We start from the raw sequence: 57,671 nt of genomic DNA on the forward strand, positions 1-57,671 counted from the left end.
ACGAGGGGAGCGAGGGTCACGGCGTCGAGCAGGGCGTGATTGACGCCCTGGCCGAGGATCGGGGTGAGGGTGTGCGCCGCGTCGCCGATCAGCACCAGGCCGGGGATCGACCAGCGCGGCACGACGGTGGTGAAGATGTCGAGCATTGACGTGCCCGACCAGCTCGTGACGTGCTCGCGAACCGCCTCGGACAGCTCGGGCGCCAGCTCGTCGATCCGTTCGTGCAGCGCGACGATCCCCCGCCGTCGCAGTTCCTTGAGTTCGCCCTTGGGGATGTTGAACCCGATGCGGATCTGGTCCGGGACCGTGGGCATGAAGACGCAGTGACGGCCGGCGAGGAGGCTGACACGGTATGTGTGCGGATCCCACGAGGACGGCAGCGGAATTTTGAACCAGATGAAGTCGCGGTCCAGCGGCAGCTTCTGGTAGGCGATGCCGGCGAGCTCGCGGACCTTGCTGAACCGGCCGTCCGCCGCCACGGTCAGCGCCGCGCGGACCTCGACCGGCCCGTCAGGCCCCTGACAGGAGGCGCCGACGACGCGGCCGGTCTCGTCGCGCAGCAGCTCGGTGGCGGTGGTGCGGCGCAGCAGCGTGAACGAGGGCAGCCGAGAGGCATCCTCGGCGAGCGCGGTCAGCAGCGGCGGCTGCGGCAGCTCGGTGGGGTAGGGGCAGGGGAAGCCGATAGTCGTGAAGTCGGTGGCGAGCACGATGCTGCCGCCGTCGCGGACCTCCATCCGCCGGGTCGGGAGGGTGTGCTCCTTGACCCGGTCGAAGATGCCGAGCCGGTCGAGGATCCACACCGAGTCCGGGGAGATCGCCTCACCGCGAAACGAGCGCTCGAAGTGGCCGCTTTGTTCGAGCACGACCACCTCGCAGCCGAGCTTCGCCAGTTCGAGGCCCAGCGTCAGTCCGGCGGGACCGGCCCCGACGACGCAGACCCCCGTGTGAATACGCGTGCTCACTCCCCGCTCCTCTCGCTACATACAGTCCTTGGGCAGAGTGGATTTAGGGGCTAAAGCGGCACTTGCTCGGTTGGTCCGGCTTGGTGCAGACCGCCGAGTGTCTCAGCCGTCGAAGGAGCCGACGACCCAGATGCCGGGACGCGCCTCGACGGCTTGCGGCGACCACGGTTCGCGCGGATCGGACCAGTCGACGGCGCGCTCCAGGATCCAGGCCCGGGTGCGGTGCGCGAACTGGATCCAGCGCCGGTCGCCGAGCTGTTCGGCCGCATCCGCGAACGCGGCGAAGATCTGCAACGACTCCTCGGCGCGCCCACACTGCAGTTCGACCACGGCAAGGCCGCGCAGTGCGTCCGCCCGCCCGCGCTCGTCTCCGGCTTGTGCGCACTGGCCGAGCGCGTCCGCGTAGGTCTTCACGGCCGACCGCGGATCGCCTTCGCTCAGCTGCACGTCTCCGAGGCCGATGACGCAGCGCGCCGCGCCGCCGTAGTCGCGCGCGGCCAGGAACAGCAAGCGCGCGTCCTCGTAGTGCATCGCGGCCTGCCGCACCCGCTGCTGCTGCCAGGCCAGATCGCCCAGTGAGCGCAGGATCGCTGCCTCGGCCAGCGCGTTGCGTTCGCGCCGCGCCGCGTCGAGGGCGAGCGCGTGCGTCTCGGACCAGTCCGGCCAATCCGCTTTCGCGTCGAAGTACCCTGACAGGCACTCGGCCAGCTGCCAGGTCAGCGGCCACAGTCCGGCGGCGTGCGCGCGGCGCACCGCGTCGACGAGCCCCGGCCCCTCCTCCTGGAACCAGTGCACCGGCGTCGCGCCGACCAGCTGCGCGACGTTCTCGAAGGAGTCGGACACGACGGTGCCGTACCGTGCCTCATATGGCACGCGGCCCGGAGTGAGCATCGCGTCGGCATGCCTGGCGACGGCGAGACAGGCGGTGCACAGCCGCTCCACGGCAGCGGTGACCGTGATCGGATCGTCCCCGTCCAGCAGTTCCAGTGCGAGCGCTCTCAGCAGCCTGTGATAGCCGTAGCGCAGCGGGTATTCGCGTGCTGACTGCCGCACCTCCAGCAGATACGACTGCAGGAGCTGATCGACGATGCGTTCCGTGCGCGGCAACGTGTCGTTGAGCAGCGCGGCCGCGCTCCACAGCGCGAAGCTGGGCAGCGGGGCGAGCGCCAGCAGCCGGAAGGCCCACTGGTGCGCCGGATCCGCCTCGCGGTAACCGACGAGCAGGCTGGCGCGGACGTCAAGATCCCCGGCCACCAGCTCGGCGAGCCCGGCGCCTTCGCCATCGAGGCGCTGCGCCAGCGCCGCCGCGGTCCAGTGCGGACGGGCCGCGAGTCCGGCCCCTGCGACGCGCAGGCCGAGCGGCAGGTAGCCGCACAGCCGCGCGATCTCCAGTGCCGACTCCGGGTCGTCGGTGATGCGCGAGCCGGCGATCTCCTCGAGCAGTTGCTGCGCTTCCTTCGGCTTGAGCACGTCGAGCACGAGGTGCCGCGCCCCGTCGAGCCCGGCGAGGGTACGGCGCGTCGTCATCAGCACGAACACACCGGGAACCGCCGAGAGCAGAGGCCTGACTTGTTCCTCTGAGGCCACGTCGTCCAGGATCAGAAGCATCCTGCGACCCCGGGTGAGCCGCTGGAGCCGGTCGGCCGGCGGCTCGCTGACCGCGCCGGCCGCGGAGGGCGGCGCGGCGGCGGCGCCTTCGGCGCTCGGGGCCTGTTCCAAGCGGTGCAGCACCTGGGCGATCACCTCGTCGGGCTCAAGCGCCATCCCCTGCGGCCCGCGCAGCTGGAGGAAGATCCGGCCGTGCGGGAAGACGTCGGCCGCGCGGCGGGCCAGCTCGACGGCGAGGGTGGTCTTGCCGACCCCGGCCCGGCCGCCGAGCACCAGGATGGGCGCGGCGGCGCGTCCGGTGCGGTCCGGGAAGGCCCGCAGCGCGGTCGCGATCGACTCCTCGCGGCCGACGAAGTCCGGCAGCGACGGCGGCAGCCACACCACCGGGGTGATTGAGGGGGCTGCGACGGTGGCCGGCTCGCGCCACAGCAGATTCGGATCGCTGCGCAGCACCCGCTCGTGCAGATGCCGCAGCCCGGGACCCGGCTCGATGCCCAGTTCGTCGACGAGCGAGCGGCGGATGCGTGCGAAGGTCTTGAGCGCGTCCGACTGCCGGTCGGAGCGGAACAGCGCCACCATCAGGTGCGCGTGCAGCGTCTCGCGCAGCGGGTGCTCGCTGGTCAGCGCCATCAGCTCGCCGGTCAGCTCCTTGTGCCTGCCCAGCCGCAGATCGGCGGTGATGCGCTGTTCGAGTGCTGTCATGCGCAGCTCTTCGAGGCGCACGGCGGCGGCCGAGAGGGTGTAGCCGTGCGGAATACCGGACAACGCCACGCCGCCCCACAGCCCGAGCGCCTCTTGCAGCAGGCTGGACGCGGTGGCGAAATCGCCGCGCTCGTAGGCGGCCTTGCCCGCGCGGTGTAAGGCCTCGAACCTGGTTAGGTCGAGATCGTCCTGCGCGACCTGGAGGCAGTAGCCCGGTGGAAGGGTGAGCAACTGGCGCCCGCGCGCCCCGGCCGCTGGATCCCCCTCCAGCAGGATGCGGCGCAGTTGTGAGATGTATACCTGGAGCGTGGTTCCCGCCGTACGCGGCGGCGAGTTGTCCCACAGCTCGTCGATCAGGCTCTCGGTGGATACGGTCTCGTTCGCCCGCACCAGCAGTACCGCCAGCACCACCCGCACTTTCGCGGCGGTCGGCGTCCTCGGTGCCACGGTGACCGGTCCCAGGACGCGGAACCTCACGTCGGTGCCCTCCCTTCCGGGCCTTTCCCCGTTAGTAGTCCTGCAGCACCGTGACCCCCACCGTCGCGATCTCGCGGGAACCTTGCGCGAAGGTCAGCGTGACCGGGAAGGCGGGATGGCCGCCGGGCCCTCGTCCGAGCGGGCCGGCGGCTACGGTGCAGTGGAGCGGAAGATCGATCTCCGCGAAACCGCGGAACCGCGCGTTCCACTCCGTCAAAACGCAGGTCGCGGCGGAGAAGCCGTGCAGCTCCCCGGCGGCAAGGAACGCCGCCTGCCGCGACGCCTCGAGCAGCACCACCGACGGAACATGGTCGGTGGCGTTCGCGGTGAAGACCGGATGCGCGGCGTCGGGGATGACCTGCACGCGCAGTGTCCCGTCGTCCAGCGCCTTCGGTAGTCCGATGACCACGTTGTGCGGGTCGGAGCGGCCGACCGCTTCGGGCCGCGGCCGCGCGTGGTCGTGGCCGTGTCCGTCGCTGAACACGCCGAACTTCTCGGTGCGGCTCGCGGCCCGTCCGCGCGCCCGGTGGTTCTGGTACACCTTCGGCATCAGGAAGACGGTGCGCGCCTTCGCGGTGCCGCAGCGCATGCCGTCGATCGCCAGTTCGGCCTCGCAGCGCAGTCCACGCGGCACGCCGTTGACCACGTCGACCGGGTGCAGCGCCATGTCGACCGCGATGTGCGCGGTGTGCCCGTTGCGCCGCCAGGCCTCCAGGCCGGTGATGGCGACCTCGCTGGAGGCGAGCACGACAGGACGCTGCGACGGCACCCGGAAGTACTGGTGTGCGACGAAGAGCACTGACTGGCGCATCGCCTCGAGCGCGAAGTTCGGGTCGTGGAACGCGCCGGGCCCGTCGTTGAACAGCGGATGCGCGTCGGGCAGCGCGGCGGAGAGGGTGAAGTCCTGCGGCACCGGCGCCACCGTGCCGAGCATCAGGCCCTCGGCGGTGCTCGGACGGTGCAGCAGGTGGTGGGCGAGGCCGTGTCCGGTGACGGGCGTCGTCGCGCTCGCGGCGCTCGTGCCCGCGCCCAGGTTTACATCCACATCCACATCCACATCCGAGTCCGCGTTCGCGCTCGCACCGGCGGACGTCTCGGGCGACAGCACGGGCGGAGGCGCGACCGTGGCGATGCCGCCGCCGGTGCCCGGCGCGGAATCGGCGTCAGTCCACTGCCTCGCGGGAATGTCGGTCGACACGTCGTCTCCTTCGCTGCGCGGACCCCCGTGATCAGTGCGGCCGGTGGGTCCGAAGGGTCTGGCGATCCGATACTCTCAGCGCCCTGTCAAGAGCCGACCAAGGCGCGGCCAAGCGGGCCGCCGGCCGGGTCCGCGGCGGGATTCGCTGGCCGGGGGCTCGGGAATGCCCGATCGCGTCAACCGCCCGCCGCCGCCCGGAAGGGAACCGGCCATGGCCCCGCTCAAGGCGTTCAACCTGCTCGTTCTGCTCGTGATCGAACTCGCCGTGCTCGGCGCGGCGGTCGCGTTCGGCTGGCACCTGCACGCGCCGGTCGCCGCGCGGCTCGCGGTCGGCGTCCTGCTCGCCCTGCCGTTCGCGCTCGCCTGGGGCCTGGCCGCGGCGCCGCGGGCCAAGAACCGGCTCACCGGGCTGCGGCTGGCCGGCTTCGAAGTGCTCTGGTTCGCCGCGGGCGCCGCGCTGCTGCTCGCCGCGGGGCATCCGGGGTGGGCCGCGGCGCTGGGCATGGTGACGCTGGGCTCCAAGAGCCTGGCGCTGGCCTGGGGTCAGTAAGGGCTCTGCCAGAAGAGTTCCCAAGGCTTCGCGAGCCGGATCGGCTCGCGGCGCGGCGGCCTGATCCGCTGCGCCGCGCCCGGTTTAGCCGTGCGCAAGAGGGCGTTCCTAGCTTGGGGTCATCGGTAGATCGCCGCCGCCGTCTGCACCGGCCCGCGGGGTGCGGGGCAGGTGGACTCCAGTAAGGACCTGATCCCTGTGAGAATCATCGGCCTGAGCGAGGTGCTGCCGGGGGCGCCGGTCACGAACCGGGACCTCGCGGAGCGCTTCGGACTGCATGAGAAGTGGCTGGACCGGATGACCGGCAACCGGCACCGGTTCTTCTGCGATCCCGCGAGCGCAGACGGCACCCCGAAGAACACCGGCGACCTGGCCACCGAGGCGGCCCGGCGGGCGCTGGCCGCGGCCGGGGTGCCGGCCGAGTCGCTGGACTTCCTGATCCTGACCACCGGGTCGCCGGACCTGCTGATGCCCGCGACCGTCAACGTGGTCGCCGACCGGCTCGGCATCAACGACCTGCCGACCTTCCAGCTGACCTCGGGCTGCGCCGGCGCGCTGCAGGGCCTTTACACGGCGCGGGCGCTGCTGGCCGGCGGCCTGAGCCGCGGCCTGGTGATCGGCGCGGACAGCGTGATCAAGCTGTGGCCCGCCGACTACGACGTCAAGCGGGTCAACCCGGCCGAACTGGCGAACTTCGCGCTGTTCGGCGACGGCGCCGGGGCCGCCGTGGTCGACGCCGACGACGACGGCCCCGGCCTGCTCGTAGACCATGTGCTGCTGCGGACCGTCGGGCGCGGGCTCAAGCCGGCCCAGGTCGTGCACTGGTACGGGGCCGACGGCGCGCCGACCGTCACCGGGGCCGACGGCAAGGCCGCCCGCGAGCCGATGGGCCAGGAGGACTACAAGGCCATTGAGCAGCGGGTCCCGGAGCTGTCCGCACAGGTTCTCAAGGAGCTGGAGGAGGCCACCGGCTGGAACGTCGGTGATGTCGACCACGTACTTACTCCGCAGCTGAACGGCGCGATGGCGGAGAAGATCCGCGAGGGGCTCGGCGTGCGCGAGGAGCAGGCCGTCTCGTGCGTCGCGGAGACCGGGAACAACGGCAACGCGCTGCCCTTCATCCAGCTGTACCGGGCGGCGCAGGGGCTCAAGACCCGCGGCGCGCAATCGGCGCGAGTGCTCGGGATCACGATCGAGTCCTCGAAGTGGATCATCGCCGGACTCGCTCTGCGCTACCTGGCGGGGGAGGGCGTGGGATGAGCGTCGATGTGAGTCAGGCCCCGCAGACTGCGGTCAACAGCATCAGCCCACTGAGCGAGTTGCGAGCGCTCAAGCGGCAAGGGCTCACCGGCCGACACGCCAGAGTACGGCAGTTGCTCGACGCATTGATCGCGGCCGGTGACCCGCTGGACATCGAGGCGGCCGGGATGATGCTCGGCGGCGTGGCGCAACGCGAGCAGTTGGCGGCCGAGGCCGCGTTCCTGACCCAGAACATAGCGTTGCTGGGCAGTTCGACCCTTGACTCGCTGCCGCACCAACTGACCGCCGCGCTGGTGGCCGGCGGCATCCTGCCGCAGGTCCGCGCGGCCGGATTCAACCAGTGGCAGTTCGAGATCCGGGCCGGCGCGCCCAACCTCGCCGACCTCGCCCCCGGTGTCAGCGCCCTGCTGCTCGACGACACGGCCGTGTACGAGGAAGTCGCCAACCCGCTGGATCTCGACGAGGTGGAAGCGCGGTGCGCCGCCTTCCCGGACCGGCTCGGCGAGTGGGCCGACGCCGCCCGGCAGGTGCTCGGCGGCCTGATCGTGCTGAGCACGATCCCGCTCAGCCCGCTGCGCCGCGACAGCGTCATCGACTACGGCCGCAAGGCCCGGCTGGAAGCCGCCTGGGACGCGATGAACGCGGGCATCCTGCGGCTGGCGGCGCAGAAGCCCGGCGTGGTCGTGCTTTCGGCCGCCGCGATCCAGTGCCGGGTCGCCGACACGTTCGCCACCGACCGGATGCGTCACGTCGCAGGGCACATATTCAGCGCGGAGTTCCAGCGTGAGTACGCCGCCGAACTGGCCCGCGTGGTGCGCGCCGGGCTCGGCCGCGCGGCCAAGTGCCTCGTCTTCGACCTCGACAACACCCTGTGGGGCGGGATCGTCGGCGACGACGGCGCGGCCGCGCTGAAGATCGGCGGCGCATACCCCGGCTCCGCGCACCTGGAGCTGCAGAAGTACGGACGCGACCTGGCCGCGCAGGGCGTGATGCTCGCCGTCGCGTCCAAGAACGACGAGGACATCGCGCAGGACGCGATCGCCAACCACCCGGAGATGCTGCTGCGCCCGGAGTCCTTCGTGGCGGTCCGGGCGAACTGGGAGCCGAAGCCGGGCAACGTCAGGCAGCTGGCTTCGGCGTTGAACATCGGCGTCGACTCAATGGTCTTCGTTGACGACAACCCGGTCGAGCGCGGGCTCATGCGCGAGCTGCTGCCGCAGGTCACCACCGTGGAACTGCCGAACGATCCGGCCGGCTACGCCGCGACCGTCGCCCGCCGCGGCGATTTCAACCTGCTGACGCTCACCGACGAGGACCTCAAACGCACCGAGATGTACCGCGCGCAGGTGCAGCGGGAGGAACTGCAGAGCGGCTCCGGGAGCCTGGAGGAGTACCTGCTTGGGCTCGACTCCCAGCTGACCGTCGAGCGGCTCGGCGAGTTCAACGCGGCGCGGATCGTGCAGCTGTTCGGCAAGACCAACCAGTTCAACCTGACCGGCATCCGCTACACCGAGGAGGAGGTGCGGCGGCGCTCGGAGAGCGGCGAGGCGGCGTTCTTCGGCGGCCGGCTCAAGGACCGCTTCGGTGACAACGGCCTGATCGCCGCCTGGTCGCTGACCCGCGAGGGCGGCGGCGAGGGCGATGGCGGTGGCGACGGTGACCGCGGTGGAGCATGGCGGATCGAGAACTTCGTAATGAGCTGCCGGGTCTTCTCCCGCAACGTCGAGGACGCGGTCGTCGGGCTGATCCTGCGCGCGGCCGCGGCCGCCGGGGCCGGCGAGGTGCGCGCCTCCTTCATCCCCACGGCGAAGAACGCGAAGTTCGCCGGGTTCTACCCCGCGCTCGGCTTCGAGCGGGTCGAGGCGGCGGGCGAAGCAGTGGACGAACACGCAGACGAGCAGGGGCCGGCGCAGCTGCGACACACCCTGCGAGACCTCGCCGAGCTGCCCAGCTGGATCGGCGTCACCCGGGAAGAGGAGATCAACAATGCCTTCTGAGACTGTGCCTTCTCAGAGCGTGCCCTCCGCGACGGCGAGTGCCGAGGCGCTGGTACGGGACGTCGTCGGCCAGCTGCTCGACGTCGAGCCCGCCGCGCTGACCGCCGAGCGGCGCTTCGCCGAGATCGAGGGCTGGGACTCCGTCAACGCCCTGCGCATCCTGGTCTACCTGGAGCGCGAAGCCGGCGGCTCGATCGACTTCGAGCGCTTCACCAAGGCCGAGACGGTCGGCGAGTTGGCGGCGGTCGTGCACGACGCGCAGGCGGCCGCGGCATGAGCACCGGTACGCCGACGGCCACGACCACGAGCGTGGCCGCATTCCCGGCGGCACGTAAGGGGACGTATACGTTCCTGAAAGACGCTCGCGGCACCGCGCACGTATACCTGATGGCCGACGTCGACGCGACCCGGATCAAACAGGCACGCAAGGACGCCGGCGCGAAGGTCAGCTTCGTCAGCTACGTGGTCAAGGCCGCGGCCCAGGTGATCGCGAGCAGTCCCGAGGCGCGCGGCGTGCTGCGGCCCGGCCTGCGGCTCAAGGTCGCGACGGTCGGCGACGTGCACGCGAAGGTGCTGTTCGACAAGCGCACCGCCGACGGCCAGCGCTGCGTCGTATCAGGGACCGTATTCCGCGCCGACCACGCCGACGTGGAAGAGATCCAGCAGGTCATCGACACGTATAAGAACTCTGATCTGGAGGACCCGAACGGTCCCTGGGCGCAGCTGGCGAAGGTGCAGCGGCTGCCCCTGCCGGTAGCCCGCCTCGCCTACCGCGCGGTCACCCGCAAGCCGGAGCGGCGCACCGCGCTGCAGGGCGTCTTCTCGGTGACCTCAGTCGGCCAGGAGCCGGTGCGCGCCATCTTCCCGATGATCAACGGGGCGCTCGGCTTCGGCGTCGGGCGGATCGTGGACACCCCGGTGGTGCGCGGCGGCCAGATCGCGGTCGCGCCGCTGTTCACGCTGTCACTCGCCTTCGACCACCGGCTGCTCGACGGCGCGCAGGCCGCCGAGCTGCTGGCCGCCACGAAGGCCGCGCTGGAGAACTGGGGAACCGAATGAGCGCCCTGAGCACCAACACCCTTCCGGACGAGACCGAGGTCCTGGTCGTCGGCGGCGGCCCGGCCGGGGCGCTGCTCGGCTGCCTGCTGGCGCGCCGCGGCGTCGACGTCGTCGTGGTGGAGAAGCAGGCCGACCTGGAGCGCGAGTTCCGCGGCGAGTCGCTGGCCGGACCGTCCGTGGTCACGCTCGGCAAGCTCGGCTTCGGCCCGGCGCTGCGCGAGCACGGGTACCTGGAGACCTCGGGTATCAACATGCGGATGGAAGGGCGCACCGTCTTCCAGATCGACTACCGCCGCTTCCCGCTCGGCGCGCTGCCGATCGACATTCCGCAGCCGGCCCTGATCGGCATCTTCCACGCCGCGGCCGCCACCTTCCCGAACCACGCGTACGTACCGGGCACCGCCTTCAGTTCCCTGATCGAGGAAGACGGCGAGGTGCGCGGCGCGGTACTCAAGCGCAAGGACGGCAGCCGCGCCCAGATCAGGGCTCGACTGGTGGTCGGCGCGGACGGCCGGTTCTCCAAGGTGCGCAAGGCGGCGAACCTCGCCGCCGACATCCAGCCGATGGAGCGCGACTTCCTCTCCTTCAAACTGCCGCGGCCCGCGCACTGGGGTGACGCCGCCGAACTGGTCGCGGTCGCCGACAAGCACGTGCTGGTGGTGCCCACCTTCCCGGACTTCCTGCGGATCGGCCACAACCTGCCCAAGCGCGGCCTCGGCGACCTGCGCGCCCAAGGCTTCGAAGCCTTCCGCGAAGGGATCGCGGCCATCGACCCCCGGCTCGGCCCGCTGATGCGCGAGAACCTGAACTCCTGGGACGACACCAGCTTCCTGGAGATCTTCACCGCGCAGGTGCCGCAGTGGTCACGCGACGGCCTCGTACTGATTGGCGACGCCTCGCACACCTGCACGCCGATTCTCGGCCAGGGCGTGAACCTCGCGATCCAGGACGTGGTGTGCGCGACCCCGGTGATCGCACAGGCCCTCGCGGAGACCAAGGGATCAGTCCCGGCCGCGCGGTTCGCCGACTTCGAGCAGACCAGGCGCGCCCACAAGACGCTCGTGGTCAAGCACCAGCGGATGCAAGAGCGGGCACTGGCCAAGACCAGCGCAGTGGCGCTGGCCGTCCGCCGGACCCGCTACCGGCTTCTCAACTCCCTGCCGAACAAGTACCGCATGCTCGACAAAGTGATCAACGCGCAGCACAGCATCGACCCGGTCGACCTGCGCGCCGCGAATCAGCAGGCCGCGACGGTGGCCTGAGACCGAGGGGAAAGCTGAGCGAAGATGACTTCCGAAGCCGAAGCCGTTGCGCACGGCCACGATCCCGACCAGCTGATCGCCGTCGTCGGGGTGGCCGGGCGCTTCCCGGGAGCCCCGGACGCCGACGCGTTCTGGCGGCTGCTGACCGAGCGCGGCGACGCGATCCGCCCGGTGCCGGCCGACCGCTGGGACGCGGCGACGCAACTGGACCCGGAGAAGTCGATCCAGGCGGTCGGCGGCTTCCTGGACGGCGTCGACCAGTTCGACCCGACCTTCTTCGGCATCTCCCCGCGTGAAGCCGAGGACATCGACCCGCAGCACCGGCTGATGCTGGAGGCCAGCTGGCGGGCCCTTGAGGACGCGGGTCAGCAGGCTGCGAAGCTGAGCGCGACCCGCACCGGCGTCTACGTCGGGGCGTCCTGGCACGACTACGAGATCGTGCGCAAGGAGCGCGGCGCGGGCGCGACGCAGCACAGCGCGGTCGGCAACGCGCTCGACGTCGCCGCGGCGCGCGTCTCTTACTTCCTCAAGCTGCGCGGCCCGAGCCTGACGGTCGAGACAGGATGCTCATCCGGTCTTGTCGCGCTGCACCTGGCCGCGCAGGCGTTGCGGCAGGGCGAGATCGACGGCGCGATCGTCGGCAGCGTCAACCTCATCCTCGACCCCTTCGTCTCGATCAACCTGACCCACTTCGGCGGTCTCTCGCCGACCGGCCGGTGCCACGCCTTCTCGGCGAAGGCCGACGGTTTCGTGCGCGGCGAAGGCGTTGTCGCGCTCTACATCAAGACCCTGTCTCAGGCTCTGGCGGACGGCGACCGGATCCACGGCGTGATCGTGCGCACCGTGGTCAACAACGACGGCGGCGGCGAAAGCCTGGTCACCCCCAGCGCCGAGGGCCAGGAGGAACTGCTCAAGCTGGCCTACGGCGACGGTGCGATCCCGCTGGATCGGCTGGCGTACATCGAGGCGCACGGCACCGGCACGCGCCGCGGCGACCCGGTCGAGGCGACCGGCGTCGGGCGCGTCATCGGGCAGGGCCGGGACCGGGCGCTCGGGCCGGTCGGCATCGGCTCGGTGAAGACGAACATCGGCCACCTGGAGGCCTCGGCCGGCCTGGCCGGCCTGGTGAAGGCGGTGCTGTCTCTGGAGCACCGCGTCGTGCCGCCGACCCTGCACGCCGACGAGCTGAACCCCGATATCCCCTTCGACGACCTGAACCTGCGCGTCGTGCGCGAGCCGCTGGAGCTGCCGCAGGACGGCCCGGTGTACGTCGGCGTGAACTCCTTCGGCTGGGGCGGCACGAACGCGCACGCAGTGCTGATGACCGCGCCGCCGAGCAGCACTCCGGAGCGGGAAGCGAATTCGGACCCTGGCGAGCAGGCGCCAATTCTGCTCCCGTTGTCCGCCCAGCGCGAGGACGTGCTCAAGCAGCGAGCCGCCGACTTGGTCGCCGCCCTTCCCGAGACTGCCGCGGACCTGCGAGCCCTCGCCGGCACCCTCGCCCACCGCCGGGACCACTTCCCGATGCGGGCCGCGTTCGCCGGCTCGGCGCAGGACGTTGCCGGGGCGTTGACGCGTTTCGCCGAGGATCCGGAGGCTGAGATCCCCGGAGCGGTCAGCGGCCGGGCGCGCAAGCGCGGAAAGATCGCGTTCGTATTTCCCGGCCAGGGCGCGCAATGGTCCGGCATGGGCCGCGAGCTGTACGCGAACAGCCCGACATTCAAGGCCGTGATTCACCGCTGCGCCGAGGCGCTCAAGCCCTACTTCGCCTGGGACCTGCCCGCGATCATTGCCGGCGAATCCGACGAGGAGTGGCTGACCCGCATCGACATGCTCCAGCCGGTGCTGTGGGCGATGTCCCTCGGCCTGGCCGAGCTGTGGCGTGAAGCAGGGGTCGAACCCGACGTCGTGATCGGCCACAGCCAGGGCGAGGTGACCGCCGCGACGCTCGCCGGGATCCTCTCCTACGAGGACGGGGCGCTGGCGATGGCCCGGCGCAGCGCCATCGCGCGCCGCACCTCCGGCAAGGGCCGGATGCTCGCGGTCGACCTCGACGTCAAGAGCGCGCGCGAGGCCCTCGCAGGGTTCGAAGAACTCGTCTCCCTGGCCGTGAACAACGGCCCGAGCTCGTGTGTGCTGTCCGGCGAGACCGAGGCCGTCCTCACGCTCAAGGAGATCCTGGACGCCGAGGGCGTCTTCTGCCGCCTGGTGAACGTCGATTACGCCTCGCACAGTCCGCAAATGGACGAGCTGCGGCCCGACCTGCTCGCCGCCCTCGAACCGATGCGGCCGCGCAAGGGCGACATAGCCCTGATGTCCACCGTGCGCGTCGAAATGCTCGACGGCTCCGCCATGGACGCCGAGTACTGGACCGACAACCTGCGCCGGCCGGTGATGTTCGCCGACGCGATGTCGAAGCTCTTCGACGACGCCACGCTCCTCGGCGACACGGTCACCCACGTCGTCGAGATCAGCCCGCACCCGATCCTCGCCCCGGCGATCGAGCAGCTGGCCGCACTGCGCTCCGAGCCGCCGGCCGTCCTTTCCACGCTGCGCCGCGACACCGGGTCCGCTGCCGACTTCGCGCTGGCGCTCGGCCGCGGCTACGTCTCAGGGCTCGAACCGTTTGCCGCCATACCCGCCGGCCGCACCGTTCAAATTCCGCCGTATCCGTGGCAGCGCTCGAGCTACTGGGTTCCGGCCGGACGGCGGCGCGCCGGCGTGTCCGGCGGCCTGGAATTCGCACTGGCTCCTGCGGTCTCGGAACAGGACACCTGGCATGGCACGCTGGACCTCGGCGTCGACGAGCACCCGTGGCTGGCCGACCACAAGGTGCATGACGCCGTCGTCGTTCCCGGCGCGGCGATGATGGCGCTCGCGATGAGCGCGGCCCGCGCGAGGGCGGGCTCGGTCCCCGGCGCCCTGGACGGCTTCACCTTCCGCAGCGACCTGACCCTCGCGGGCGAACCGGCGAAGGTCAGCGCGGTGTGGCGGGACGATGTGACCGAGGGCGGCAGCTTCATCCTCAAATCACTGACACCGGGCGCCACGGAGTGGACCGAGCACGCCTCGGCCCGCATCCGGCAGCCGCGATCCGATGCGTCCGCGGTCCGGGACTTCCCCGTGGAACTGGCCGAGAGCGGCGAGACCGTTGAAGTCACCGAGTTCTACGACGGCTGCGCCGCTCGTGGGCTCAACTACGGCCCAGCATTCCAGGGCGTGGAAAGCCTGCACATTGACGAAGCTTCCGGCGCCGCACTCGGCGAGATCCGCCTGCCCGACCGCTGCCGCGCCGGAGCCCGCGCGCACAACCTGCACCCGGCACTTTGGGACGCCGCGCTCCAGGTCTCACTGGCGCTGGTGGACGGCGACGCGACCGTGGTCCCGGTCGCCGTCGAGTGCGTGCACCTCGTGCAGGAACTGGCCGAGCCGGTGCTCGATGCATGGTCGTACGCGGTGCGCCGCGACGACACACATATCGACGTGTTCGTATACGACGCCGACCGGCAGCCGTTGTTGACGATGGAAGGGCTGACGCTCCAGGCGTTGGAGTCGGCGGCCTCGGAGGACGGCGACGCCGAGCGAGTTCACCGCCTCGCCTTCCGGGCCGAGGCGCTATCCACGGCGGAGGCAAGCGAAGCCGCCTCCGCAGAGCCGGGCAGCTGGATTATCACAGAGGTCTACCAGGGGACCGGCATCGGTTCGGGTCTTTCCGCCGCGCTCTGCGCTGCCGGACAAACCGCCGACCGCGTCACGCTGACCGGCGAGCGCGCCCATGATGCGTCCGCCTGGAGCGAAAAGCTCAGCTGCGCCAGCAGCCCGCCGAATGCAGTCGTCTTCGTCGCACCGCCGGCTGCCGCCGGACTCGCCGAGCAGCGCAAGGCCCTGCTCGCGCTGACCGCGCTGGTGCGCAGCGTGCTGGACCTGCCGCTCCCGCCGCGCCTCGCGGTACTCACCACGGACGCCCAAGCGGTCGCCGCGTCCGACCAGCCCGACCCCGGCGCGGCACTGTACTGGGGCTTCACCAGGGTCCTGCGACGCGAGCACGCCGAACTCCAGCCCTGCCTGCTGGACATCTCAGCGTCCGATGACGTCGCGACCACCGCCCACGCCCTTACGGTGGAATTGCTCGCCGACTCCGGTGAGGACCAGATCGCCCTGCGCGGCGAGCGCCGCTATGTCGGCAGGCTGGAGCGCGGCGAATCCGCGGCGTACGACGAGGACGACGCACCGTCCGCGCCGTGGCGCACCGTGTTGCAGCCGTTCCGCCTCGCCGCGTCCCGGCCCGGATTCTGGGACTGCATGGTCTACCGGCCGCTGGCCCGCCGCGTGCCCGGCCCCGGCGAGATCGAGATCGAAGTCACCGCCACCGCACTGAACTTCATCGACGTGATGAAGGCGATGGGCACCTACCCCGACCCGTCCGGCGGCGCCGACCTGCTCGGCGGCGAGGCCGCAGGGCGGGTCACGGCGGTCGGCGAGGGAGTATCCGAGTTCGAAGTCGGAGATCGCGTCATCGCTTGCGCCTTCGGCGCTGCAGCCTCACACGTCACCGTGCGCGCCGACCACGCGCGGCGCATCCCCGCGGGGATCCAGGACGCCGAGGCCGCCGCGCTGCCGTTGGTCGTCACGACCGCTTGGTACAGCCTGGTCGATCTGGCCCGGCTGGAGCCCGGCGAGTCGGTGCTGATCCATTCGGCAGCGGGCGGTCTCGGCCTGGCCGCGGTCCGCATCGCACAGCGCCTCGGCGCGCGCATCCTGGCCACCGCGGGCAGCGAGCGCAAACGCGAGTTCCTGCGCGGTCTCGGCATCGCAGACGTCTTCGACTCACGAAGCCTGGGGTGGGGCGACGCGGTACTCGCGGCCACCGGCGGCCGCGGCGTCGACGTGGTGCTCAACTCGCTGACCGGCGCCGCCATCCCGCTCGGCCTGGAGGTTCTCGCCGAGGACGGACGATTCGTCGAGGTCGGGAAGAAGGACATCTACAACGGCCGGGCGATCGCGCTGACCGCCTTCAAGAAGGGGATCAGCCTGGCCACGGTGGACCTGGCCGGCCTGATGGCCCGCCGGCCGCAGCGCTTCGCCCGCCTGCTGGCCGAGGTCTGGAAGCTCGTCGAGGACGGCGGCATCGAGCCGCTGCCGACCATCCCGTACGGCTTCGCCGACGCCGCCGAGGCACTGCGCGCCATGTCGCACGGCTCGCACATCGGCAAGTTCGTGCTCGTCGATCCCGGCACGGTCGCCTCGGTCGCCCCGGAACCCTTGCCCGCAGGGCGATTCCGGGCTGACGGCACGTACGTGCTGAGCGGCGGGCTCGGCGCACTCGGCCTCTCGCTCGCGCAGTACTTGGCCGAGCGCGGTGCGGGTGCGATCGCGCTGCTCGGCCGATCCGCGCCAAGCGAGTACGCGGCCGAACGCATCAGCGCACTGCGAGAGCGCGGCGTGCAGGTGCGGACCGTCGCCGTCGACGTCACTGACGCTGATTCCTTGGATGCGGCCCTCACCGAGCTGCGTGCTGAACTGCCTCCGCTGCGCGGAGTCTTCCACGCGGCCGGACTCTTGGATGACGCGACGATCCTCAATCTCCAGCCCGAGCAGCTGGACCGCGTGATCGCCCCGAAGGCGGACGGTGCGCGGAACCTGGATCGGGCGACGGCGACCGACCCGCTGGACCTCTTCGTGCTGTTCTCCTCCGCCGCCGCGCTGATCGGCAATGCGGGTCAGGCTGCTTACGCGGCGGGGAATGCGTACATGGACACGCTCGCCGAGGCACGGCGCCGGCGTGGCCTGCCGGGACTGAGCGTCCAGTGGGGGCCGTTCGAGGACATCGGCCTGGCCGCCGCGGACGCTAACCGGGGCGCGCGCCTCTCGGACCGGGGCATGGGCGGATTCACCGCCGAGGAAGCGTGGCCGGCCCTCGCCCGCTTCCTGGGCCGCGACCAGCAGGTGGTGGGCTACGTACCGCTCAACCTGCGGCAGTGGTTCGACGCCTACCCGGAGACCGCCGCGCAGAAGAGCTGGTCCACGCTGCGCCAGGCGGCGCAGGACGGCGGCGGCGCGGCAGCCGGCAGCAGCGAGTTCCTGGCCGGGCTGCTGGCCGCAGCGTCCGACGACCGTCCCGCGCTGGCCGAGGCCAAGGTGCGCGAGCTGGCTGGACGCGTGCTGCGCCTGGAACCGGCCGCGATCGACCGGGAGACCCCGTTCAAGGCGCTGGGTCTCGACTCGCTGATGGGCCTAGAGCTACGCAACCGCCTGGAAGCCGCGTTCGGGCTCAAGCTCTCGCCGACGCTGCTGTGGACCTACGGCAGCACGCGCGCCCTGTCCGAAGTGCTCTGCGAAAGGCTGCCCGAACCCGCGGCCGCCTGACCACACCGTTCGCCACACGCGCATAGCGCACGCCGCGCTTGATACACACCGCACCCGCACCGCCGAAGACGAGGACTGTGTCAGTCATGGAACCGAGCAGCAGCACCGAGAACGGCTCGGCGAGCGCCGTCACCCCGCTGTCCCGCGCCCTGGACACGATCAAGCGGCTGCGCGCCCAGCTCGACGCGGGTCAGGGCGGCAAGCCGCCGATCGCGATCGTCGGCGCCGGCCTGCGGCTGCCCGGCGGCGTCCACGACCTCGACGGCTACTGGGAGGCGCTGGAGTCCGGCCGGGACCTGATCCGGCAGCGGCCGCAGCAGCGTCTCGCACCCTTCGCCCAACAGTGGGCGAAGCTGCCGAACCTGGGCAGCTTCCTGGACGAGGTGCTCGGCTTCGACGCCGACTTCTTCGGCATCAGCCCGCGCGAGGCCCGCGCCGTCGACCCGCAGCACCGGCTGATGCTGGAGGTGGCGTGGGAGGCGCTGGAGGACGCGGCGCTGCCACCGGACAACCTGCGCGATGCGCGGGTCGGCGTGTACGTCGGCATCACCGGCCGGCAGGACTATCAGGATTGGAAGAGCAGCGGGCCCGACGCGTACTGGGCGACCGGCAACGGCCACAGCTTCGCGGCCGGCCGGATCGCGTACGTGCTCGGATTCACCGGTCCGGCGGTGGCGATCGACACCGCGTGCTCCTCCTCCCTGACCGCGATCCACCAGGCGGTCAGGGCACTGCGACATGGCGAGATCGATGTCGCGCTGGCCGGCGGCGTGAACCTCGTGCTCTCACCGGGCTCGACCGAGCTGATCGCGCAGACTCGCTCGCTCGCCCCGGACGGCCGGTGCAAGACCTTCGACGCGCGCGCGAACGGTTACGTGCGCGGTGAGGGTGCCGGCGTCATCGCGCTCAAGCGGCTCGATCAGGCAATCCGCGACGGCGACCGCATCCACGCGGTGATTAAGGGCTCTGCGACAAACCAGGACGGCCGCTCCTCGGGCTTCACCGCGCCTAACGTCCTGGCCCAGATCGCAGTACTCGAAGCGGCGCTCGCGGACGCCGAACTCACACCGGCCGACATCGGCCTGATCGAGGCGCACGGTACCGGCACGGCGCTCGGCGACCCGATCGAGATGGACGCGATCGTCGCCGCGCTCGGCCGCAAGAACGGCGGCGCGCCGCTGCACGTCGGCTCGGTGAAGGCGAACATCGGCCACCTGGAGGCCGCGTCCGGGATCGCTGGCGTGCTCAAGTCGATCCTCGTGCTGCGTAAGGGGATCATCCCGCCGCTGGTGCATTTCCGGACGCTGAACCCGCGCATCGATCTCGACGGCACCGGCGTCACGGTCTCGGGCAGCGCGCAGCCCTGGGACCGCAGCGCCGCGGGAAGCCACGTCGGCGTCAGCTCGTTCGGCATCGTGGGCACGAACGCGCACGTGATCCTAGGTCCGGCCGACGCGGTTGCGACGGATGCGACGGGTGCGCGACCAGACACCGGCGCGGCGACCGGTGATGTCGCAGGCTTCGAACTTTCCGCGAAGAGCGAAGGCGCGCTGCGTGAACTCGCCGGGCGCCTGGCCGAATGCCTCACGGACTTGCCAAGCGAGCAGTACTCAGCATTCGCATACACGACTACGCACGGCCGGACCCGGCACCCGGTGGTGGCACGCATCGCCGCGCCGACCCCGGCAAAGGCGCTCAACGCGCTGCGGGCGCTCGCGGCCGGCAAGAGCTCGAAGGCGGTCACGGTCCGCGAGGGTGCGACCGTGTCGCAGCTGCCTGAATTGCCGGGACTGTCGCAGCTGCCGCGCCAGGTGATAACACTGCCGAACTACCCGTGGGAGCGCGACATCCTCGGGCCGGAAGGTGTGCCGCTGCTGATCAGCGGCGGTGCGCAGGGCCCGGCCACCGAGGACTCGGCGGCAGCGGACGTCGAGGTCGAGGCCCCCGGCGAGGATGCGCCGTTCGCCGAGCAATCCGCAGTCCCGATGTACGAGCTGGAGTGGCAAGAGTTGTCCGGCTCAGCGGGACGAACGCAAGGCGCGGACCGGGAGGTCGTCCTGGCCGGCGACGACGCCGAGCTGATCGAACTATTGGCTGCCAGCGCTGAGGCAAACGGGCTAACACATGCGATTATCGGCCCGGCGGTGCCGGACTGGTCCGCGATTTGGGAAGTGCGCGGCGCGCAGTTGGATGCGGGTGCAGGTGCGGGGGCGGGACAAAGCCGACCGATCAGCTTGATTCTTGCGCAGAAGGCGACGCCGCTGCCCGAGACATCAGACGCCGTTGACGTGTCCGATCCCACCGCCGCAGGGGCCGAATTGTGCGCGGCGATCACCCACGCAGTGCGGGCATTTGCCGATTCGGGCCTGCCCGGCCAGGTCTACGCGCTCACCCGCGCCACGCGGCAAGTCACCGGCCAGGACCCGATCATTGCCGGAAACCACGGCCTGCTGCACGGATTGCTGCCTGTCCTCGGGCTCGAATACTCCTCTGTCTGGGGCGGAGTCATCGATCTACCGGCCGAGCCGAACGCCGCCGACGCGGCAATAGCGCTCTCTCTCACCGGCTCGGGGACGGCCCCGGACGCAGCGGCCGACGACCTGCTCGCAGTCCGCGAGGGTCGCGCCTACGGTGCACGGATCCGTCCCGTTGCGGCCGACTGGCGGCCTGAGCTGCCGGTTCACCCGGACGCGACGTACCTGCTGACCGGCGGGCTCGGCGGTATCGGGCGCGAGATGGCGCTGGACCTCATCCGGCGCGGCGCTCGTCACCTGCTCCTGGTCGGTCGCACACCCGAGGCCGATCTGCACGCCGCCGCTGCCGCCGCGCTCGGCAATATGCGGGCACTCGGTGCGCGGGTCGTCTACCGCAGCGCGGACGTCGAGAGCCACGCGAGCCTCGCCGCCGCTATCGCAGCAGCCTGTGACGGTGACGGTGGATTGCCGCCGGTACGTGGCATCATCCACACGGCGGGCGCCCTGCCGCACAAGCCGCTGGCCGAGGCTACGGCCGCCGACTTCGCCGAGGGGCTGCGCGGGAAGTTCGCCGGCGCCTGGTGGCTTCACCTGCTGAGCCGCGATCGCGCTTGGGACCTGGACTTCTTTGTCCAGACCTCGTCGGCGTCCGCGCTGTGGGGACACGAGGGCCGCGGCGCGTACACCGCGGCAAACGGTGGACTCGACGCGATCGCCGCCTACCGCGTCTCCGCGGGATTGCCCGCGACGGCCATCGCCTACGGCGCGTGGGCGCTCGACGGCATGGCTGACGAGGCCGGGCGGCAAAACCTCGGCCGGGTCGGCATCATCGAGATGGACCCGGCGACCGGCTGCTCGACGCTGGCTGCTCACTCCGCGAGCCCGGGTGGCTTCCTGATCGCCTGCCCCGTGGACTGGTCCCGGTTCACGACCGTGATGGGCACGCTGCGTCGCAGGGCCCTGTTCGATGAGGTTAAGGGTGCTGGCGGCGAGCTAGAGGCGGTGGCCGCTGTCGGCACGACCGGCGCAGCTGCTGGCGCGAACGGATCGACCGGCGCGGCAGGGGCCGGCGCGTCGACGCCGCTGCGCGACGAATTGCTGGCGCTCCCCGAGAACGCGCGCGGCGAAGCGGCCGCTGTGCACATCGGCCGCATGCTAGCCAAGACGCTGGGCTACCCCGAAGGCCGCGCGGTGCCGCCGGACACAGGGTTCTTCGACCTCGGCCTCGACTCGATCATGGCCGTCGACCTCGCTCGTGACTTGTCCGTGGCCTTCGCCGTGAAGCTACGTGTCGCAGAGGTCTTCAACAATCCGCGCCTCACCGCCCTATCAGAGCACGTCGCCAGGAAGGTCGCGGCGGGACCGGCGAACGTGACAGCGAAGCCGGTGCCCTCAGCTGCGGGGGCATCCGGTGCCACGCGCAGCGCGACGCAGCCGACAGCCGCTGTGACGCAGACTTTGTCCGCCACAGCGGGACAACGGGCCGCGTCGCAGTCGTCATCTGGTGCGGTCGCGTCTCCTGCCGAGCCGATCGCCATCGTCGGCATGGCCGGCCGCTTCCCCGGCGCCGATTCCGTCGACGAACTGTGGGACCTGCTGCGCGAAGGCCGCGACGCGGTCGGTCCGGTGCCGGCCAATCGGTGGGACGGTGCCGCACTGCACGACAACGACCCGCTGCGCGTCGGCACGATCAGCACCGACCAGGGCGGCTTCCTACGCGATATCGACCGCTTCGACGCCTCCTTCTTCGGCATTCCGGCCCGCGAGGCCGAGAGCCTCGACCCGCAACAGCGCCTCCTGCTCGAATCCGCCTGGCACGCCCTCGAAGACGCCGCGATCGACCCGAAGAGCCTCAAGGGCAGCAAGACCGGCGTGTACGTCGGCGTCACCAACTCCGACTACTCCCGGCTGCTTGAGCGCGGCGGGCTGAACCAGCTCGACGCCTACTTCGGCAGCGGCACCTCACTCAATGTCGCCGCCGGCCGCATCTCTTACCTGCTCGGGCTTTCCGGTCCGGCGATGGCTGTGGACACCGCGTGCTCGTCCTCCTTGGTCGCCCTGCATCTGGCCATCAGGTCTCTGCGATCTGGGGAGATCGATCGCGCACTGGCCGGCGGTGTGAACGTGATCGTGTCGCCGGAGTGCTCGGTCGCCATCAGCCGTGCGCACATGCTCTCGCCGGACGGCCGCTGCAAGACCTTCTCCGCCGACGCGAATGGATTCGTCCGCGCGGAAGGCTGTGGCGTGCTCGTCCTCAAGCGACTCAGCGACGCGCAACGCGACGGCGACCGCGTACTGGCCGTGCTGCACGGAAGCGCGGTCAACCAGGACGGCGCGTCCTCCGGGCTCACCGTACCCAACGGAGCCGCCCAGGAGCAGGTCATCGCCGCCGCGCTGGCCGACGCGCGGATCGACGCCGCCGCGGTGTCGTATTTGGAAGCGCACGGCACCGGCACCTCCCTCGGCGACCCGATCGAGCTCAACGCCGCCTGGGCCGTCTTCGGCAAGGACCGCAAGCCGGGCGAACCGCTGCACGTCGGCTCGATCAAGAGCAACATCGGGCACTGCGAATCCGCCTCGGGCATGGCAGGGGTCTTCAAGACGGTTCTCGCGCTGCGGCACCGTCAGCTCCCGGCGAGCCTGCACGCGGAGACGTTGAACCCTTTCTTCCCCTGGGACGAGGTCAACATCCGCGTCGTGGACTCGCTCACCTCCTGGCGCACCGGAGACCGGCCCCGCTACGCGGCGGTTTCCAGCTTCGGCTTCAGCGGCACGAACGCGCAGGTAATCCTCGGCGAGGCGGCTGAGGCCGCGCCGGTCGTGGCAGCCGCGGCAGCCGAACCGAAGCCCGTCGCCGAGGGGGAGCAGACGGTTCCGTACCTGGTGCCGATCTCCGCGCCCGACCCCGCCGGGCTGCGCCGTCTCACCGAGCTCTGGCAGGCCAGGCTGGCGAGCGTGCCAGAGGACGAACTCGGCCGCCTGGCGACCGCCGCCGCGTCCGGTCGGGCGCACTTCCCCTTGCGCAGGCTGCTGCTCGGCGCCGACCGCGCCGAACTGCTCGCCGGGCTTCGCGAGCACACTCTCGACTCCGATTCTGGGTCCGCGGCCGGATCCGCGAGCGAGCCGGCGCGGACCAAGCCGCCGAAGGTGGCCTTCCTCTTCTCCGGCGCGGGCAGCCAGTACTTCGGCATGGGCCGCGAGCTGTACGAGACCGAGCCGGTCTTCCGCCAGACCATCGACGCCTGCGACGTCATCGCCGCGCCGCAACTCGGCATCTCGCTGCTGGACCTGATGTTCTACGGCGCCGACGAGGAGCTGATCGACCAGATCCGGTTCACCCAGCCGACCACCGTCGCGCTCGAACTCGCCCTGGCCGCGCTCTGGAAGTCCTGGGGCGTGACAGGGTCCGTCGTCACCGGCCACAGCGTCGGCGAGATCGCCGCGGCGATCTACGCCGGAGTCATGGACCTGGAGACCGGCCTCACCCTCGTGGTCAACCGGGCCAGGCTGATGCAGGGCACCGGCAGCGGCGCGATGCTCTCCCTCGCCGCGCCGCTGGAGCGGGTCGAGGGCTGGCTGCGCGGCACCGACTGCGACGTGGCCGCGATCAACGGACCGCAGTCCATCGTCGTCGCCGGGCTGCCGGGCCAGATCGAGACGGTCGCCGAACGAGCGCGCGCCGAGGAGGTCAAGGCGCGGGTGCTGACCATTTCAGCAGCCGCACACTCCCGGCTCATCGACGCGATGCTGCCCGAGCTGCGGTCCATCACCGCGCCGATGAGCTTCAGCCGGCCGCACACCCCGGTCATCTCCAACCTGACCGGCACGGTCGGCGGCCCGAGCGACTTCGACGCCGAATACTGGCTCCGGCACGTGCGCCAGCCGGTGCGCTTCCACGAGGGCGCGCAGCAGCTCGCCGGACTCGGCGTCGACGCCGTGCTCGAACTCGGCCCCGACCAGACCCTGATCAACATGATCACCGCGGCCGAGCTCGTGCCGCACGGCGGCGCCGTGCCCTCCCTCAACCGCGGCGCGCCCGATCGCGCGATCATGCTGACGGCGGCGGGAATGCTCTATCGGCAAGGCCAGGATCTCGACTGGTCGGCCGTGCACGCGGCCACCGGCAACCGCCGCACCGACGCCCCGCTGTATCCGTTCGCTGACACCCGCTACTGGACCAGGGTCAAGCCGGTCCAGGCCGCGGCTGTCGAGCCGATCGCTCCAGCGAAGGATCAGCGCAAGCACTGGGGCGCGCAGCTGCGCTCCCCGGCGATCAAGGGCAGGGCCTTCGCCTTCGAGCGCACCGCGGCCTTCCCCAAGCACCTCGGCGACCACCGGATCGAAGAGACCGTACTCGTGCCGGCCTCCTCGCACCTGGCGACGATCCTTTCCGCCGTCGGCGGGAACGGCAAGCCGGTCGCGATCAGCGATCTGGTGTGCCGGCTCCCGCTGGTCATCAAGGACGGCGAGCAGTACGACGTGCAGTTGCTGCTGAACGAGGGCCAAGGCGCCGGCACCGCGCTCGGCATCCACAGCCTGGTGGACCCGGACCGGGGCACCTGGGAAACGCACCTGAACGCCAAGCTGCTCGGCGCCGCCTCCGCGACGGCTCGTCAGGCCCCTGACCGCGAGGCGTTCATCGCGAGCGCGGAGCGGCACATCTCGGGCGAGACCTTCTACGGCTTCTTCCGCGAACTCGGCTACACCCTCGGCCCGTCCTTCCGGTGGATCGCCGAGATCTGGCTGCGCGGCGACGAGGCGCTGCTGCGGTACGAGCAACCGCCGGTCCCCGAACCACTGGAGAACTACGAGATCTACCCCGGCCTGATCGACTCCTACTTCCAGAGCATCGCAGGGTTCATGGTCGACGATCAGGTCACGAAGGCGGCGTCGCTCGCGATCCCGTTCGCCATCGACAAGATCGCTTTCCCGGGGCGGCCCGCGCCGGGCGGGGAGCTGTGGAGCCACGTACGGATCGTGCAGTCCAAGCCGCTGCCGAACGGCCGCAAGAACGTCGAGACCGCGGACCTGCACCTGTTCAACGCGGCCGGGGAGAGCCTGATCGTCGCCGACGGCTTCCGGGTTCGCCCGGTCGGTCGCACGGTCCTGCGACAGAGTCTGCGCAAGGGCACGCCGAACGCCTACGAACTCGCTTGGGTCGCCTGCCCGGAGCAGTCCGCGCCGACGAACGCGTCTCGGCGCATCGCAGTGCTCGGCGACGGCTACGAGCCGGGCAAGGCTCTTGCGGCTCGGCTTCGCGCGGACGGGCACACGCTCGTCGGTGATCTGGCGGCGAGCAACGGATCGGCAGCCGAACTCATCCTCGACGCCCGGTTCGCGGACCTCGATGGCGCGCTGGACGCGATCGCGGCCCAGGAGGCGGCACTCGACCTGTGGGCCGCGCTCAAGGACGCGCCACAGGACGTGCCCTATGTCGTCCTCGGCGACGGTCGCACGCGGGCAGCCGCGGTCCGCGAGGCGCTCTGGGGCATGCTCGCGGCGCTCGAAGCCGAACAGCCACGTCGCCGAGTCGTCCGCGTCGAGCTGGGGGAGAACTGGTCGACGGACGAACTTACCGCGATCCTCGCTCGCACGGCCGACGGAACGATCACCGAGACCCGGCTGCGTCTGGACGCCGAAGGCTTGCGCATCCCGCGCCTCATCCCGGCGCCCGCGGCCGCCGAGCCTCCGGCCTGGAACGGCAGCATCCTGATCACCGGCGGACTCGGCGCCCTCGGCCTGAGCGTCGCGCGAACCGTCGTCGAGCAGGGCGCGCGGCAGCTCACGCTCCTCGGCCGCTCCGCGCCGGACGAGACGGCGCGCGGCGTGATCGCCGAGCTCGAGGGCGCGGGTGCGACGGTACGAACGGTGAGCGGCGACGTCACCGACGCCGCGGCGGTCGCCCGAGCGGTCGCGACGGCGACCGAGAACGCACCGCTGTCAGGGGTCTTCCACCTCGCCGGAGTGACCGCGGACCACGCCTTCGACCAGTTGACCGCCAAGGATTTTGCCGCCGTCTTCGCTGCCAAGGCGCGTGGCGCGGAAGTGCTCGCCGCGGCGGTCGACGGAATCGAGCTGACCGCGTTCGTGCTCTTCTCCTCCGCGGCCGGGCTGCTCGGCTCCGCAGGACAGGCGAACTACGGCGCAGCCAACGGCTTCCTCGACGGCCTCGCGCACACCCTGCGCGAGGCCGGCGTGCCGGCCACGAGCGTGGACTGGGGACCGTGGATCGCCACCGCGAAGGGCGGCATGGCTGCGAACGCGGCGACCGGACGCGCCGCCGAGAAGCTGGGAATCAAAGTTCTGACGGACTCCGCCGCCGCGCCGGTGCTCGCACTGGCCGCGACGACCTCGGCCGCGCGGCTGCTCGCGATCGACGCCGACTTCAAGCAGTACGCCGAACAGATCGGCGACCACCCGCGCGCCGCGCTGCTCGCGCACCTGACGAAGGACCGTTCGCGCCCTGAGACCGCGACCGAGCCCGCGCAGGCCGCTGGCAACGCGGCGGACGGCAACGCAGCAGACGGCAACACAGCAGACAGTGTGGCTGTGGAGACCGACGCGTCCGGCAAGGCGCGCGGCTGGCTGCGCGACCGGCTGCGCACCCTGGACGCCGACGAACGCTACGACCTCGCCCGCGACACCATCCGCGGCTTCGCCGGCGACCTGCTCGGCGACCCGGCCAAGGTGGACGACGACTGCGGGTTCGAGGAGATGGACATGGACTCGATCATGATGATCGACCTCGGCGACCTGCTCAGCCACGCCATGGACGACGACCTGTCCGCCGTGGTGGCGATCAACTACCCGACCATCCAGGAACTCGCCCGGCATCTGACCACCCTCGTGCGCGACGAGGCCGGCGCGACGCAGGGCCAGGAGTGGGTGCGGGGCCAAGAGCAGGTGCAGCCCACGCGATCGGCACCGGCAACCGGGCCGGATCCGGCACCCGCCGCGACGCCGAGCACCGAGCCGGCGCCAACCACCGAGCGGCCGGCCGGCGACCCGCCGGCCCAGCGCGAACTGACCGAGGAAGAACTCCTCGACGCGATCCGGCGCGACCTCGCCATGGAACTGTGAGGACCGAAATGGACAACAAGGAACTGCTTCACCTGATGGCGGAACAGCTCAAGCTGTCCAAGCAACTCAAGGCTCGTATCCGCGAGCTCGAGGCGGAACGCACCGCGCCGCTGGCGATCGTGTCCACCGCGCTGCGGCTGCCCGGCGGGCTGAACACGCCGCAGGACTACTGGGAATTCCTGCTCGGCGACCGCGACGTCGTCCGCGAGATCCCCGAGGACCGCCCCGGCCTGCGCTCCGTCTTCGACCCGAAGCCGAACACGCCGAACCGCTCCTACGTCGACCGCGCCGGATTCCTCTCCGACGTCGCCGAGTTCGACCCGGCGTTCTTCGGCATGTCCCAGCGCGAGGCCGAGTCCACCGACCCGCAGCAGCGGCTGCTGATGGAGACCGCCTGGGAGGCGATGGAGCGCGCCGGAATCGCGGTGCGGCGGCGCGACCGCATCAACGCAGGGGTCTTCATCGGCATCATGACCTCGGAATACGGCGAGCGGCTGACCAACCGCACCGGCGACCGCGAGGTGGACCCCTACTACGGCACCGGCGGCGGTCTGTCGATGGCCGCCGGCCGGGTCAGCTACGTGATGGGCTTCTCAGGGCCCGCAGTGAGCGTGGACACCGCCTGCTCCTCCTCGCTCGTGGCGCTGCACCTCGGCGCGCAGGCGCTGCGACGCGGGGAATGCCGCTACGCCCTGGTCGGCGGCGCGAACCTGATCTTCTCGCCGGATCTGATGGTCTCGCTGTGCCAGAACCAGGCCCTCGCCCCGGACGGCCGCTCCAAGACCTTCACCGCCGCCGCCGACGGCTACGGCCGCGGCGAGGGCGTCGGTGTCGCGGTGCTGATGCGGCTCGACGACGCCGAGCGCGAGGGCCGGCCGATCCTGGCGGTCCTGCGCGGCAGCGCGGTCATGCACGACGGCGCCTCCTCCGGCCTGACCGTCCCGAACGGGATCGCGCAGCAGGAGGTGATCCGGGCCGCGCTCGCCGACGCCGGCGTCGCGGCACATGAAGTCGGCGTCGTGGAGACCCACGGCACCGGCACCTCGCTCGGCGACCCGATCGAGGTCGGCGCGCTGGACGCGGTGATCGGCGCCGGGGCGCCGAACCGGACCGTGCCCGCGCTACTCAGCACCCTGAAATCGCGGCTCGGGCACCTGGAGGGCGCGGCCGGGATCGCGGCCCTGATCAAGATCGTGCTGATGCTGCAGCACGGCGTGGTCCCGGTGGCCGTCGCGCCGGACGCCGGGCCGCTCAACGAGTACATCCCCTGGGACCGGGTCCGGCTCACCGTGCCGCGTACGCAGACCCCGTGGCCGTCCGGATACGAGCGGCGCATCGCAGGCGTCAGCGCCTTCGGTATGAGCGGCACCAACGCGCACGCGATCCTGGAGGCCTACACGCCCGCGCCGCAGCCCGAAGCACCGGCCGCCGCCAGTGCGATGGCGCACCTTGTGACCCTCTCCGCGAAGAACGCGACCAGCCTCACCGAACTCGTCACCGCGACCGCGTCGTACTTAGTCGGCACTCCGCAGGAACAACTGGCCGCAGCCGCGCACACGCTGCGCGCGGGCCGCGCTCCCTTCGAGCACCGCGTCGCCGTGGTCGGCACCAGCGGTGGCGAGCTGGCCGAGAAGCTGGCCGTCGCGGTGGGCCACGCCGGCAAGGTCACCGCGAAGAATGCCCAGACCTCGGTCACGCTGCGGGTCGGCTCCGGAGTGGTGCGGCTGTCCGCCGGAATCAAAGCACTCATCGCCGCTTATCCACAGCTCGGCGCCGTCATCGGGGGAGAGGACCAGGCCCCGGCAGAGCGCATCAAGCGGCTGTTGCAGAGCCTCGGGCTTCGGGTCAAGGCCGAGCAGCGTACGCCGACCTCGGGCGCTGCGGCAGCCGAGGTGGCTTGGGGCGAGCAGGTCTTCCCGCTGATCACCGAGGAGGCCGCGGCGAGCCCGGCCAATCTGCTGAACGCGCTCGCGGCCCTGTTCGTCGACGGCGCGGACTTGAGGCTGGAGGCCCTGCGCCCAGCCGGCGCGCGCATACTCGGTGACCTGCCGACGTACGCCTTCCGCCGCAAGCGCTGCTGGATCGACGAGCCGGCACTGCGCACCGTGCCCACGCAACGTGCCGGCGCGTCCGACGAGGCGCCTGTGCCCGGCAATGCCCGCGTGCCCGACAAAGCCCCCGCGCCCGAGCAGTCCGCCGATACCGCGCAGACCGCGCAGGCGGCGCTCGACCAGGAACTGATCCACGAGTTCCTCATCAGCGAGCTGATGAGCATCATGCACGCCGAGGAGGCGCTGGACCACACCGAGACCTTCCTGGAGGTCGGCGGGGACTCGTTCACGGCGATGCAACTGACCATGAGCATCGAGGAGCGCTACCAGGTCGAGATCCCGCTGGACGACTTCAACGAGGACCTCCAGATCAGCGTGCTGATCGACCGGCTCACCCGGCGGATCGTCGAGGCACGCGTCCCGGCCGACAAGGCGAACGGCGCATGACCACTACCTCAGCCTCCGGCTACATCCGCCCGCGCCCGTTGGACGATCCGGCGCTGCGCGTCATCGGCTTCCACCACGCCGGCGGCTCGGCCGCGGTCTACTACCCGCTGGCCCGCGAACTACCTGCGGACTGGGACCTGGTCCTGCTCGACCTGCCCGGCCGCGGCAAGCGGCACGCCGAGCCGCTGCGGCAGAGTCTGCCTGAGATCGTGGAGCTGATCGTCAGTGAAGTGCAGCCGTGGACCGATGTGCCGTACGCCATCTTCGGGCACAGCCTAGGCGCGGTACTCGCCATCGAGGTCGCCAGGGCGCTGGAGCACGGCGCGAGCAGCCCGCCGGCCTGGGTCGGCGTGTCGGGCCGGGCCGCCCCGAGCTTCCAGGCCCATCTGCGCGGCCGGCTGTACGAGCTCGACGATGACGCCCTGCTCAGTGAGCTGATCGGCATGGGCGGCACGCCCGAGCGGATCCAGGACGCACCGGCCTTCGTCGAGCACTTCCTGCGCGTCGCCCGAGCGGATCTGCGCGCGGTCGACTCGTACGCACCGCACCCGGACCGCCCGCCGATCAGCAGCCCGGTGACCGTGTTCGGCGGCGAGGCAGATCCGCGCGCGCCAAAGCACATGCTGAGCGCGTGGTCCCGGGAAACCACCGGACAGGTACGGCAGCGAATGTTCCCCGGGGGCCATTTCTATTTCCTCGGCGAGGCTTTCACCGCATTCGCCCGGCAACTCGTCGAAGAGGCCGCATTCGCTGCGAGACGTGGAGCCGCGGATCTGCCACAGTGACGGGCATGAGGCGAACTTCGGGTAGTGCGCAGCGTTTCCGCGCCACGGCCGTATCTGCGGCCACGACTGTCATCGTGTTGTTACTAGCGGTGAGCGGATGTAAATCAGGGGCCCTATCGAAGCTCGGCGGAGGCGAATCGAGCGGGGCGTCGCCTACCGCTGCCGGGTCCGGCAACGGTTCGATCGAGCCGCGTACCGGCGGCCTGCTCGCCGTGCATGACCCGAAGCAGGTCACGGACTCCATCAAGATAACGACCTGTCACTTCCTGGCCGGCCCGCGCCCCGATCCGCAGTGCACCCCCGGCTCGTTCGACCCCGCGGTGACCCAGGCGAACATCCAGACCACGATCTGCCGCAGCGGCTACACCGCGACGGTGCGCCCTTCGACCGGTGAGACGGACAAGGCGAAGCACACGCTCTACCTCGCCTACGGCGTGCCTGCCGGGACGACCTCCGAACTCGACCACCTGGTCTCGCTGGAGCTCGGCGGGTCCAACGACGAGGCGAACCTCTGGCCGGAGATAGGGAAGGTCCCGAACCCGAAGGACACGGTCGAAAACGACCTGCACGACGCGGTCTGCTCGGGAAAGGTGACCCTGGCCGCGGCGCAGCAGGCGATCGCCTCGGACTGGACCACGGCCGAACAGCGACTCGGCTTGAAGTGACCCGTCGCGGGCTGTGCGCTGCCGCGTCCCGTGAACAGGCGGTCTGAACAGGCGCGGCTGAACAGGCGGTCTGAACAGGCGCGTTCTGAACAGCTGCGCCACCTGAACGGACCAGGCCGTGGGTAAGAAGTAGCGTCGGATACGGCCGCGGCGTCTGGCGCGTGCGATCGCAAGGCGGCGGAGCGCCCTCATACCGGGTCGTCTGTGGGCGTTTCGCCAACGTAGTGAGCGTGCGTGGCAGGCGTCGCGGCCCCGGCGATACTTCTTACCCACGGCCTAGGCCGACCGTAGCCGTCTGACCAGGGCGATCACCAGTTCATCGGGGCACCGATGAGTTTCCCGCGGCCGCGTCGTTTCATCCGTGAGTAGCGTCGGTGACCAGGCCGACCGAACGAGCCGAGGAGACCGCCATGGAATGGAAGCTGGAACTGATCGTGCTGCCCGTCGCGGACGTGGACCGGGCCAAGCGGTTCTACGCCGAGCAGCTTGGGTTCAAGCTGGAGGTCGACTACCAGCCCAACGAGGACTTCCGCGTCGTGCAGCTGACCCCGAACGGCTCGCGCTGTTCGATCGCGCTCATGCGCAACAAGGACGGCGCGAACCCCATCAAGGGCCTGCACCTGGTCGTCACGGACATCGACGCCGCCCGGGCCGAACTGGCCGGGAACGGCGTGGACGTGAGCGAGGTCTTCCACTTCGAGGACGGCCGGCAGCTCTCCGGTCCGGACCCGCAGCGCGGCGACTACAACTCCTTCGCCTCGTTCAGCGACCCGGACGGCAACGAGTGGCTGGTGCAGGAGCGCAAGAAGGACCCGTACGAGAACTGACCGGAGCGGGGAACGTGGTTACGCGGGCAGGGACGAAGCAGGGGGCCGACGTCGCGGCGGACATCGCCTCGGCGGTCGGCGGCGACGAGGCGGCATTCGCGCGGCTCACCCAGCGGTACCGGCGCGAATTGCACGTGCACTGCTACCGGATGCTCGCCTCCTTCGACGAGGCCGAGGACGCCGTGCAGGAGACGCTGCTGAACGCCTGGCGGGCGCTGGACGGCTTCGACGGCAGCATGCTGTTTCGGGCCTGGCTGTACCGCATCGCCACCAACGTGTGCCTCGACCAGCTGCGCCGCAATGCGCGCCGGCTGGCGAAGCTGCGGTCCTTCGCCGAGGTGCCGTGGCTTCAGCCGTACCCCGACCGGCTGCTTGACGAGGTCGCGCCGAGTGATCAGCAGCCTGACGCGGTCGCCGTCGACCGGGAGACCATCGAGCTGGCCTTCCTCGCCGCGATGCAGCTGCTGCCGCCCCGGCAACGCGCGGCGTTCATCGTGCGCGACGTGCTCGGCTGGCCCGCGGACCAGACCGCGGGCCTGCTGGGCACGAGCGTCGCGGCGGCCAACAGCGCCCTGCAGCGAGCGCGCGCCACCATGCAGCAGAACCTTGCGACAAGCCGCGGCGAGTGGTCGGCCCCGGTGCTCAGTACCCAGGACAAGCAGCTGCTCGAGCAGTTCATCGACGCGCACGAACGCGGGGACGCGGTGGCCGCGGTCGCCATCTCCGCGCAGGACATCCGCATCACCATGCCGCCGTACCCGTACCTGTTCGACGGGATCGAGGCGATGCGCACGCTGCTCGAACGGGCCTTCGGCGACCAGCGCGAGGGCGACTGGCGGCTGCTGCCGACCGCCGCGAACCGCCAGCCGGCGGCGGCCAGCTACCTGCGCCGCTTCGGGGACTCGCGGTTCCGGGCGTTCAAGCTCGACGTGCTGCGCACCCGCGGCGGGCTGATCGCGGAGGCGGACCACCTTCGGCCCGAGCCTGTTCGCCGCGTTCGGGCTCCCGGAAGAGCTGCCGCAGTAGCCCTCGCGGGATCCGCAGGGGCCGTAGGACTCGCGGGCGCCGCGGCGAGAGGCCCGACCCGCCAGGCCCGCGTCCGGCCGGTGGACTCACTCGGCCACGAAGGTCGAGTGAGTCCACTCGAACACGCGCAGTTCGCGCCCGCCGATCGTGACGGTCTCGGCCAGCGGGCGGAAGTGCTCGTGCCGGTTGCCCATGAACAGCTTGAGGTTCTCGTCGATCTCGTCCACCCGCCGCTCGCGCGCTCCGTCGATCAGCAGGCTGGTCGGGATGCCGCGCAGGAACGCGTTCGGGATGTCGGGGACGGTTTCCGTGTCGGTGGCTTCCATCGCGCTCACTCCTCCTCGGTGATGCAGCAAGTCCGACAGCGCTGGATCGCGAACGAACCGCCCGGCACGCGGGTTGGAGGGGAGGGGACACCAGTCCCGGGCGGTTCGCCGCTCGCGCCGCCTTTCAGCGCACTTATATGATGCGCCGACCTGCTAAATCCGAGCCTAAGCAGTGATCGAGTATCGGCGTCGTGCGCGGATCAGACGTCGAGGTCGTCCGAGATCGCGCGCAGCTGGTGCCGGGACATCGCGAGGTTCGAGCGCGCCTTGTCCAGCGCGAGGTACATGAACAGTCCGCCGCCGTTGCGGCCGGTGAGCGGCCGGATCAGGTGGTACTGCTTGCCGAGCGTGATCAATATGTCCTCGATGGCGTCGTTCATCTTGAGCATCTCCATCGTCCGCGCCTTGGCGCGCACCACCTCGGTGTTGCCGGCCGCGGCCACCGTCAGGTCGAGATCCTTGCTCGTGCCGAGTGTGCCCAGCGCCATCCCGCTGGTGTAGTCGACAAGGGCGGCGCCAATCGCGCCGTCGATCGACATCGCCTCTTTCAAGGCCGCGTCCACGTTCATCGCAATCCTCTGCTCTCTCGGTGGGGAGGCGGAGGCGGGGTCCGCGGGTTGCTCGGATGCCGGTTCGGCGGCCCGACCGCGCTCGCGCGTGGCGTGCCGGCCGCTCCCGGAGGCGCGCTGCCGCCCCGAGCCGTCTTCACTTCCACCGCGCCGCACAGTCATGCGTGACCACCTCAGCCGCACCGTTTCGCGCCCGTCTCCTCGCCGCCGGCAGTGCCGCACGACTCCGCCTTGTCTACTCTCGGCGATCGTTTGATCACGGAGAGACGTACGGGCGGCCACGCTAGTGCAGCGCGAGAAAAGCTCGCAGCGAAATCGCGCCGATTCCGCGAGGGGAATCGGCGCGACGTGGTGCAAGTCCGGAGGAAGTCCGTCGGGCGGCGGCCGGGTTGCCGTCCGGGTGTCAGGACGCGGTGACTCAGACGAGCCGCGAATCAGGCGAGCCGCGATTCAGATCAGCCGGCGGCCGCGGGTGCGCTCCAGCAGGATGCCCAGGGCGAGGGCGCCGGTCAGCAGGAACGCCGGGATGCCGATGCCGGTGTGCCCGTGGCGCATCATCATGATCAGGTACCAGGCGCTCACCCCGCCGATGACCAGCGCGCCGAGCACGGCGGCCTGCCGATTGACCAAGCCGAGCGTCAGCAGGCCGGCGCCCGCGGCGTTGAGCGCGGCCACGGTCAGCATCGCCGGGCGGCTGGTGATCCCGGTGAACTCGGTGAAGATGTGCGCGTTGCGGCCGGTGATCAGGTTGATCGGCGCGACCGTGAATTCGAGGATCAGCGGGATGGACAGGGCGGTGGACAGCAGGCTCATCGCGATTCCTGGAGGGGGAGGGACGGGGTCGGGCCCGGTCGGGCGGGGGCTGTCTTGCGGCGGGGCTTGGCGGCGCGCAGGGCGAGGATCGTTGAGAGCACCTTGGTGCGCTTGTCCTCGATTCCGTTGGTCCGCAACAGCTGCAGCAGCAGCCACAGCCGCAGCTCGCCCAGATGCGCGGGCGAGCCGTGTACGTCGTCGAACTCGAGGAATCCGACGTCGGCCAGGTGCTCGGCGAGGAAGGCCCGCTCGCCGCCGGGGATGATCTCGTCGCGCGCACTGACGACGTATCGGACCGGCACGCGTACCGCGCTCAGCTCCTCAGGCGTCAGCGCCCAGCCGTGCCGGAACGCCTCGACCAGCGCGGCCTCGCTCGGCTGGCCGGTGAGCGCGACGAGGGTGTCCTTGGTGATTCGCGGGACGCGGGGCCACCAGCCCTCGTCGGTGAAGAAGCGCGTGATCGGCGCACCGACCGTCAGGATCCTGCCGATTCGCTCGTCGTGCGCGGCCGCGCGCAGCGCCATGTGCCCGCTGAAGCTGAGGGTCAGCAGCGAGACGTTGCGCTCCTGCGCGCGCCCGTTGAGCTGGTCGAGCAGGAAGCCGAGCAGCCGCCACGAGTCGGGTCCGTAGGGCAGCGTGTTCTCCCCGACGCCCGGCATTTCCGCAACGACGGTCGCAAAGCCCAGCTTCGCGAAGCGCGGTAGTAGCTGCGCCCACTGCTCCTTGGCGCTCACGATGCCGCCCATGACCACCAGCAGCGGCAAGGGATTCGGTGCGTCCAAGCCGGCAGCCCACGCGGAGAAGGTGCCGTCTGGGGTCTGGAACTCGAGCTTTTCGATGCCCCGGCCGCGTGAGCCGCGCCAAGCGTCGAAGGACTCGACGACGCCGCGTTGCGCCGCGATCCGGTCCTCGTCGCCGTGATGCGGGAAGCGGGCCAGCGTGTAGTACTGACAGGCCTGCACCGGCTTGCCGCGCGCCGCCATGGCCTGCGCCTCGGCGGACCAGACCCGTGTCCACGAGTCCGTCGCGCCCGGCTCGTCAGTGCGGATGCGGGCCAGGATCCGTTCCAGCCGCCGCGCCTTCATGCCCTGGCCTTTGGCGTGCAGGCGGGCGAACTCCTTCAGTTCGTCCAGGTCGTTCGAGCGGGTCCGAGTGCTCACGGTGCGCCCACTTCCGCGGGGGCCGCCGCGGCTGCACCGGCGGCCGCGATGCGCGCGGCGCCGCGCTCCTGAAGCTGGAAGTACGCCCCGGCCAGCACCCGCTGCTTGAGCGCGGGGGAGCGGTCCACCAGCCAGTACAGGCTGCGCCGCCCGGCCACCGCGAGCGGCTTGGAGAGCGCGAACATCCGCTCCTGGCGCAGCTGCAGCCCGCGCGAGCGGGCGATCGAGGGCTCGCGCTGCTGCTGGAAGCGTTGCAGCACCGCCGCGAGCTCGCCCTTGTCGGTGCGCGGGTAGTCGAGTACCGGCGCGACCATCGGGGCCAGCGTGACCGCGTCGATGATCGCGTGGTTGACGCCCTGGCCGAGGATCGGAGAGAGGGTGTGCGCCGCGTCGCCGATCAGCAGCAGGCCCGGCATCGACCACTGCGGGACCACGGTGGTGAAGATGTCCAGCATCGAGGTGTCCGACCAGCTGCGGATCTCTGCCCGCACGGCCGCGGACAGCTCCGGCGCCAGGTCGTCGAGCCGCCGGTGCAGCGCGCCGATGCCCTCGGCTCGCAGTGCTTTGAGACCGCCCTTGGGGATGTTGAAGCCGACTCGCACGTCGTCCGGGTGGGTCGGGATGAACAGGCCGTGGTTGCCGCCGTTGATCCGCACGCGGTACGTCACGTCGTCCCACTCCGCGGGGAAGGGCAGCTTGAGCCACACCACGTCGCGGTCGAGCGGGATCTTCGTGTACTGCAACCCGGACATCTCGCGCACTTTGCTGAACCTGCCGTCGGCGGCCACGGTCAGCGCCGCCCTCACGTCGATCTGGCCTTCCGGGCCCGCGACGCGCACCCCTGCGATGCCTGAGGCGTCGCGCAGCAACTCCACCGCGGTGGCGCGCTTGAGCAGGGTGAAGCAGCTGTGCTGCGCCGCCTCCTCCGCGAGCGCGGTGAGCAGCGCCGGCTGCGGCAGCTCGACCGGGTAAGGGTACGGATACGGGAAGTCATCGAAGTCCGCGTTCATCACGACCCGGCCGCCGTCGGTGATCTCCATGCGGCGCATCTCGTGGTAGGTGCCGCGCAGCCGCCCGAGCATGCCGAGCCGGTCGAGCAGCCACACCGAGTCCGGCGAGACGGACTCGCCACGGAACGAGCGGTTGAAGTGCCCGCTCTGCTCCACCACGGCGACCCGGACCCCGAGCCGGGCTAACTCAAGACCCAGCGTCAGGCCGGCGGGGCCGCCGCCCACCACGCACACTTGCACGGACAGTTCGTCGGGCATTGCGAACCCCTTCCAGGGAGGTCGGCACGTCAAGGGAGTCGGCGGTGCCAGCGGTGCCAAAAGGCGCATATTCAGGCTGCCCGGCGGGGCTAAAGGCCCGGTTTGGACCGGAAGGAGCGGCGCTACCAGGAGCCGAAGGCGTCTTCGCCCTCTGACTCGGGCTCGTCCTCGCCGAGCACCTCGGTCAAGGCGTCGACGAAGCTTGATTCGAGCATGGTGACCGCGGCGGTGTCGTCGGTCTCGCCGAAGCCCCGGTCGCCGACCGCGACGCTGACCACGTAGTCGTCGCCGACGCCGTAGGTGCGGAACATCCACTCCGAGCCGGTGCCGGGCTGGCCGTCCGGCAGGTTGACCGTGGCCGGGGCGCCCGGGCCGAAGCCGAAGTCGGTGAACCGGAACTGCATGCCCTGGCCGATCGCCTTGCTGTACGCCTCCTTCAGCGTCCAGAGGCGCACCAGCGCGTCGTTGCGCTCCGACTCAGGGAACTGCTCCAGGAGTTCGAGCTCGTGCGGCGTGCACAGGTGCTTGCCGAGCCCCGGCCCGTAGAGCCGCCGGTCCGCGCGCTCCGCGTCCACACCGATGACGCCGCGCGTGGTCATGCCGACCAGCAGCAGGTCGTCGGTGTGGCTCAGGCTGATGTCCACCGCGTCGTACCCGCGCAGGTAGGGCCGCCCGGTCGGGCCATAAGTCAGTTCGATGAGATGAGCCGGCACCTCGAGCACCGCCGCGGCGGCGAACTTGAGCAGCACCCGCGAGGCGGCGAACCGCACCCGCACCTCCGGATGGGTCAGCTCCAGGTAGCGCGCCCAGTCCCGGCCCAGCAGCGCGCGCAGCCGCGGCCCGCCCGCCCGGTCCGGCCGCCAGTCCGCCAGCACCGCGTAGAGCAGCACCACTCCGTAGGCGCCCAGGTCGGCGCGCACCCGGCCCCACGCGGCGTCCGGGCCGGAGATCCGGATCAGCTCGCCGAAGCCTGCGGGCGCGGTCACGGCAGCACCGCCTGACGGCGGGGCTCGGCGCGGGTCGGCTGTGCGGTCACGGCGATTCCGATCTGGAGTATGTATCTGTATTGATGATTAAGTGGCCAGGGGCGGTGGAACGGTGCGCGGTGGGGCGGTGGAACGGTGTGCCTTGGCTTCGGGCCGAGACGGCGCGCGGCGTGCGCCGCGCGGGGTCAGACCATTTCCAGCGCGAAGCCGCCCTTGATCCACTTGCTGGACTCGACGGCGACGCCCAGGGCCCGCTGCCCCGGGGCGATCCGCCCGGCGAGCCGTTCCAGCTGGACGAACGGCAGCGCGTTGCCGTTGTTGCCGGTCTCGGCGACGCAGGAGACCTCCTGCGCGCCGGGCACGCCCAGCTGCTCGAAGATCCGCTTGGTCATCCGGCCGGACAGCTGCGGCGGGAGCAGGAAGTCGAGCTGTTCGGCGGACCAGTCGAGCTCGCCGAGCAGCTCCCAGAGGATCTCCACGGCCATCACCGGAACCGACTCCTCGATGGCCTTGTAATCCTCCTTGGCGGCCTGCTTGTCGCTGTCCCGGTCGGCGATCCCGAACCACTCGATCACCTGGCCGGGCGCGCGGCCGAGGCCGGTCAGCCGGTTGAGCACCCGGCGCACCGCGATCCGGCGCGCACCGGGCTCCGCGCTCAGCACGGCGGCGCCGGCCCCGTCACCGAAGAGCACGAAGTTGACCAGCTCGCTCGGCGGGACCGCGGAGAAGTCCATGTGCACGTCGAGGTGCTTGCTGCACACGTCGCCGCCCAGCACAAGACCGGTGCGGTACCGGCCGCTGGTCACGAAGCTGTGCGCCAGATCCAGCGCCTGTACCGCGCCCGCGCAGCCGGACTGCAGCTGGTAGGTCGGCAGCTGGTTGAGCCCGAGCTGGTCCGCCACGTGGTTGACCGTCGCCGGCATCAGCGTGTCCGGCGTCGCCGTGCCCATGACGATGAACTCGATCTCGGCCGGATCGATCCCGCTGTCCTCGACGGCCAGGTCGGCCGCGCGGGCGCACAGGTCGGCCAGCGACCACTGCACCTCGCCGGTGCTCAGCTCCTTGGCGAAGTGCCGGGTCTTGGTGCCGATGAAGGCCTCGACCCAGTCCTGGTTCACCCCGAGCACCTTCGACAGCGTCGCGTTGTCGACCGGGTCGCCGGGTAGGAACGTGCCGATGCCCGCGAGGTACGCCTCAGCCGTATCAGTGCCCGTCATCGTGCCGCCTCCACTTCTTCGGATGGGGCAGTGCTGTTGGAGATCGCGCTCTCGGAAGTCGTGCTCTGGTACCGGGACCGCAGGAACTCGGCCAGCTCGCCGGCCGTCGCCATGACCGCGAGCAGCTCCTGGGTGGAGAGCGAGCCGAGCCCGGACAGGCGCGACTCCAGCCGGTCCCGCAGCTCCATCGCCATCACCGAGTCGAAGCCGAGGTCCTCGTACAGCCGCGAGCGCGGCGAGATCTGGCTCGGCAGGTAGTCGCCGACCTGCGAGATGACCGAGACGACCGCCTCCCACACCGGGTCGTCGCCGGCGGCCGCGGCGCCGGCCTGGGCATCAGCGGGCTGAGACTTGACGGATGCGGCGCCGTCCACCTGCTGCGAGGTCCAGGGCGCGGCATCCCAGCCGAGCTGGTCGTCGGCGTCTGGCTGCAGCACGGTGACCGGCTTGTGGCTCCAGTACCGGTGTGCCGCCGAGAAGCTGTACGGCGCGAGCGGCGCGAAGCCACGGCGATCGGACTCGTCGTAGAGCGCTGACCATTCCGGGTCGACGCCGACACGGAAGAGCTCCGCGACCGCCCCGGCCAGATCGCGCGCGCCCGACTCCTCTTTCGGGATCGGGTGCAGCGCGCGCCGTCCGGGCTGCGCACCGATCCGGCGGATCAGGGAACTGAGGATCGGCTTCGGACCCACCTCGATCAGCGCGGCCGGATTCACCTCGAGCAGCCGCTCGGCGGCGTCGGCGAACAGCACCGGCGCGCTCACGTGCCGCGTCCAGTACTCCGCGTCCATCGCCTCGTTCTTGCTCAATGCTCTGCCATAGACGGTCGAGTGGATCGGCAGCCGCGGCACGCCGCCGCCGACCTGCTCGGCCACGGCGGCGAAGCGCTCGAGCATCGGCTCCATCAGCGGCGAGTGGAAGGCGTGCGACACCGTGAGCGGCTGACTGCGAACCCTGCGTTCCTTCAGCGCCGCCGCGATCCGGCCGAGCGCGCCCAGATCGCCGGAAAGCACCGTGGATCGCGGGCCGTTGACCGCCCCGATGCCGACCAGCGGCTCGTCGGCGACCAGCTCCTCGAGGTCGGCCGGGTCGGCCTGCACCGAGAGCATTCCGCCGCCGGCCGGCAGTTCCTGCATCAGTGCGCCGCGCGTCGCGATCAGCTGCGCGGCGGCCTCCAGCGGGAAGACCTCGGCCAGCGTCGCGGCCACGTACTCGCCGACGCTGTGCCCGAGCAGGTACGCGGGCTCGATGCCCAGCTCGCTGAGGGTGCGAGTGAGGGCGTATCCGACCGCGAACAACGCGGGCTGGGTGAAGCCGGTGTGGTGAATCCGCTCGTCGCCGGAGGCGATGAGATCGAGCACTGACTCGCCCACGTGGGGCCGCAACGCTTCGTCGGCCTCGCGCAGGAAGCCGCGATACAGCGGCGCCTGCGCGGCGAGGGTCATGGTCATCTTCGGGAACTGCGAACCCTGCCCGGTGAAGAGGAAAGCCAGCTTCGGCCGGGTCTTCGGGCGCGGCACGTCCGCGCCGACCACGGCCGGATCCTCGGCCGCCGCGCGCAACGCCTCGGCCAGGTCGCGGGTGTCGTCGGCGGCCACGGCGTATCGGTACCGCTGCCCGGTCTTCACCTCGTTGCTGGCCCAGCACAGCGCCGCGGCGCGGCCGCGTTGCCGGGCCACCGCCTCCGCCTGGACGAGCAGGTTGCGGCGCAGCCCCTCCGGTGAGGAGGCGGTCAGCGTGAAGACTCCGGCGCCGATGCCGCAGGCCGGGTCGGAACCGGCGTGCGCGCCCGTCAAGCTGCGGGCGGCGGGCGTACGCGCGATCACCGGCGCCGACTCCAGCACCGCGTGCGCGTTCGTGCCGCCGAGCCCGAAGCTGCTCAGCCCCGCGATCGCCGGCTCCTTCGCCGGCAGCCGCAGCGGGGCCTTGAGCAGCTTGAGCCCGCGGTCCGCGAGCAGCAACGCAGGGTTCTCCTTCGCCGCGAACCGGCTCGCGGGAACCATCCGGTGGTGCAGCGAGAGCGCGACCTTGATCAGGCCCGCGATACCCGCCGCGCCCTCGGTGTGCCCGAGGTTGCCCTTCACCGAACCGAACGCCAGCGGCTTAGCCCGGCCCGCGTGCAGGTCGCCGAGCGCGTTGGTCTCGATCCGGTCGCCGAGCTGCGTGCCAGTGCCGTGCGCCTCCAGGAAGGTCACGTCTTCGGGCTCGACCTCGGCGCGCCGATATGCCGCCGCGATGACCTCCCGCTGCGACCAGCGGTTCGGCGCGGTGATCCCGTTGCTGCGCCCGTCCTGATTGACCGCGCTGCCGCGGATCACCGCGTACACTCGCTGGCCGTCCGCGATCGCGTCCTCAAGCCGCCGCAGCACCACGACGCCGACGCCCTCGCCGCGCCCGATTCCGTCAGCGTCGGCGCTGAACGGCTTGCACCGTCCGTCCGGCGCGGACAGGCCTGCCTGCGTGTAGAAGATGCTCAGGCTCGGCGTCACGGCGACGTTCACGCCACCGGCCAGCGCGTAATCACACTCCCCGGCGAGCAGCGCGTTGGTGGCCAAGTGCACCGCGACCAGCGACGAGGAGCACGCCGTATCGACCGCGAGACTCTGTCCCTTGAGATCCAGGTGGTACGAGATCCGGTTCGCGGTCATGCAGTAGCCGTTGCCGGAGATCGCCTGCGCGGTGAGGTTCGCGTAGTCGGTCACCGAGAGCTGTGCCCACTCGTTGCCCATGATGCCGATGAAGACCCCTGCGTTGGTCCCGGCCAGCCGCTGCGGCGCGATCCCGGCGTCCTCGATCGCCCGCCACGCGGTCTGCAGCAGCAGCCGCTGCTGCGGGTCCAGCACCGCGGCCTCGCGCGGCGAGACGGTGAAGAACTCGTTGTCGAAGGCGTCCACGTCCGCGAGGAAGCCGCCCTGCGTCGTGTTCGCGTGTCCCTGCGCGCCCTCGGCCGAGTAGAATGCGCGCGCGTCCCACCGCTGCTGCGGTACCTCGCCGACGCCGTCCCCGGACCGGGTGAGCAGGTCCCAGTACCCGGCGAGGTCGGCGGCGCCGGGGAACCGGCAGTCCATACCGACGATAGCGATGGGGCGCATCACGACTTCCCGGCGGCCTTCAGCTCCCCGGCCAGGTGCTCGGCCAGCGCGGCGGCGGTCGGGTAGTCCCAGGCCACCGTCGGCTCGAGCACCAGGTCGAAGTCCTCCTCCACGTCGCCGCACAGGCTCAGCGCCGCGACGGAGTCCATGCCGTACTCGGCCAGCGGCTCGTTCGGGTCGATTTCCGCGGGGTCGCGCTGCAGGTAGATGGCCACCCGGTCGACCAGCCAGGTGGTCAGACTCTCGGCGGTGTGCCCGGCGCTTGCGGATGAAAGGTCGTGCGTCTCGATGGACATTGCGGGCTCCTCGCGGTTCTGCTTCGGGCGGATCGGTCGGACTGGACTGGACTGGATCGTCTGGATCAGCGGTCTGTCACGCGGAAAGCGGGCTGTCGTAGAGGTCGTAGCTGCGGTGCTCGCGGAAGCGGCGCAGCACCTCCTCGTGCACCCGCTCGGCGCAGCTGTCCGGCAGGTCGGGCAGCTTCTGGCCGAGCCGGCGGGCCAGCCGGTAGAGCGCCGTGGCGGCCCAGGACGGGTCGGCAAGGAACTCGTCCGCGCCGCCGCGCGCCTCCCGCCACACCCCGAGCACCGAGGCCGCGGCCAGCAGCACCGCGTAGCGGTCGGCGAGGGCGAAGCTGGCCGGGCTGGCCAGCGCGGTGCGGTCCTGCGGGGAGAGGTCCAGCGCCTCCTCCTGCATCTGCCGCAGCTCGTCCATCATCCGCAGCGCGAAGCCGTGCAGCGCCCGCTCCACCGGCGATCCGGAGGGCAGTTCGTCCACCGCGGCGATCAGCGACGCGCTCAGCCCATCCCGGCCGCTGGCCAGGGTCAGCCGGTCGAACGGGATCGGGCCGAGCGCCGTGCGCGGCTGGAACAGCTCGGCCGGGGCCGGCTCGCCGGCGAACCAGGCCCGCTTGGCCAGCCGGGAGAGCTGCGGAATGATCGTGGCCTGACAAGCGGCGGAGCCCGCGTGCCCGAGGCTGAGCACCGGCAGGTCGCGCACGTGCTTCTGGAAGATGCCGAATTCGCCGTCGCGCACATAGAACCGGGCGCCGAGCACGATGGAGAGCTCGTACATCGCCTCGCTGAGAATCTTCGGCACCAGGTACTTGACCGCCGAGGCGTAGACGCTGGTCTCCTCCGGCAGCAGATGCACCGCGCGGGTGCCGGCCAGTGACATCGAGTCGCAGATCAGCAGGTCCAGGAAGGCCGCGGACAGGGTCGCCTTCGCATGCGGTATCTCCATCACCGAGCGGCGGTACAGCTGGCGGCCCACCGCGAAGCGCACCGCCGTGCGCAGGCTGGCGTCACCGGTGCCGATGGCCATTCCGGGCACCGCGCTGCGGGTGATCTGGAACGAGCGCAGCGCCAGCTCGACACCCTGGCCCAGCTCGCCCACCAACGCCGAGCCGGGCACCGGGCAGTCGTCGAATTCCAGCCCTGACAGGTGACAGCCGCGCACCCCGACCGCCGTGTAGCGTGGCAGGGTCTTGAAACGCTGCGGGTCGAGCTGGTCACGGCGCAGCAGCAGCACCGAGTGGCTGCGGCTGCCCGGAGCCGAGGAGGTCCGGCTGAACAGCGCCAGCGCCTCGGCCCGGTCCGCGTTGTTGATGACCTGCTTCCCGCCGTCGAGCAGGAAGCCGCCGCCGTCCACAGGACGCGCCTCGAACTCGTTGCGCACGAAGTCGTTGCCGTGCGCCAGCTCGTGATAAGCCACCGCGGCCTTGCCGCCGGCCAGCAGCAGCTCGGCGAGCTCGCGCTTCTGCTGCTCGCTGCCCGCGGTCCACACGTTGACCGCGGCCATGAACGAGGTCGCGCCGTAACCGAGCCCGAGCGTGACATCGCGCCGGAAGACCTGGCGCATCACCCGTACCAGCGTGTCCAGCCGGTCGAGACGGCCGCCGAACTCGCGCGGCACGAAGTCCGCGTTGAGCTTCAGCTCGTCCAGCACCCGCTCGCCGGCGGCGCTGATCTCGGCGGCCTCGTCGGCTTCCAGCAGCCGGGCGTTGCCCACCGGGCTGTCCGGGTCGTACGGATCGCCGAACCCGAATTCGATCTCCGCCGCCCGGGCGCTCGCGTCTGCTTCCTGATCGAGCAGGGCCGTCCCCGGGCGGTCCGCAGCGGTCGCTTCACTCAGCATGGCATCCCCTCGGCGGTGTTCTGCGGTTCCTCTCGCCGTCCCGCCAGCCGCAGCGGCAGCAGCGAGAACAGCTCGCCCTCGTCGCGGGCCGCGCACAGGTCGGACAGCAACTGCTCGTAGGCCGCGCCGTCGCCGCCCGATGACGCGGCGCCGCGTGCATCAACGCCGCCCGGCTCGCCCAGCCGCACCAGCAGCCGGTCGAGCGCCGCGCGCAGCCAGACCCCGTCCCGCCACACCCGGCCGAAGCCCGCTGCGTCAGAACCCTGCGCTCCTTCGGCAGCGAGCGCGCTGTGGTTGTGCGCCCACAGGCCGAGGCAGGCGGCGGCCGCGAAGCACAGCGTGTAGCGGCGCGCGGTCTCAAAGGCCTGCGGTGACACGTCGGCCAGGGCGTTCTGGTGCGATTCCATCTCGTCGTGCACCCGGTCGACCGCCTCGGCCAGCCGTTCGGCCGCCGCCACCGCGCCCTTGAGGGCGGGAACCTGGTCGGCGGCGTCGCGCAGGGCCGCGATCGAGTCCGGCAGCGTGGCCAGCACCCCGCTGCCTGAGCGCGCGATCAGGGACAGCCGCGCCGGGTCGACCGGCGGCAGCGGCGCGCTCAGGTCGAAGGCCGCGACCGCTCCGGCGGTGTCGCCGGCGCCGCGCCGGTACATCCGCACCAGCGTGCGGAACTGGTTGACGATCGAGTTCAGATTCACCAGCGTGTTGCCGTCGAACAGGCCCACGATGCGGTGGTCCCGGTCGACCTTCTGGAACATCCCGTGCGCGTAGACCTCCTTGAGGTACGCGCGCGCGCCGAGTTGCCGGGTCAGATCGGCGATGACCATCTCAGTGCTCGTCGGCACCAGGTACTTCGCCACCGCCGAGACCACGCTCATCTCCTCGGTCAGCACGTGCACCGCGCGCGACGCGACGATGGACAGCGCCTCGCTGATCAGCACGTCGGCGGCCGCGGTGGCCAGCACCGAGCGGGTCTTCGGCAGCTCGATCAGGGTCCTGCCGTAGAGCCTGCGCTCCCGGTTGAAGTCCAGCACCAGCCGCAGCGCGTGGTCGGCGGCCCCGAGGGACAGGGCCGTGCACATCGTGCGGGTCAGCTGCAGGGCCTTGAGGATCGTCTCGATCCCGCCGCCCTTGGCCCCGATGATCTGCGACTCGGGGACCGGCGCCGCGTCGAAGCGGATGCCGCTGATGTCGGCTCCGCGGATGCCGAGCGTGTGGATCTTGTCGACGTACTGGTACGTACCCTCGGCCAGCTCGCGCTTGTCGACCAGCAGCATGCTGAATCCGCGCGGGCCTCCGGCCGGATCGGTGCGCACAAGCAGCGCGAGCATTCCGCCCCTGGTCGCGTTGTTGATCAGCCACTTCTCGCCGCTGACCAGCAGCCCGCCGCGGCCGTCCGGGACCGCCGCCACCTCGCCGCCGATCAGGTCGCTGCCGTGCGCCTGCTCGGTGAGCCCCAGCGAGACCGGCACGCCGGCGCGGATCTGCGCGCCGAGCGCGTCAGCCTGCTGCTTCGAGCCGGCCACCCACATGCACACGCCGCCGAGGTACGTCTTGCCGTGTCCGATCGCGACGGTCAGGTCGCGGCGCGCCACGACCCGCATGAGCTGCACCAGCTGCTCGTAATCGTCCAGCCGGCCGCCATGCTGCACCGGCACGTAGTAACCGGGTACGCCCCAGGCGTCGAGCTGCGCGCAGATCGCGGCCGGGAACTCCTCGCGCTCGTCGAGCTGTGCACACCGGGCGTAGGAGAACTCGGTGTCCGGGTCCCACGGATCCCCGAGCCGCGCCTCAAGCTCCTCGGCCGGCTGATAGCGGACTGCTGCGCCCATCTCAGGCCTCTCCCGTCCCGCGCCCGCCCCGCCTCAGGCCACCGGCTCGAGCGCCGCGGCCGGCCGGATCATCGCGGCCACCTCGCGGTCGAGCACCTCGTGCAGCGGCGCGATCTTGCCCTCGAGGAACAGCTTGCGCATCAGCGTCCGCTGGATCTTGCCGCTGGTGGTGCGGCGGATCGTGGACGGCTTGACCAGCACCACGTTGGCGACAGGGACGGCGAACTCGCGGGCGATCTCGCGCTGGATCGCGGCGGCGATCTCGGTCGGATCGACCGGTCCGGCGTTGCTGCGCACCTCCTGCACGATGACCAGCTGCTCGCGGTCGGTGTCCACGGAGAAGACCGCGCCCGCGCCGGTCCCCAGCGCCGGGTGCAGCGCCTGCACCGCGCGCTCCACGTCGTGCGGGTAGAGGTTGCGGCCGTTGATCAGGATCATCTCCTTGAGCCTGCCGGTGACGTACAGCTCGCCGCCTTCCAGCACGCCCAGGTCACCGGTGCGCAGCCAACCCGACGAGTCAGCGCCCTCAGTCCCGGCGATCCCGGCGTTGAAGGTCTCCTCGGTGCTTTGCGGGTTCGCCCAGTAGCCGGCCGCGACGCTCTCGCCCTTGACCCACAGCTCGCCGACCTGACCCTCCGCCAGCTGCGCGAAGGTCTCCGGGTCCACGACCCGCACGTCGAAGTCCTCGCGTACCACCACGCCGCTGCTGACCAGCGTGCGCACCGGCGCGTCAGCGCGCGGGGCGAGCAGCTCGCCGCGCTCGAGACCGCCCGCGTCCACCGGCCGGTAGATCGGGGCCTTGCCCAGCGGCGTGCCGGAGATCAGCAGGGTGGTCTCGGCCATGCCGTAGCAGGGGAAGAAGTGCTCGGGCCGGAATCCGGCCGGGGCGAAGCGCTCGGCGAAGGCCCGCAGCGTCTCGGCGCGGATCGGCTCGGCGCCGTTGCACGCGATGGTCCAGGACGACAGGTCCAGCGTCGCCAGCTGCTCGTCGGTGACCCGGCGCACGCACAGGTCGTAGCCGAAGTTCGGGCCGCCGCCGACGGTCACCCGGTGCGTGCTGATCATCTCCAGCCACCGGTACGGCCGCTTGAGGAACGCGCTCGGCGACATCAGCGCGGCCGAGCTGCCCAGGTACAGCGGGTGCAGGATGTGCCCGATCAGACCCATGTCGTGGTAGAAGGGCAGCCAGCCGCCGAGCCGTGACTCCCGGTCCACGGTGCCGGTGGAGCGCTGGATCGCGGCCTCGTTGGCCAGCAGATTCCCGTGCGTGACCATGACGCCCTTGGGCGTGCTGGTCGAGCCGGAGGTGTACTGCAGGAAGGCCAGGTGTGAGGGCCCGAAGGAGGGCCGCACCCACGCGGAGGGGTCGCCGTACGCGAGCGCACCCGAGGCGTCCACGGCGTTCGTCGCCAGGCATTCGATCTCGTCAAGGCCCTCTGCGGCCAGCCAGGCGCGGATCTCGCCCTCGTTCGCGGTGTCCGTGAGTACCGCCTTGACCTCGGCGTTGCGGACGATGCCGGTCACCCGCTCGAAGTGGTGCCCCATCTCGCCGGGCAGCGGCGCGGGAACGGCCACCGCCCCGGCGTACAGGCATCCGACGAACGCGGCGATGAAGTCGGTGCCCGACGGGTACAGCAGCAGCACCTGGCGGCCGAAGGCGGCGTGCTCCTGCAGCCAGGAGGCGATGTGCTTCGCGCGCTGGTCGAGGCCGGCGTAGGTCAGGCGCTCGGTCTGCGCCCCGGCGCTGGTGTCGCTCAGGAAGATGAAAGCGTCGCGCTCGGCCAGCTCGGCGGCGTGCGCCAACACCAGGTCCGTGTAGGTCCCGAAACGTGCGGCCATTGCTAAGTCACCTCGATCGTCGGCAGGCTGTGGACCGCCACCGTCGGTGGTCGGGATATTCGCCATCGTTGATCGGGGCCCTTAAGGGCTCCTTGCGCGATTCGGGCCCGCGTGCTGTTTTCACCGGCCGCGGCGGCGTCACGGCTGGGAGCGGGGCAGACGCCGCCGATACCGGACAAAACCGATGGCGATTCCCCGCCGGGTCGTGAATCATCCGGGGAATGCGTTCGGCACAAGAGGCGCACGGCGAAGGCATCTTCGTGCGCGGCCTGACCAAGATCTTCCACACGACGGTGCGGCGGCCCGGTTTCGCGGGCGCGGTCCGGTCGCTGATCGCACCGCAGCGCGTGGCGAAAACCGTGGTGCGAGACGTGTCCTTCGAGGTGGCGCGCGGCGAGCTGCTGGCACTGCTCGGCCCGAACGGCGCGGGCAAGTCCACCACCATCAAGATGCTGACGGGAATCCTCACCCCCACGCGCGGCGAGGTCCTGGTCGCCGGGATGAACCCGCACCTGGACCGGCGGCGCAACGCCCGCAACATCGGCGCGGTGTTCGGCCAGCGCACGCAGCTGTGGTGGGACCTTCCGGCCAGGGAGTCGTTCGCGATCCTGCGCTCCATCTACGGCGTGCCGGCCGACCGGCACCGCGCCCGGCTGGCCGAGCTCGACCGGCTGCTGGAACTGTCTGAGTTCTGGGACACCCGGGTACGGCACCTGTCGCTCGGCCAGCGGGTGCGCTGCGACTTGGCCGCGGCGCTGCTGCACGACCCGGCGATCGTGTTCCTCGACGAGCCCACGATCGGCATGGACGTGGTGGTCAAGGAGCAGGTCAGAGGTCTGCTACGACACGAGGTCGAGCGGCGCGGCCGAGCCGTGCTGCTCACCACCCACGACATGACCGAGGTCGAGCGCCTGGCCGAGCGCGTGGTGCTGATCAACCACGGCCGGATCGTGCTCGACGGGCCCCTGCAGGCGGTACGCCGCGAATTCGGCGGCACCTGGCGCATCCGCGCGACCATCGCCGACTCCGCCTCGGCATCGCGGCAAGTCGCGGCGCGCGACCTGCCAGCCGGCCTCGAACTGCTCAGCCAGGACCACAACGAGCTCGTCTTCGCGCCCGCGGCGATCGCCGCCGCAGCCGCGGTCACCGTCCCGGAAGCGCTGCGCGCGGTGGTCGACCGGTATCCGATTGTCGGCATCTCCATCGAGGAGACCGACCTGGAGGACGCCATGCGCGCCGCCTACCTGCGTCAGGGTACTGCGTCAGCCGATCCGGAGACGGAATCGACGGAACCAGGCGCCGGGCAGGTCGTCTCGTGATCGGCTCGTCGCCCCGCTCGCTGCAGCCCGCGGCCGGACCGCCGCTGGAGCCGGAGCGGGATTCATCCCGGCCGCGTCAGCCGCTGGCCTTTCGCGCCGCGTGGATCACGCCGCTCGGCGAACTGCTCTCCCCGCCGCGGATCGCCGCCACCGGGGTCCGGCTGGTCATCCAGATCTTCCTGGTGGTCTACCTCTGGCACGGCCTGTACGGCCACACCGCCACCAAATCAGGGCTCGATCGCGGGCAGGCGGTGACGTTCGCGGTGCTCGCGGTGCTCATCACGCGCATCCGCGGGCTGGACCGGTTCGCCGGCCGGGACACGGTCTTCCAGCACCTCGAGTACGGCACGATCGTGTACTGGTTCCTGCGCCCGCTCGCGCCGTCCCGCTACTACGTGCTGCGTGCGCTCGGCGATCAGGCGTACGGGTTCGCCTGGGTACTCGCAGGCTATGCGGTCTGCCTCGCCGCCGGGGTGATCGAGCCGCCCGCGTCCGCCACGGCGGCGGTCGCGTGCACGGCCTCGCTGTTGCTCGGCCAGGCGGTGTTGCACGAGCTGACCTTGCTCACGGACCTGATGTGCTTCTGGACGCTGCACAACGACAGCGCCGTGCAGATGATCCAGTTCGCGCAGAACCTGCTGTCCGGGGCGTATGCGCCGCTGTGGTATTTCCCCGGCTGGTTCATCGCGATGAGCTCGTTCCTGCCGTTTCAGTCCACGCTCAACACGCCGCTGTCGCTGTACATCGGCCGGATCCCGGTGCGGCAGGCCCCGGCCGATCTGCTGTTCCAGCTGGCTTGGGTAGCCGGACTCGCGCTGATCTCGCGGCTGCTGTGGCGCCGGGCGTCCCGGCGCGTCGCGGTGCAAGGAGGCTGACGATGTGGCGCCGATTCACCGAGGCGTGGGGCGTGGCCTGGCAGATCACCGCGCTCAACTTCCGGGCGCAGCTGGAATACCGCGTCGAGTTCTTGATCCGGATCGCGTATGGCATCGTATGGCAGCTCTCGATCATCGTGTTCGCCGCCGTGCTGCTCTCGAAGTTCTCCGGCATGGGCGGCTGGACCAGCTCGCAGATCCTGCTGCTGGTCGCGACGCGGATGCTGTGCAACGGCTTGTACGTGCTCTACTGCGGCAGCGTGTTCAGCCTGTCCTTCTACGTGCAGCAAGGGCTGATCGACGGGTATCTGCTGCGCCCGATGCCGGTGTTCCGTCAGGTGCAGCTCGTCGCCTTTCAGACGAACGGCCTCGGCGACCTGCTCGTGGGGATCGGCCTGTTCACGGGGGCGATCGCCCGCGACCCGCTGGACTGGACGCCCGGGCGCGTCGCCTACCTGGCCGCGGGAGTTCTCGGCGGAACGCTCTTGATCACCGCGGTGTTCACCGCGGTCTCCGCGGCCGCGTTGCACTTTCCGGCGAGCTGGTACTGGTCGCTGTGGATCGCCGAGGTGAGCGCGACGTTCGGAAGCTATCCGCTCAGCATCCTGCCGCGGGCGGTCGGCGAGCTGCTGACCTGGGTGCTGCCGATCGCGTTCATCGCCTATCTACCGGTCGGCGTGCTCACCGGGCACGGCGGCACGCTGGGCGTCCCGGTCGCCGTCGCGGCCGGTGCGCCGCTCGCCGCGCTCGCGATGTACGTCGGCTCGCGGCTGCTGTGGAACTGGAGCCTGCGGCACTACACCGGCGTCAACGGCTGACGTCCGGCGTCGACGGCTGACGCGCGGTGTCGACGGCTTACGCCCGGTGTGGACGGCTTGCCTCTCCGGGATCGTCGGCAGGCTTACGCGCCCCCGACTGCGACGACGCCCGTCTTGGTGCCGACGAAGGCCTGATTCCCGACCACGGTCGGAGAGGTGAAGGTCGGGCACGCGCTGCCGAGGTAGATCTGCGCCTTCGTCGCCCCGGTGGCCGGGTCGAGCGCGTAGAGCTCGCCGCCGAAGTAGTCGACCCACCAGACCGCGCCGCCGCCGATCACGGGGGAGCCCTCGGCCGGGACCGTGGACTTCCACAGCACCGTCGGCGTCCCGTCGGCGCCGATGCTCACCGCCTGCGGCCCGCTGGCACAGGGCGCGTACACGATGTTGCCGGCGACCGCTGCGGTGCCGAAGGTCTGACAGGTGTTCGCCAGCTCCGCCACCTGGCCGCCGACACCCCCGAGGGCGCCGAGCTTGAGCACGTAGCCGTTGTTGGTCTTGCCGTCCTCGTAGATGTACTGGCCGACGATGGCCGGGGTCTGCGAGCCGAGGTCGGCGTCGCCGCCGTTCTGGGTGGCCCAATCGGTCGGGGCGAAGAAGTCGAGCCGCTGCAGCGAGGGCGACAGTTCCATGACCGAATCCGCGCCGTCGTAGGTCCCTGACGTCGCCGCCCCGTTTCCGGAGGCGTACAGCAGGTTGCCGTTGGGCTCCACGACCCCGCCGCCGGTCTCCCAGATGCCGCCCTCGCGCGCCGTGGGCACGGCGTAGCTCGTCTCGCCGGTTCCGTCGGTGGCCACCGAGACCACTTGGCCGATGTAGTTGCCGCAGTCGCCGTACAGACCGCCATAGGGCACGTAAATGCGACCATTGAGTAGCGTCAGGGCGCCGCGCTGCTGGAAGGCGTTCGCCGTGCCCTTTGGCGGATCGAGCGGGGTCTGCAGCTCGACGGTGCCGGTCGCGGCGTTGATGCCGAAGAGCGTGTGCGTCGCGCCGAGCATTTCGGCGAGGGCGTACACGCGGTTGGTGCCCGGGTCGTAGACCATCGTGCTGGTGATGCCGAGAGGGTCGATGTCGCCGCACGGCAGGCTCGACAGCGGCTCCGGCGAACCGACGTGCGCCGACCAGATCACCGCGCCGGTGGTCCGGTTGAGCGCGTAGACGGTGTCGTTCTCGGTGGCGGCGAACACCCGGCCGCCTACGAGCAGGGGCTGGCCGTATACCGGGCCGTCGAGCGTCGCGGTCCAGTTCAGTGACAGCGTGGACAACGGGCTGAGCTTCGTGTTGTTCCCGTCGCGCTGGTTGTCGAGGTGGTACGTCGGCCAGTCGCCGGGAGTGATCTGCCCGAGCGGGGCGGCTGACGCCGCGGTGGCCGCCTGCACGGCGGAGCCAGCTCCGGCGAAGGCGGCGCACGCGACGAAGAGCCCTGAGGCCGCGACCGCCCGCAAGACGATGCTTCTCATGCGCTGCCAACCCCATCCGCTGTGACGGGCTCGGGCGAACCGGGGGTTTCCGGCAGGCCGGCCCACCGCCAGGCTAGGGAGCGCGACGAATTGCGCCAGTCCCTGCCGCGGCAGAGGGATCGCGGCGCGCCGAATACGGCTACTGACCCGCTCGGACGCTGGTCGCGCGGACGAGGCGAGGTGAAACTTACCGAGCAGGCGGCTGATTCTGGCAGAGTGGGTCGGGTGGTCGACGTCTACCTACGGACGACGAGCCGCTGCGTCGGGGAGGAGCCGCAGTGAAGCGCCTGAGCCCGTTCTATCCCGTCCCGCTCCCGCCTGAGCCGTCCGAGCTGCCCCCCTCCGGTTTCACGGCGGCGGCCGGCGAGTACGCGATGCGCGTGCGCGAGTTCTACGACCGGCGGGCGCACTGGCACCGCAGGTTCTACCGCGTCACGGGCGTCATCGTGATCTTCATCGGTGCCGCGCTGCCGGTGCTGGTCGCTCCCACGTATCCGGGCAAGCAGATCGTCGTCTCGCTCGCCGGCACCATCGTGGCGGCGCTGACCGGGCTGCGGGCCTTCTACCGCTGGGACGAGTCCTGGGTCGTGATGCGCACCACCGAGCGGGCTGTCACCGAGGCGTACTGGAACTGGCGCGCGCAGCTCGACGGTGACTGCGCCAACGGCGCCGCTGAAACGCACCGGGCCGCGACGCAGGCGTTGTTGGCGCGCCTGGGGGAGTTGCAGCTGCGCGAGGCGGACAGCTATTTCAAGGATCTGTCATTCCCGGCCAGCCACCGGTCGGACTGAACGCCGACAGGAGGCGGTCAGGCGGTCGGGCGATCAACGGCCGGGCGGTCAACGGCCTGGCGTGGACGCCCCGACGAGCTGGGCCCACAGCTTGCGTTCCTCGGCCGTCGGCGGAATGTGCGGGATCAGCTGCTCGGGATGGCCAGGCGGCAGGCACGGCGGCCGGGCGCCCATCGGGTCGAGCGGGCCGGGGATGAGGAAGCCGTTCGAGCCGGCGAACGCCCGCAGGCACAGGTAGAGGAAATGGCGCAGGCGGCGCAGCGGGGAGTCGCCCATGACGGCCTCCTGTTCCAGGATGGATGGAGCGCCGGTCGGCGCGGGCCATGACTCCCGCGCCGACCGGCTGGTTTCGTTGTGGCTGCTGGGTTTTCGCCGGGGCCGCGGGTCACACGCCCGCGGTCGCGCCGGCGATCGTGGTGTAGATGTCGCGCAGGCTGCGCTTGGAGAACAGCCGGCCGACCGGGACCCGCGTGCCGGTCTCCTGCTCCACCGCCGCGACCAGGCGCAGCAGGTAGAGCGAGTCCCAGGAGACGACCTGGTCGAAGTCGTTCTCCAGGTCGGTCTCCAGCAGCGGCAGGTCGAGCTCGTCGCGGACGATCTCGAGGAAGCGCTCCTCGGTCAGGGTGCTCATGGGTCCACTACCTTTCGAAACTCGCGTCGAGGCGCAGATGGCCGGGGATCTCTGGCAGGGCCGCCAGATCGTGGCGGTAGTCGGGCGCCTCATCGGTGCCGCCGTGCCGCTCGAAGCCGAACGACGGCCAGAAGTTGCGCACCCGGTGGTTCTTCTTGGTCGGGCGGTAGCTCGCGTGGACCGGGCCAAGGCCGGCGTCTCTGGCGTGCGCCAGCAGCGCGCCGATGGCGGCCTGCTCGATCCCGCGGGAGAGCACCCGGCAGCTCATGATGTAGTTGTCGATGGTCAGGCCGGCGCCCTCGCTGCCGCCCGGGCCCTTGGTGCAGAAGAGCGCGCCGATCAGTCCGTTGTCACCGAACTTGTCGCCGGAGCGCAGGTACAGCACGAGGTGGTCAGGGCTCTGCGCCAGCTCTCGCACGGTGTCGGGCTGCATTCGCAGGGTGGTGAGGTTGCACTGGTTGCTGCGCAGGCTCAGCTGAGAGACCCGCGCCACCTCGGCCTCGCTCACCGGGGCCACCGTCAGGGTGACGCCGAGGTTCGCCAGGTACTCCTCGAAGTTGTCCGAGCTGTCCAGCAGGTCCTGCCGGGCGGCGTCGGTGCGGTAGAGCGCGGCGCGCTCGCGGTCCTCGGCGGTGAGTTCGAGCACGTCGAACCAGCCGTCGGCGAGTAGCTTGCCGATGTGCAAGGCCGGCTCCTCGTCGAGCCGGACCACCGCGACCTCGGGCAGGCTCGCGGCGATCAGGCCGGTCTCGAACGGCGAGTCGTCGGCGAACACGAAGCTGTCGACGCCGAGGTTGAGCCGGGCCGCGATGTCGCGCAGGTTCGCGTCCTTGGGGTTCCAGTTCGCGTTGACCCGCACGAAGTCGGTGTCCCGCAGCACCATGTCAGGGTGCGTACTGAGCACCTCCAGCACCGGCTCGTGGTCGTTCTTGCTGCTGACCGCCAGCAGCACGCCCTGCGAGCCGATCTGCTTGGCCACCCGCTGGAAGTTGCCGAACGCCTCGCCGCGGTACGTGGTGGCCATCTCGATGCCGTCCGCGCCGTCGTCGCCGAGGATTCCGTCCCAGAGGGTGTTGTCCAGGTCGAGGACGAGCACCTTCTTCGTCAGAGCCTTGATGGTGCGGGTCAGGTGCGCCACCTCGCGCGCGTAACGGCCGAGCAGCTCGTCGCCCAGATGCGCCTTCGCGTACGAGGCCATCCGCGGGTCGCCGACAGGGCCGCCGGCCGCGACCAGCGGATCGAAGTCGATCACCGCGACCCGCTGGTGCTTGACCGCCAGCCGCAGCAGCCCCGCGTTGAACTCGCGCCAGACGATGCCGAGCGCGGCCCGCGAGCGCAGGTCCACCAGCTGATGCGTGTGCGTGCGCTGCAACGGCAGGGTGTTGAGAACGAGCGTCGCGGTGGGCTGGTTGCCGACGTACTTCTCGGCCAGCCGGTCGAGCTGCGCCAGCTTCGCCGCCGTCGCCTGCTCCAGGTCCTCGACCCGCCACACCTCGGGCAGCTCGTCGAAGACCGCCTGCGGGTCGAGTACCACGAGCGCGAGGTCGAGCCCTGACGCGTACAGCTGGCTGCCGGTGTCCTGCAGCTCGCGCAGGTAACCGTCGAAGTCGCCCAGCGTGATGTCCAGCACCTGGCCGTGCCTGGCCAGCTCCGCGGTCAGCGGCGGCACCAGCGCGGCCACCGTGGAGTGCCCGGCCACCGCCACCTTGACCACCGGCTGCGCCGGGTGGTGCTCCAGGATCGCGGCCGGGCTCAGCTTGCTCAGCACCCGGCCGGCCCGCACCAGGTCGGCCGCGGCGTTATCGCCCCGCGCGACCTCCGCGAGCAGCGGAGCCACCTCGGCGTAGCCGGCGGCCAGGGTCTTGGCGCGGGCCAGCGCCTGCAGCCGGCCGAGCGGATCGGCCGGCCCGGCCGGGCCGGCCGATCCGGCGTTCGCGGTGTTGTCCGCCGGTTCCCCCGCCGCGGCGGAGACCGGGGAGTCGACGACCGTGGTCATCAGCGCTCCTCCTCCAGAGTCATCCGGTCCGGGGTTACCAGCTCGGGGTTTCCAGCAGCTCGATGAGGATCGCGGTCCACATGAAGCCGGTGCCGACGCCGATCGTCAGGACCTTGTCGCCCGCCTTGGCCTTTCCGCTGCGCACCACGTACTCCAGGTTCACCAGGTGGTCCGCCGCGCCCATGTGACCGTAGTCGCAGCCCCAGTCGTAGACGGTGCGCGAGGCGTCGAGGCCCAGCGGCCGGTAGAACGCCCACTCCACGATCGACTTGCCGGTGTTCGCGTGGATCAGCCAGTCGACGCTGGAGATGTCGCTGCCGGTGCCCTCGAACACCTCGCCGACCACCGCGAACAGGCTCTTGCTCATCCGTTCGATGGTCTGGTCGTACAGGTCCTCGCCGGTGGCCAGATACGCGCGCTTGCGGCCGCGCAGGTCCACCTTCGAACCCTGCGCGAACGGCGCGAGCGTCCACGCGTCCGGGCCCCGGTAGATCGGCTCGAGGGTCGAGTCCGCGACCGAGGCGGTGGAGATCACGCGGGCGAAGCCGCCCTGCGATGAGAGCACCGCCGAGCCCGCGCCGTCCCCGTACACCTGCTGGTCATCGCTGTTCCAGCGGTCGAAGTAGGGCAGGTGGAAGGAGTCGCCCGCGGTCACCAGCGCGGCCGTGCCTGGCCTGGCCACTACCCAGGAGGCGCCGAGTTCGAAGGCTGCCAGGCCTCCGTTCGAACCCTGCTTGATCTCGATCGCCGCGGCCGGGCCGCCGACGGTGTTGTTGTGCACATAGGAGGCGGGCTGCCAGAACTCCTGGCCCTGATGCCCGATGCCGGCGTGCACGACCAGGTCGAACTGCTCGTGCGGGATACCTGACCGCTCCACCGCCTGCCGGCCGGCCGCCGCAGCCATGACGCCGGGAGCCTCCGTCTGCGGGTCGGCCACGTGCACGGCACGGATACCGTTCGCGACCTTCTCGCCCTCGGTGTACCGGCCCTGCGCGATCGCCTCGTCGGCGGTCTCGATCTTGTCCGGGACATAGGCGCCGAAGGCCGCTACGTACAAGTTGTCCCAACGCATGAATTACTCCAGGGCGTCAATCGGGAAATAGCGTCCAGCCCCGATGGTCCGATCCGGTGCTAAAGCAGGTCTTGCGCAGGACCGCGCGTTCAGATCTCCGATCGGAGATATCCGAGCGGTGTATCAGGTTTCAGCTATGGCCGGACCGCGCGGGCTGGTGTACTCGGGCCCGACGGCACGTCGCATACACCCTTCGGGCGCGAGGGAGGCCACATGACCGGGGCGGTTCACGGATTCGTTCGACAGCAGGCTGATACCCGCGAGACGGTGGACGCGCTGCGCGCGCTCGGCCTCAACTGGCGGCCGTCCGGGCAGGCCTCGCTGCACGGGCCGCTGCGCGAGCTGGCCGAGAGCGTGGACGCCGCGTTCGTCGGCCTGGCCGAGGCGCTGTGGGGCGCGCAGCAGGAATGGCATCCGGCCGCGCTCACCGCCGAGGGGCTGCAACGCGTCGACTACCTGCATTCCTTCCCGCATCAGGCGACCTTTCCGGTGCGGCTCGACCCGCGCGAGGCCAACCTGGAGGCCTTCCGCGCCGGCCCGATGGTCACCGAGGACGGCAGCGTCGCGCTGATCGCGCTCGCGCCGACCGACCAGGTGCTCACCCCGGCCGCCTGCCACCACGTGTACGCCGACCACGAGGGCGAGTCGCTGACCGAGGCGCGGTACGTCACGACGCGCAAC

37 protein-coding genes and 1 pseudogene (1 of these 38 running past the window's edge) are annotated in these 57,671 nt (G+C 70.9%); 18 read left to right on the plus strand and 20 right to left on the minus strand.

Annotation, left to right across the window (positions count from 1 at the left end; genetic code table 11):
- The 3 genes from VFA06_RS05715 to VFA06_RS05725 form a co-directional block, all read right to left on the minus strand.
- Positions 1–962: FAD-dependent monooxygenase (locus VFA06_RS05715; RefSeq protein ID WP_324839349.1), on the minus strand; the 962-nt coding region annotated here is incomplete at its 3' end.
- A gap of 102 nt (positions 963–1,064) precedes the next feature.
- Positions 1,065–3,749 carry an AfsR/SARP family transcriptional regulator gene (locus VFA06_RS05720; protein ID WP_324839350.1) on the minus strand — a complete coding sequence of 895 codons (2,685 nt, stop codon included), beginning with the start codon at positions 3,747–3,749 and terminating at the stop codon, positions 1,065–1,067.
- A gap of 31 nt (positions 3,750–3,780) precedes the next feature.
- Positions 3,781–4,947, minus strand: coding sequence for an AfsA-related hotdog domain-containing protein (locus tag VFA06_RS05725; RefSeq protein ID WP_324839351.1), 1,167 nt, complete (start codon positions 4,945–4,947; stop codon positions 3,781–3,783).
- 211 nt (positions 4,948–5,158) lie between these two features.
- Between VFA06_RS05725 and VFA06_RS05730 the strand changes: the two genes are divergently transcribed.
- From VFA06_RS05730 to VFA06_RS25835, 13 genes and pseudogenes are all read left to right on the plus strand, one after another.
- On the plus strand, positions 5,159–5,497 hold the full coding sequence (locus VFA06_RS05730; protein WP_324839352.1) for a YrdB family protein: 339 nt from the start codon (positions 5,159–5,161) through the stop codon (positions 5,495–5,497).
- 198 nt (positions 5,498–5,695) lie between these two features.
- A complete protein-coding gene (locus VFA06_RS05735; RefSeq protein WP_324839353.1) occupies positions 5,696–6,757 on the plus strand; it encodes a 3-oxoacyl-ACP synthase III family protein in 1,062 nt (353 codons plus the stop codon).
- The gene (locus tag VFA06_RS05740; RefSeq protein ID WP_324839354.1) at positions 6,754–8,754 is read left to right on the plus strand and encodes an HAD-IIIC family phosphatase; all 2,001 of its coding nucleotides are present in this window, start codon (positions 6,754–6,756) and stop codon (positions 8,752–8,754) included. Before VFA06_RS05735 ends, VFA06_RS05740 begins: the two co-directional genes overlap by 4 nt.
- Positions 8,744–9,031: an acyl carrier protein gene (locus VFA06_RS05745; RefSeq protein ID WP_324839355.1), complete on the plus strand. Its 288-nt coding sequence runs from the start codon at positions 8,744–8,746 to the stop codon at positions 9,029–9,031. Before VFA06_RS05740 ends, VFA06_RS05745 begins: the two co-directional genes overlap by 11 nt.
- Positions 9,028–9,813 (plus strand): 2-oxo acid dehydrogenase subunit E2, encoded by a 786-nt coding sequence (locus VFA06_RS05750; RefSeq protein WP_324839356.1) that lies wholly within the window; start codon positions 9,028–9,030, stop codon positions 9,811–9,813. Before VFA06_RS05745 ends, VFA06_RS05750 begins: the two co-directional genes overlap by 4 nt.
- Positions 9,810–11,075 carry an FAD-dependent monooxygenase gene (locus VFA06_RS05755; protein ID WP_324839357.1) on the plus strand — a complete coding sequence of 422 codons (1,266 nt, stop codon included), beginning with the start codon at positions 9,810–9,812 and terminating at the stop codon, positions 11,073–11,075. Before VFA06_RS05750 ends, VFA06_RS05755 begins: the two co-directional genes overlap by 4 nt.
- 24 nt (positions 11,076–11,099) lie before the next feature.
- Complete coding sequence (locus VFA06_RS05760; RefSeq protein WP_324839358.1) at positions 11,100–17,441, plus strand: type I polyketide synthase; 6,342 nt, start codon at positions 11,100–11,102, stop codon at positions 17,439–17,441.
- An 86-nt stretch (positions 17,442–17,527) separates the two neighbouring features.
- Positions 17,528–26,995: an SDR family NAD(P)-dependent oxidoreductase gene (locus VFA06_RS05765; protein ID WP_324839359.1), complete on the plus strand. Its 9,468-nt coding sequence runs from the start codon at positions 17,528–17,530 to the stop codon at positions 26,993–26,995.
- An 8-nt stretch (positions 26,996–27,003) separates the two neighbouring features.
- Positions 27,004–29,493 (plus strand): beta-ketoacyl synthase N-terminal-like domain-containing protein, encoded by a 2,490-nt coding sequence (locus VFA06_RS05770; protein ID WP_324839360.1) that lies wholly within the window; start codon positions 27,004–27,006, stop codon positions 29,491–29,493.
- On the plus strand, positions 29,490–30,278 hold the full coding sequence (locus VFA06_RS05775; protein WP_324839361.1) for a thioesterase II family protein: 789 nt from the start codon (positions 29,490–29,492) through the stop codon (positions 30,276–30,278). The genes VFA06_RS05770 and VFA06_RS05775 overlap by 4 nt, the downstream gene beginning before the upstream one ends.
- Positions 30,279–30,367: 89 nt before the next feature.
- Positions 30,368–30,943, plus strand: coding sequence for a hypothetical protein (locus tag VFA06_RS05780; RefSeq protein ID WP_324839362.1), 576 nt, complete (start codon positions 30,368–30,370; stop codon positions 30,941–30,943).
- Positions 30,944–31,353: 410 nt separating this feature from the next.
- A complete protein-coding gene (locus VFA06_RS05785; RefSeq protein WP_324839363.1) occupies positions 31,354–31,770 on the plus strand; it encodes a VOC family protein in 417 nt (138 codons plus the stop codon).
- A gap of 14 nt (positions 31,771–31,784) precedes the next feature.
- Positions 31,785–32,678, plus strand: a pseudogene (locus VFA06_RS25835) (RNA polymerase subunit sigma-70); the annotation flags it as partial.
- A 204-nt stretch (positions 32,679–32,882) separates the two neighbouring features.
- Here VFA06_RS25835 and VFA06_RS25840 read toward each other — a convergent pair.
- The 12 genes from VFA06_RS25840 to VFA06_RS05845 form a co-directional block, all read right to left on the minus strand.
- Entirely contained in the window at positions 32,883–33,122 is a 240-nt protein-coding gene (locus tag VFA06_RS25840; protein ID WP_349260065.1) for a DUF5988 family protein, read from the minus strand.
- A 200-nt stretch (positions 33,123–33,322) separates the two neighbouring features.
- Positions 33,323–33,691, minus strand: a complete 369-nt coding sequence (locus tag VFA06_RS05795; protein WP_324839365.1) for a hypothetical protein — start codon at positions 33,689–33,691, stop codon at positions 33,323–33,325.
- Positions 33,692–34,141: 450 nt separating this feature from the next.
- Positions 34,142–34,504 carry a hypothetical protein gene (locus tag VFA06_RS05800; protein WP_324839366.1) on the minus strand — a complete coding sequence of 121 codons (363 nt, stop codon included), beginning with the start codon at positions 34,502–34,504 and terminating at the stop codon, positions 34,142–34,144.
- Complete coding sequence (locus tag VFA06_RS05805) at positions 34,501–35,664, minus strand: alpha/beta hydrolase (protein WP_324839367.1); 1,164 nt, start codon at positions 35,662–35,664, stop codon at positions 34,501–34,503. Before VFA06_RS05805 ends, VFA06_RS05800 begins: the two co-directional genes overlap by 4 nt.
- Complete coding sequence (locus VFA06_RS05810) at positions 35,661–36,932, minus strand: FAD-dependent oxidoreductase (protein ID WP_324839368.1); 1,272 nt, start codon at positions 36,930–36,932, stop codon at positions 35,661–35,663. The genes VFA06_RS05805 and VFA06_RS05810 overlap by 4 nt, the downstream gene beginning before the upstream one ends.
- A gap of 122 nt (positions 36,933–37,054) precedes the next feature.
- Positions 37,055–37,918, minus strand: coding sequence for a 4'-phosphopantetheinyl transferase family protein (locus VFA06_RS05815; protein ID WP_324839369.1), 864 nt, complete (start codon positions 37,916–37,918; stop codon positions 37,055–37,057).
- Between the two features lie 185 nt (positions 37,919–38,103).
- A complete protein-coding gene (locus VFA06_RS05820) occupies positions 38,104–39,135 on the minus strand; it encodes a 3-oxoacyl-ACP synthase III family protein (RefSeq protein ID WP_324839370.1) in 1,032 nt (343 codons plus the stop codon).
- Entirely contained in the window at positions 39,132–42,227 is a 3,096-nt protein-coding gene (locus tag VFA06_RS05825) for a type I polyketide synthase (protein ID WP_324839371.1), read from the minus strand. The genes VFA06_RS05820 and VFA06_RS05825 overlap by 4 nt, the downstream gene beginning before the upstream one ends.
- Positions 42,227–42,523, minus strand: coding sequence for an acyl carrier protein (locus VFA06_RS05830; RefSeq protein WP_324839372.1), 297 nt, complete (start codon positions 42,521–42,523; stop codon positions 42,227–42,229). Before VFA06_RS05830 ends, VFA06_RS05825 begins: the two co-directional genes overlap by 1 nt.
- Before the next feature lie 76 nt (positions 42,524–42,599).
- Positions 42,600–44,363 carry an acyl-CoA dehydrogenase family protein gene (locus VFA06_RS05835; protein WP_324839373.1) on the minus strand — a complete coding sequence of 588 codons (1,764 nt, stop codon included), beginning with the start codon at positions 44,361–44,363 and terminating at the stop codon, positions 42,600–42,602.
- Positions 44,357–46,192 carry an acyl-CoA dehydrogenase family protein gene (locus VFA06_RS05840; protein ID WP_324839374.1) on the minus strand — a complete coding sequence of 612 codons (1,836 nt, stop codon included), beginning with the start codon at positions 46,190–46,192 and terminating at the stop codon, positions 44,357–44,359. Before VFA06_RS05840 ends, VFA06_RS05835 begins: the two co-directional genes overlap by 7 nt.
- Positions 46,193–46,225: 33 nt before the next feature.
- Positions 46,226–48,031: a fatty acyl-AMP ligase gene (locus tag VFA06_RS05845; RefSeq protein WP_324839375.1), complete on the minus strand. Its 1,806-nt coding sequence runs from the start codon at positions 48,029–48,031 to the stop codon at positions 46,226–46,228.
- A gap of 221 nt (positions 48,032–48,252) precedes the next feature.
- On the opposite strand from VFA06_RS05845, the gene VFA06_RS05850 reads away from it, so the two are divergent.
- From VFA06_RS05850 to VFA06_RS05860, 3 genes are all read left to right on the plus strand, one after another.
- Entirely contained in the window at positions 48,253–49,350 is a 1,098-nt protein-coding gene (locus VFA06_RS05850; protein ID WP_324839376.1) for an ABC transporter ATP-binding protein, read from the plus strand.
- Between the two features lie 83 nt (positions 49,351–49,433).
- Entirely contained in the window at positions 49,434–50,225 is a 792-nt protein-coding gene (locus VFA06_RS05855; RefSeq protein WP_349260066.1) for an ABC transporter permease, read from the plus strand.
- 2 nt (positions 50,226–50,227) lie between these two features.
- Positions 50,228–51,043: an ABC transporter permease gene (locus VFA06_RS05860; protein ID WP_324839378.1), complete on the plus strand. Its 816-nt coding sequence runs from the start codon at positions 50,228–50,230 to the stop codon at positions 51,041–51,043.
- An 83-nt stretch (positions 51,044–51,126) separates the two neighbouring features.
- On the opposite strand, the gene VFA06_RS05865 is transcribed toward VFA06_RS05860, so the two are convergent.
- Positions 51,127–52,500 carry a PQQ-binding-like beta-propeller repeat protein gene (locus VFA06_RS05865; protein WP_324839379.1) on the minus strand — a complete coding sequence of 458 codons (1,374 nt, stop codon included), beginning with the start codon at positions 52,498–52,500 and terminating at the stop codon, positions 51,127–51,129.
- Positions 52,501–52,778: 278 nt separating this feature from the next.
- On the opposite strand from VFA06_RS05865, the gene VFA06_RS05870 reads away from it, so the two are divergent.
- A complete protein-coding gene (locus tag VFA06_RS05870; RefSeq protein WP_324839380.1) occupies positions 52,779–53,291 on the plus strand; it encodes a DUF4231 domain-containing protein in 513 nt (170 codons plus the stop codon).
- 48 nt (positions 53,292–53,339) lie between these two features.
- Here VFA06_RS05870 and VFA06_RS05875 read toward each other — a convergent pair whose 3' ends face one another.
- From VFA06_RS05875 to VFA06_RS05890, 4 genes are all read right to left on the minus strand, one after another.
- Complete coding sequence (locus tag VFA06_RS05875; protein ID WP_324839381.1) at positions 53,340–53,567, minus strand: DUF6059 family protein; 228 nt, start codon at positions 53,565–53,567, stop codon at positions 53,340–53,342.
- Between the two features lie 109 nt (positions 53,568–53,676).
- Positions 53,677–53,922 (minus strand): acyl carrier protein, encoded by a 246-nt coding sequence (locus VFA06_RS05880; protein ID WP_324839382.1) that lies wholly within the window; start codon positions 53,920–53,922, stop codon positions 53,677–53,679.
- 7 nt (positions 53,923–53,929) lie between these two features.
- A complete protein-coding gene (locus VFA06_RS05885) occupies positions 53,930–55,918 on the minus strand; it encodes an HAD-IIIC family phosphatase (protein WP_324839383.1) in 1,989 nt (662 codons plus the stop codon).
- 34 nt (positions 55,919–55,952) lie between these two features.
- Entirely contained in the window at positions 55,953–56,990 is a 1,038-nt protein-coding gene (locus VFA06_RS05890) for a ketoacyl-ACP synthase III family protein (protein WP_324839384.1), read from the minus strand.
- A gap of 213 nt (positions 56,991–57,203) precedes the next feature.
- Between VFA06_RS05890 and VFA06_RS05895 the strand changes: the two genes are divergently transcribed.
- Positions 57,204–57,671 carry the 5' end (the start) of a hypothetical protein gene (locus VFA06_RS05895; protein WP_324839385.1) on the plus strand. Its footprint extends 501 nt past the window's final position, so the window shows 468 of its 969 coding nt (coding positions 1–468); it begins with the start codon at positions 57,204–57,206; its stop codon lies beyond the right edge, outside the window.

Source organism: Actinocrinis sp. (genome assembly GCF_035653575.1).
Taxonomy (GTDB): domain Bacteria; phylum Actinomycetota; class Actinomycetes; order Streptomycetales; family Catenulisporaceae; genus Actinocrinis.

Bases quoted from the DNA above. Each gene is read 5' to 3' on its own strand.
- VFA06_RS05730 (WP_324839352.1), top strand. From the start codon at position 5,159: ATGGCCCCGCTCAAGGCGTTCAACCTGCTCGTTCTGCTCGTGATCGAA.
- VFA06_RS05740 (WP_324839354.1), top strand. From the start codon at position 6,754: ATGAGCGTCGATGTGAGTCAGGCCCCGCAGACTGCGGTCAACAGCATC.
- VFA06_RS05745 (WP_324839355.1), top strand. From the start codon at position 8,744: ATGCCTTCTGAGACTGTGCCTTCTCAGAGCGTGCCCTCCGCGACGGCG.
- VFA06_RS05750 (WP_324839356.1), top strand. From the start codon at position 9,028: ATGAGCACCGGTACGCCGACGGCCACGACCACGAGCGTGGCCGCATTC.
- VFA06_RS05755 (WP_324839357.1), top strand. From the start codon at position 9,810: ATGAGCGCCCTGAGCACCAACACCCTTCCGGACGAGACCGAGGTCCTG.
- VFA06_RS05760 (WP_324839358.1), top strand. From the start codon at position 11,100: ATGACTTCCGAAGCCGAAGCCGTTGCGCACGGCCACGATCCCGACCAG.
- VFA06_RS05765 (WP_324839359.1), top strand. From the start codon at position 17,528: ATGGAACCGAGCAGCAGCACCGAGAACGGCTCGGCGAGCGCCGTCACC.
- VFA06_RS05770 (WP_324839360.1), top strand. From the start codon at position 27,004: ATGGACAACAAGGAACTGCTTCACCTGATGGCGGAACAGCTCAAGCTG.
- VFA06_RS05775 (WP_324839361.1), top strand. From the start codon at position 29,490: ATGACCACTACCTCAGCCTCCGGCTACATCCGCCCGCGCCCGTTGGAC.
- VFA06_RS05785 (WP_324839363.1), top strand. From the start codon at position 31,354: ATGGAATGGAAGCTGGAACTGATCGTGCTGCCCGTCGCGGACGTGGAC.
- VFA06_RS25840 (WP_349260065.1), bottom strand. From the start codon at position 33,122: ATGGAAGCCACCGACACGGAAACCGTCCCCGACATCCCGAACGCGTTC.
- VFA06_RS05795 (WP_324839365.1), bottom strand. From the start codon at position 33,691: ATGAACGTGGACGCGGCCTTGAAAGAGGCGATGTCGATCGACGGCGCG.
- VFA06_RS05800 (WP_324839366.1), bottom strand. From the start codon at position 34,504: ATGAGCCTGCTGTCCACCGCCCTGTCCATCCCGCTGATCCTCGAATTC.
- VFA06_RS05810 (WP_324839368.1), bottom strand. From the start codon at position 36,932: ATGCCCGACGAACTGTCCGTGCAAGTGTGCGTGGTGGGCGGCGGCCCC.
- VFA06_RS05820 (WP_324839370.1), bottom strand. From the start codon at position 39,135: ATGACGGGCACTGATACGGCTGAGGCGTACCTCGCGGGCATCGGCACG.
- VFA06_RS05825 (WP_324839371.1), bottom strand. From the start codon at position 42,227: ATGCGCCCCATCGCTATCGTCGGTATGGACTGCCGGTTCCCCGGCGCC.
- VFA06_RS05830 (WP_324839372.1), bottom strand. From the start codon at position 42,523: ATGTCCATCGAGACGCACGACCTTTCATCCGCAAGCGCCGGGCACACC.
- VFA06_RS05835 (WP_324839373.1), bottom strand. From the start codon at position 44,363: ATGCTGAGTGAAGCGACCGCTGCGGACCGCCCGGGGACGGCCCTGCTC.
- VFA06_RS05840 (WP_324839374.1), bottom strand. From the start codon at position 46,192: ATGGGCGCAGCAGTCCGCTATCAGCCGGCCGAGGAGCTTGAGGCGCGG.
- VFA06_RS05845 (WP_324839375.1), bottom strand. From the start codon at position 48,031: ATGGCCGCACGTTTCGGGACCTACACGGACCTGGTGTTGGCGCACGCC.
- VFA06_RS05850 (WP_324839376.1), top strand. From the start codon at position 48,253: ATGCGTTCGGCACAAGAGGCGCACGGCGAAGGCATCTTCGTGCGCGGC.
- VFA06_RS05860 (WP_324839378.1), top strand. From the start codon at position 50,228: ATGTGGCGCCGATTCACCGAGGCGTGGGGCGTGGCCTGGCAGATCACC.
- VFA06_RS05865 (WP_324839379.1), bottom strand. From the start codon at position 52,500: ATGAGAAGCATCGTCTTGCGGGCGGTCGCGGCCTCAGGGCTCTTCGTC.
- VFA06_RS05875 (WP_324839381.1), bottom strand. From the start codon at position 53,567: ATGGGCGACTCCCCGCTGCGCCGCCTGCGCCATTTCCTCTACCTGTGC.
- VFA06_RS05880 (WP_324839382.1), bottom strand. From the start codon at position 53,922: ATGAGCACCCTGACCGAGGAGCGCTTCCTCGAGATCGTCCGCGACGAG.
- VFA06_RS05885 (WP_324839383.1), bottom strand. From the start codon at position 55,918: ATGACCACGGTCGTCGACTCCCCGGTCTCCGCCGCGGCGGGGGAACCG.
- VFA06_RS05890 (WP_324839384.1), bottom strand. From the start codon at position 56,990: ATGCGTTGGGACAACTTGTACGTAGCGGCCTTCGGCGCCTATGTCCCG.